Below are 54,389 nucleotides of genomic sequence, written 5' to 3' on the forward strand. Positions count from 1 at the left end.
CAGACCAGCCTGCAGATCGGCGCTGTCGTTTTCACGATACTCGGTCGTGACGACCCCCGGAATCTGCCCGAACTGATCGGACAACTTGACCGGGTAGAAGGTGGTCTGGATCTGCTCGAACCCGGGAACCTGCTGCAGCAGCCGAGCCGTCGAGTTGGCGCAGTAGGCGCCCGGAACCGGTCCGGACTGTTTGGCCAGCTGATAGGCGATCTCGGCCTGCTGGGGGGTCACCTGGACGGTCTGGATGCGCGCATAATGCGTTTCGCGTGCGTGCGAGCTGCGATAGGCACGCTCGACCGCGGGGGTGATGCCATACAGCACGTCATCCTTGATCGGCACCACGTCGGCGCGGAACGACCCGGCGGGGTCGAAAATTACCCGCTCGCTGGCGCTGATCATCAGCGAGGTATGCGCGCCAGACCCCGTACGCGTGTTGATCATCGTGTACAGGGTCAGCGTTGAGGGCCCCGGGTCACGGTAGGATCGCGCAACGATCTCGGACTGGTCGGCCTGAGGGCGCTGCGACGTGGCACAGCCTGCGACGGTCACTGCCAGCAGGCAGGCAATCAAGATGCGAAACATGACCCGTCAGTCCGGCTTATGCCCCAAAGATCGCAAGAAACAGGGCAATGAAGCAGATCACCACGACGCTGTAGGTGGTAAATTTGATGAACCCATTGAAGGTTTTGGTCTGGACGGTGATGTCCATCTCGCCGTGCTTGTGTTCAGCCATTTCGAAAGATTCCCAATTCGCGTGTTTGCCGGTTTGGATAAATCATATTTCCCGGCCTGTCACGACGTCAATCGCGCGCAGGTGCCCGAGTTCAGTCGCCCGCAGCCTCATCGGTGGCAAAAACCGAGCAGCCGGGATACCCAAAGCCCCACCGCCACGGCAGGCCGGTGCAGGGGCCACCTCCGAATCGGACGGCCATGAACATCGCCTCGGAGGTGATCGACATGGCCGACGTCACCTGCTCGGGCGTCATGTCGTACTGCGTGGCATAGTCCTGCGCATGCACGGCTCCGAATTCCTTGACGCAGGCGCGCAGGGCGCGGTCAGCCTCCAGCCGGGCGTCGAAACTGGCGTCGGCGAACGTGGCGCCCCCGGCGGTGTGATACGCGCGATCATGAGTTACGCAGCAGGATTCCCACGGCGGGTGGCTTTCGTAAACCGCGCGAAATCTGGGAAAGGTCTCTGCCACCAGCCGCCAGCTGGACGACATGCCGCCCGAGCAGCCATCGGTTTCAAACGCGCTCAATGGTTGCCCAACCGATTGCGCGATCAAAGCCCGATGCGCGGGCATCTCGACGCCGCGCATCAGATCCTGCGCCGAAGCCGACCCGGCAAGGCAGGCAAGCAAAAGACCGAAGCTAGGGGCTTGCATCGCGCATCGCCTCGGTATCGACCGACAGGCCGAAGGTCGTGGCCAACCACAGCAGCAGCCGCTCGCCCGGCTCCATCTCGGTGCGGACACGTAGCACTTCACGCGCCATTGCGGGGCGGTCGGTGATCAGACCGTCGACACCCATCGAGGCCATCGACGACATCTGCAGCGGGTCATTCACCGTCCAGACATAGATATCCTTGCCTGCATCATGGACCGAGCGGATCAGCCCGGGCGTGACCATCCCGGCATTCACCGCGACGAAATCGCCCTCCAGCCCGGTCAGATCGCCCACCGCCGTGGCAGCCAGAACGCCGGCGCGCCAGTCCGGGCGCAACGCTTTCATCTTCTGCACCGCCGGGTATTTGAGCGACATCGTGGCGATGTCCTGCTCCATCCCGAATTCTTCGACGATGGCGGCCACGCGGTTTTCCAGATCCACGTCATGGCCATAGTATTTCAGTTCGATGATGACCTTGGATTTGCCCTTCGCAGCCTCCAGAACCTCGCGCAGGGTCGGGGTGCGCTGATCGGCATATTCGGGGTCGAACCAGCTGCCGATGTCGATCTGCGCCACATCCTCCATCGTGGCATCCCAGACCTTCATATTGACCCCGCCCAGCTTCATGAAGTCGCTGTCATGGGCCACGATCACCTCGCCGTCGGCGCTTTCCTGAACGTCGATCTCGACCCAGTCGGCACCGTCCTCAATGGCTTTCAACACCGCAGCCATCGTGTTTTCCGGCCGCAGCGCCGCAGCGCCCCGGTGGCCGATTACGTCAGCATGATCGGGTGCCGAAATCTGGTCCAGCACGTCCTGGCTGAACCAGATCCCGGCCAACAGGGCCACAACGGCCGCGGCGACGGTCACCAGAACCGGGGCGCGCAGGTTTCCGGCCTCGGGGTGAGGAAGCTCTGCCGCCCGGGGCTCAAAAAATGCATCCAGCAGAACCGCCAGCGCGCCCAACGCCACCGCCGCCAGCACCAATCCGGCCAGAGACCACAGCCCGGCCACCAGCAGGCTGAGCGTCAGGGCAAACCGCAGGTTCGTGCCCTGTTCGAGAGGTACAAGGTGGAACAACAGGCTGGCCACGGCGGCAATCAGCGCAGCAATCGCCAGACGTACGGCCAGCCACAGTGCCAGTTCGATCTTCAACCGGCCGCGTTTGCCCTCCATTCGGCGGGCGCTTTCGGCGAAGGCGCCCGAGGGCGCAATTCCCTCGAACAGCACCAGATGCAGGGCGAGCGCCCAGGCCGACAGGCGGCGGATCAGCCCCCAGGCCAAAGCCAGCACCACCAACCCGATCAGCGCGACGGCCACCTGGAAGGCGGGCGGGTGGAAGGTCAGATAATAATTGATGTCGTATTCGGTCAGCGTCCACCACGCGATCAGGCCCGCGACCGCCACGAAGGGCACCGCCAGAACGAGAACCCGCAGAATGAAGCGCACCGCGAAGGAAAACAGCGTCGGCAGGCGCGACAGGATCAACCGCAACGCCGACCCGCCGGCCCTCCACGGGTCGCTCTCGCCCATCCTGAGCGATCCGGCCATGACCGAAAAGACGAACACCTCGGCCAACAGGAACAGGCCCAGAATGACCACCGCCGCCACGAAACCAACCGGCGACAGGATGAACATGGCGATGTCCTGATCGGTCAGCGCAGTTTGATCGGACAGCATCACCGCCAGGTTCACGGTGAAGGCCACGCCGGGTGCGATCAGCGCGATGAGCAGCAGACGCACCGCCAGATAGATGGGAACAAAGGTCCGGCGTCGGGCCCAGGCCCCGCGATAGGCATCTGTTACGGTTGAGAAATGTGACACGCCGGCCCCCTTTGAATGCTGAATTCATTCAAGGCCGCGCAGATGTGAATTGCAAGCGTGACGCTCAGCTTTCCTCAAGCTTGGCGGCCAGGCGAAAGCCGATCCGGTTGGCGGGCTTGTCCTCGACCGTTTTGGGCAGGGCGCGCAGCATGACGTTCAGCTGGCTGACATGCTGCACCAGCTGGGTGCGTGCGCCCGAACCGTCCGAGCCGTAGAAGGTGATCACGTCGGGGTCAAAATATCCCATCCCCTCGATCCGCATCACCCCGGCGTCACCGCCGGTAAAGCCCATGGCGACCTCGTGATCGGCATCGAGGGTCTGCTCGAAGTTCTGGATGTACAGGATCAGCCGCTCATACGCCCATTGGGCGGGGCTTTTGCTGTCGACCGGCTGGCGCAGGGGTTCGGGCAGATCCTTGGTGCCCGACGTGCTGTCCGGGTCAGCATGAACCTCATAGCACCGGGGCAGAGCCGCCGCTTCGGCGGCCTCGGCCGAGGTTTCGATCTTGTCCTGCATCGTCACAACCTTTGCGCTGATACACCCATGCGCCGTCCTCACGGCGCGCCCGGGTCACGGCTCCAGTGTGATAAAGTTGGTTCAGATGCGCAACCGCTTCGACCAGCGCAAGACCGTATTCGCCGTCGCGGATCGGACGTTTGAACAGGGTCACGAAACAATCCGAGGCCGCCTTGGGCGCGTCCAGATCGTCCAGCAGGCGTGCAAGAGCGCCGTGGTGGTTCTCGATCAGTTGCTTCATGCGGATCGGCAGGCCGATGAAGGGCAGCTTGTGGCCCGGCAACACCACCTGATCGGGCCGTGCCAGCTGTTGCAGGCGCTCACAGGCCTCCAGCCAGTCGGACACCGGGTCAGCCATCGGCTCGGTGGCATAGACGCCCAGGTTCGGGCTGATCGAACTGAGGATCTGGTCGCCCGAGATCACCAGGTTGTCGTCGCGGCTCCAGAACGTGGCGTGTTCGGGGGCATGGCCATTGCCCATATGCACGTCCCAGTCCCGCCCGCCCATACGGATCACGTCGCCCTGCTTGATGCGGACAAAGCCCAGAGGCATCGGATAGACCGTGTCGGCAAAATTGAAGGGCCGCTCGGACATGCGCTTGGCCAGGATCTCGGGGGCCATGCCGGCGCTGCGGTAGAATTCCAGCGTCTCTTCCGGCCAGCTCTCCTGCACGTCCAGCGTCAGCATTCGAGCAAACAGCCATGCGGTACGGCTCGAAACCAGATCGGCGCCGTGCTCCGACTGGAACCACCCGGCATTTCCGACGTGGTCGGGGTGGTGATGCGTAACCACCACCCGGGTCACCGGCTTGCCCGCAAGCGGCCCGGCCATCAGGTCGGACCACAGGCCGCGCGTCTTTTTCGATGAAATCCCGGTGTCGATCACCGTCCAGCCATCGCCGTCATCCAGCGCGTAGACATTGACGTGGTCCAGCGCCATCGGCAGCGGCAGGCGCATCCAAAGCACGCCCTCGGCGATCTCGGTGGCTTGTCCGGGCGCGGGCGGCTCGGGCCAGGGATGGCGAAACGCCGGAGGCCGCGCGCCGTCCATCACGCGGCCAGTTCGTCGGCGCTGAGCGCGAACAGGTCTTTGGCCCCGATCTGCGCCTGATCCAGCAGGCCCGCGTATTCCGGCAGGCGCGCGGTGATGTAGTACCGCGCCAGCTTGGCGCGCGGACCATCCGGATCGGCCAAAGCGGCGATCAGGTGGTAATGCGCACCCAGCACGCGGGCAAAGGCGTTCAGATAGGCCACGGCCCCGGCAAAGCGATTGTTCATGTCCTCTTGCGCCACCAGCCACTCGGTCGCCTCGCGCAGGGATTCAGTCGCCTCCCATACCGGGCCGGCCAGCTCGGGCACGGTGGCGCGGGCGCGCTCGGCATGATCTTCGATCTCGTCCAGCAGGCGGGCGGCGGCTTCGCCCCCGTCCATCATCTTGCGGCCGACAAGGTCCATGGCCTGAATGCCGTTGGTCCCCTCGTAGATCGCGGTGACGCGAACATCGCGGTAATACTGCGCGGCGCCGGTTTCCTCGACATACCCCATGCCGCCATGCACCTGCAGGCCGGTCTCGGCCACGCGCATGCCGGTCTGGGTGCCGAAAGCCTTGCAGATCGGGGTCAGCAGGGCCGCCCGCGCGGCCCAGTCGGCGTTGTCGGTGGCCTTGGCCATGTCGATGGCCGCGGCATTGGCCAGCATGATCGCACGGGCGGCGAACAGGTCGGCCCGCATGTCCATCAGCATCCGGCGCACATCGGCATGATCGATGATCGTGCCCGAAGGCGTCTTGCCCTGCTTGCGTTCCAGAGCATAGGCCAGCGCGTGCTGATAGGCGCCCTCGGCCGCGCCCACGCCCTGCCCGCCGACGCCGAGGCGCGCGTTGTTCATCATGGTGAACATGGCGGCCATGCCCTTGTGTTCCTGGCCAACCAGCCAGCCCTTGGCGCCGTCATACTGCATCACGCAGGTGGGCGAGCCATGCAGTCCCATCTTGTGTTCCAACGACACCACCTTCAGGTCATTCGCCGCGCCCGGATTTCCGTTTTCATCGGGGATGTACTTGGGCACCAGGAACAGGGAAATCCCCTTGGTCCCCGGCGCGCCATCGGGCAGACGGGCCAGAACCAGGTGGCAGACATTCTCGCAAAAGTCATTGTCGCCCCACGAGATGTAGATCTTCTGCCCGGTCATCGAATAGGTGCCATCGCCGTTGGGTTCGGCCTTGGACGTCAGCGCGCCAACGTCAGACCCGGCCTGCGGTTCGGTCAGGTTCATCGTGCCCGACCATTCGCCCGACATCAGCTTGGGCAGGTACAGCGCCTTGAGCTCTTCGCTGGCGTGGTGTTCCAGCGCCTCGATCTGACCCTGGCTCATCAACGGGGCCAGCTGCAGCGACAGGCAGGCGGCGCTCATCATCTCGTTCACGGCGGTGGTCACGGTCATGGGCAGGCCCATGCCGCCGTATTCGGGGTCGCCGCTCATGCCGATCCAGCCACCCTCGGCGATGGCCTTCCAGCCATCGGCATAGCCGGGCGAGGTCCGCAGAACCCCGTTTTCCAGCCGCGCGGGATGCAGATCGCCGGGGCGCTGCAGAGGGGCCATCACCTCTTCGCACATCTTGCCGGCCTCGGACAGAATGGCGCTGACCACGTCCGGGGTGGCCTCGGCGAATTTCTCCGTCGCGGCGACGTCCTTGAACCCCACCACCTTGTCCATCAGGAACTCGTAATCAGTGACAGGAGCGCGATATGGCATGGTTTCCCCCGGAAATCGTGTGTCGGTCGCAATGGCGGGCTTGGAATCCATGGCCCGCGCCGGTATTCATCTAAGCTTGTTCGATTACCTATCCGTCCCCCTGTTGCAAGCAACCAAAACGCCGCGTCACCACCCATGATCCCCAACAACACGCAATATCTGGATGCTGATCCCGCCGGGATTGCAGCCGCGGCCGACCTGCTGCGTCAGGGACTGCTGGTCGCCTTCCCGACCGAGACCGTCTACGGGCTGGGCGGCGACGCCCGCAACGGCGAGGCGGTCGCAGCGATCTACGCCGCCAAAGGGCGACCCAGTTTCAACCCGCTTATCGCGCATGTCGCCTCGGTCGAGGCCGCCAAACGCTATGTCGAGTGGTCGGACAATGCCGAACAACTGGCAGCTGCGTTCTGGCCCGGTCCGCTGACGCTGGTGCTGCCGCTGCGCGCAGGGCATGGCGTGTCCTCGCTGGTGACGGCGGGGTTGGAGACGCTGGCCGTTCGGGTGCCGGCCCACCCCACCGCGCGCGCATTGCTGAGCGCAGTTGACGGACCCGTCGCTGCCCCTTCGGCAAACCCCTCCGGTCGGATCAGCCCAACCACTGCGGCGCATGTGCGCGCCGGTCTGGACGGTCGGATCGCCGCCGTACTGGATGACGGAACCTGTTCGGTCGGGTTGGAGTCCACCATCGTGGGCTTGGCCGGCACCCCCGCTTTGTTGCGGCCCGGCGGTGTCGCTCTGGAGCAGATCGAAACAGTTCTGGGCACGCGCCTGACCCGCCACAAGCCCGGAGATCTGCTGACCGCTCCCGGGCAGTTGCTGTCACATTATGCTCCGGACGCACCGGTGCGGCTGAACGCCACCGAGCGTCGCGGGGACGAGTTGCTGCTGGGATTTGGCAATGTCGATTGCGACCGCAACCTGTCTGCCAGGGGTGACCTGATCGAAGCGGCGGCAAACCTGTTTGCGTATCTGCACGAACTGGACGGTACGGGGCGGCCGATTGCCGTCAGCCCGATCCCTTCCGAGGGCGTGGGGGCGGCCATCAACGACCGCCTGCGCCGGGCCGCGGCGCCGCGCAACTCCTGATCAGGCCCGACCGGCGCTGGCCGACAGCGTCAGCGGATCGACACCCAGCGTGGCCAAGGCGGCCTCCCACTTTTCGTCGTCGGCAACGTCAAAGACCAGTTTCGATGTGGCATCGGTCGTCAACCAGCCATTGGCCGCGATCTCATCTTCCAGCTGTCCAGGCCCCCATCCCGAATAGCCCAGCATCAGCATCGAGTTCAGCGGCCCCTTGCCAGAGGCGATATCTTCGAGCACGTCCAGCGTCGCCGTCATGCTGAAATCGCCGGCCACGTGCAGCGAATGCAGATTTGCGTCGTAGTCCGCGCTGTGCAGCACAAACCCCCGGGACAATTCGACTGGGCCACCGAAATGCACAAGGCGTTCTCCGACAACCGGGATGCGGCATGCGATGTTCAACTGTTCAAGAAGCGTCTTGATCCGCAAATCCGACGGTTTGTTCACGATCAGACCCATAGCGCCGTCATCGCCGTGGCTGCACAGATACACCACTGAATGATCAAAGCGCGGATCGCCCATGCCAGGCATCGCAATCAACAGTTTTCCAGTCAGATCCATCAAAAAAACTCGTGCGGCTTATTCCCTTACAATGACCCTGAGGAACCCGGATTGGCAAGGGATCACGCCTGAATTCCCGCGTTTTCTGCCGGTGACCAGAACGTGACTTGGCAAACCTGACCGCAAGTCGCATGTATGGATCATGAGATCGCTGTTCAAACCCGTCGTGACCGTTGTTTCGGCTTGTCTGGCCCTGGCCGCACCTGCGCAGGGGCAATCGATCGACTCGATCGTCCGGCTGGACGTGATCGATGGCGGCCAATCCGAGGATGGAACCTATCTCACCGCGATCCGGTTGGATCTGGAACCCGGATGGAAGACCTATTGGCGGGCCCCCGGTGACGCCGGCATTCCGCCTGAATTCGACTGGCGCCGCTCCGGCAATGTCGGCGCGGTTGCGATCACCTGGCCCACGCCGCATGTCTTTGACCAGAACGGCCTGATGTCCATCGGCTATGAAACCCAGCTGGTGTTGCCGGTTCGGATTACCCCCAAGGACGCATCCAAACCGGTACGGTTGCGCGGCGAGGTCGATCTGGGAGTGTGCAAGGATGTCTGCATTCCCGCATCGCTGAAATTTGACCACGAACTGGACGCCGGCGCAGCAAGGAATCCGGCGATCGCGGCTGCGCTTGCGCAACGGCCCTTCTCTGCACGCGAGGCTGGCGTTACCGGCGCGGCCTGTCGCCTGAGCCCGACCGCGGACGGTTTGCAGGTTCAGGTACAGATCGACATGCCCTCGGCCGGTGGTGCCGAACTTGCGGTGATCGAGCCGGGGAATCCGGCCCTGTGGGCCTCGCAGACTGAAACCAAGCGGCAAGGCAACCGGCTTACCGCCACGTCCGAGGTGATCAGCCCCGACGGTCAGCCCTTTGCGCTGGACCGGTCCGCCGTGCGGATCACGGTTCTGGGGACCAAACACGCGGTCGACATTCTGGGCTGCAGCGCGGGCTGAGCGGATGCAGCAGGTTCCCCGGATCGGCGCACTGGCGGTTGTCGTAGATCAGGGCCATGTCCTGCTGGTGCAACGCAGCAAGGCCCCCGATGCCGGTCTCTGGGGATTTCCGGGAGGCCATGTGGAGTGGGGCGAAACCGTCCTGCAGGCCGCCGCGCGCGAGTTGATGGAAGAAACCGGTATCGAAGCAACCCCGCAGGCGTATCTGGGCAACCTTGATCTGCTGGTCCGGGATGCGGCCGGACAGATCACCGCCCATTATTTGCTGGTCGGCGTGTCCTGCCGCTTCGCATCCGGCACTCCGGTCGCAGCGGATGATGCGCAGGATGCGCGTTGGTTCCCAATCCGGCAGGTGCTGGACCGCGACCTTGCAATGAGCGCCCGGGTGCCCGACCTTCTGTCTCAGGCACTGGCCCGGGATGAAAGCCTGACATAAAGCGCCCCGGACACGATCAGGCTGACGGCCAGAATGGCAACCGCACCGGCCGCGAACGCTCCCAGCCCCATTCTCAGCAACGCCAGACCGTCCTCGTCGCCGTACAGGCCGGACAGCACACCCAGCGGCGCGCCGGCCAGAACCGGCCAGACCATCGTGACCAGCAGCCAGAGGAACATCGCCCCGCCCGTCCCCGCGGCCGCGACCCGGACCACCTTGTCTGGCGCCCGCAAGGCGCGGCGCATCGCCGTCATCGGGCGAGAAATATCACTCAGGATCGCAAGCAACGCGGGGACCAGGAGCAGCACCAGCACCATGCCGAACCCGAGCCCGTAGACCAGCGTGATCACCGTGGGTTTGAGGAATTGCGCCTGCTGCGACCCTTCGTACAGCAACGGGGCCAGCCCCATCACCGTCGTCAGCGTGGTCAGCATCACCGGCCGCAACCGGTCAGCGGTGCCTTCTATGATCGAGGGCACCAGCCCGCGATCCTGCTGATACCCATCAATGGTCGTTATCAAAACGATCGAGTCATTGATGATGATCCCGGTCATGCCCAACAGGCCGACGACCGTGAACATGCTTAGCGGAACACCCCAGATGTAATGCCCCCAGATGGTGCCGACCAGACCAAAGGGAATGATCGCCATCACCACCAGCGGCCTTGTCCAACTGGCGAAGATCCACGCCAGAACAAGGTAGATTCCGGTCAGGCACAGGATCAGACCGGTACGCGCCTCGGTCAGGAACTCGTCCTCCTGTTCGCTCAGACCGGCCATGCGCCACTCGACCTGATACTCGGCGGCGATATCAGGCAGGATTTCCTCGCGCATGGCGCGGGTGATTTCCGCGGCCTGGGCCGGGTCATCCTCGGATATGTCCCCGTTCACTGCGATCACCCGCAGGCCATTTTCCCGGCGCACCGTCGAGAACCCCGACTCGCGCTTGACCGAGACGATGTCAGCCAGCGGGACATAGACCCCGTCCGGTGACCGCATCAACGTGCGTTCCAGGAAATCTGCGGTCAGCTCGCTTTCGGGCAGATCGACCCGGATCTCGGCGCTGCGAGGACCGTCGGGGAATGTCGCCGCCTCGATCCCGTTCAGGCGGTGACGCAGAACCCGGCCCAATGTCTCGATGCGGAAGCCCAGCGCTTCACCCTGTGCCGTCAGATCCAGAATGTACTCTTCCTTGTCATAGGCCAGATTGTCTTCCAGCGCTGAAACCTCGGGGTATTTCGACAGTTCCGCCTGCAGGGCCTCGGACGCGGATTTCAGTGTGTTCACGTCCGCGCCGAAAAGCTGCACGTCGATGGCATCACCACCCGGACCCGAGCGCCAGCCGCGGAACGTCAGCAATTCGACCTTGGGATGGCGCGGCACGAATTCCTGCAGCTCGCCCACGAATTCAAAGCTGGAATAAGGTCGCAGGTCGGCATCGATCAGCTCGATCGAGATACCGCCCAGCAAATCGCCATCCTTGCCATCGGCGGCGGACAGACCATAGCCGGCGCTGCCCCCGATCTCGGCCAGTACATAATCGATCGGGTTGCGACCGTGGCGTTCTTCGTAGATCTGGCCCAGCTCTTCGGTGGCGCGCTGCAGAATGTGCATCATTTCGATCGTATCGGCGCGGGTAGCGCCTTCGGCCATGATGAAATTGCCGGTGACCGAGCCCCGCTCGGGCGCGTTGAAGAACCGCCAATTGACGTCGCCCTTGATGAACAGCGCTATCTGGCTGGCCAGAATGGCGATCATCAGGGCCACGACCACGTATCGCGCCCAGATTGCCCACGCCACCAAAGGTCGGAAAAGAGTGTCGCGCACCCAGCGAAAACCCCTGTTCACAACCCGGTTGGGCCAGTCATACCAGTGTTCCTTGGCCGAATGTGCGATGGCGTGCGCCATGTGGTTCGGCAGGATCAGAAAACACTCGATCAACGAGGCGATCAGTACTGCGATCACCGTAAAGGGAATGTCCCGGATCAGCTCTCCGAACCGTCCGCCAATGGCGGTCAGACCGAAAAAGGCGATCACGGTCGTGACCGTGGCCGCAAAAACCGGCATCGCCATGCGCCGGGCGGCGCGCTCGGCGGCAACGACCGGTGGCTCGCCCAGCCGGCGGGCCCGGAAATCGGCGTGTTCCCCCACCACGATCGCATCATCCACCACGATACCCAGCGTGATGATCAGTCCGAACAACGAGACCATGTTGATCGACAGCCCGCCGATATACATGAAGGCGATGGCCGCCGACATGGCCACCGGGATACCGGCCGCGACCCAGAATGCGATGCGCGCATTCAAGAACAGGAACAGCAGGCACACCACCAAGCCCAGCCCGACCAGCCCGTTGTCGATCAGAATGTCCAACCGGTCGGTGATGGCCTGCGCCCGGGTACGGATCAGCTCGACCGAGATACCATCCGGCAGGCTCGCCTGCATCTCGGCGACCACATCCTCGACCGTGTGCTGAATGTCGATCGCGTCACCCAGGTTCGATCGGTCCACCCGGACGGACATGGCCGGATTTTCGCCCACGAAATAGCTGCGATTGCGGGTGACGCCCTCGACCCGGATCTGCGCGACATCGCCGACCACCAGCTTGGACCCGTCCGGATAGGTGCGCAAAGCGATGCGCTCGATCTCCTCCGGGGTGCGCTTTTCGACACCGGTGCGGATCCGGGCGTTTGCTCCGGTCACGTCCCCGGCCGGATTGGCCGTGACCTCGGCCGCGACCGCCGAGGCGATCTCGGACAGGGTGATGTCGTTGGCGATCAACTGCGCGGTGGGAACCTCGACCACGATGCGTGGGGCGGCAAGGCCGCGGATCGTGGTTCGCGTCACACCGGCAGCGAACAGCCGATTGATCAACTCATCCGTGAATTTGGCCAGCTGCCCGGTCTCGATCGGGCCGGTGAGGACAACATCCGTCACCCGGTCTCGCCACGCGGCCCGCCGGATGGACGGTTCTTCGGCGTCCTCAGGCAGGTTGGTCACGCTGTCGACCGCGGTGCGCACTTCTTCGACGGCGCGGCTCATGTCCCAGTTGGGTTCAAATTCCAGCGCGATGCGGGCCGATCCTTCGCGAGAGGTCGACTCGGTGCTGGCAACGCCTTCGACCGCCAGCAATGCAGGTTCAAGGATCTGGACAATCCCGTTGTCCACATCCTCGGGCCCCGCACCATCCCATTCGACGTTGACATTGACCCGTTCCAGGATCACGTCCGGAAAGAACTGCGCCCGCATGTTCGGCGCCGAAGCCGCGCCAAGGACCAGCATGACCACCAGCAGAAGGTTGGCAATGGTCCGGTGACGCGTGAAATAGCTGAGGATGCCGCTGGCCGCGCCCGGAATCTCGCGCATCATAGCGCCTATCCCCCGGCCCGGTTTTCAAGCCGCCGCAACAGAGACGACGGCACCTTCGCCTCGCTCAACTGAGCAAGAACACGGGTCTTGGCGTCCTGGGACATGCGGTCGCTGGCCTCGACCTGCGCCACCAACCGCGCGCGGTGCTCGTCCGTCAGCTCGACCATGTCCGGCTCGACCGCGGCGCTGTCTTCGATGCGAACCGGGCGCACGCGGACCCCCGACCCCAGCAGCGGGGTCCGACCCACAACGACTTCGCGCCCTTCCAGCCCGGCGCCGCGCAGCAGCACTTCGTCCCCTTGCCGGCGCACCAGCTCGACCGGGAGCGTTTCCAGCCGGTCGTCGTCGCCCAGCACCAGCACTGTGCCTTGCGCATCCAGAACCGAAGACGGGAGACGCACGACATTATCCAGCGGCTGTTCCTCGACCGAAACGGTCACGAAATCGCCGGGCTTGAACCCCGGCGCGTCATCAAGTCGGGCATAGAGCAATCGGCCGGTCTGGCCCTCGCCGGCCGACCCGCTGTCGCGGCTTATCCTACCGGTGGCGCTCAGGTCCGTGCCCGTCACCTCAAGCGAGATGGTCACTGGTGCCGGGATCAGCTTGCCCTGATCGTCCAGCAACCGCACGTATTGCGCGGTCGAAACACGGAACGCGACCTCCAGCGCGAACGGGTCGACCAGTTCGGCCAGCTTTTCATTTGCCGTGACCAGGCGCCCTTCAACCAGCGTGACACCAGTCAGCGTCCCGTCGAACCGGGCGCGGATGGTCATGTCTTCCAGATCGCGTTCCGCCGATTCCAAAGCGATACGGGCCCGCGCCAGCAACGTCGTTGCCTGATCGACGCGGGACTCGGCCTGCGCCAAAGCGATACGGCGCGACAACACGGTCTGCCGGGCCGAGGCCGCGGCCAATTCGGCCTCTTCAACGCTGGCGGTCGCGCCCACGCCACGGTCCAGCAAATCCTTCTGACGCTGCAGGGCCCGTTCCCGCAGATCCGATTGGGACTCGGCGGCCTTCAATTCATCCTGTGCCAAAAGCAGGGCGCGTTCGGCATCGCGTTCTTCAAACTGGGCATCCAGCAGGTCCGACCGCGCCCGGTCCAGCGCCGCCTGCGCATCGGCCGGGTCCAGCTCGACCAGAACTTCGCCTGCGCGCACAACCCCTCCATCCTCGAAGTTTTCCGCCAGCCCGATGACGCGGCCGCCCAGCGCCGCCCGCAACTCCAGACGCCTGCGGCTTTGAACTTCGCCAAATGCTTCCAGATAGGGGGTGGCGGTTTGTGGCTCGGCCTTCTGAACCGTGACGGCGAACACGCGTTCGCGCGCCTGCGGGGGTTTGTTGTCGCGGGTCATGACCTCTTGCACCGCGCCGGTGATCATCTGCGCAGCGACAATCAACAGCGCAAGCATCAGGGATGCCAGAAAGACACCGATGAGGCTCTGCCGCAGAAATCGCATAGATCTTTCACTCCGGTTGCAACGGGACGCCGTCTATAAATAGGTAGCCGGGCCGGAAAAAATACCAACCCACAAGGCGGTTATGAGCCGTTAAACGTACGACCAGTCTACTTCCGTCGCAGATGTTCGTCCAATCTGGGCATGATTTCCACGAAATTGCAGGGCCGGTGGCGATAATCCAGCTGTTTTTCCAAAATGCCGTCCCAGGCATCCTTGCAGGCCCCCGGGCTGCCCGGCAGCGCAAACAGATAGGTTCCGCCGGCAACGCCACCTGTGGCCCGCGACTGTACAGCCGAGGTTCCGATCTTCTCCATCGAAATCAGGGTGAAGACGGTGCCAAAAGCCTCGATTTCCTTTTCGTAGACATCGCGATGCGCCTCGACCGTGACATCGCGCCCGGTCAAGCCGGTGCCGCCGGTCGAGATCACCACGTCAATCTCGGGGTCGGCGACCCACGCCCGCAACTGCTCGGCGATCTGGGCGCGCTCGTCCTGAATGATCTTGCGGTCGGCCACGGTGTGCCCCGCACGCTCGATCCGGTCGACCAATGTTTGGCCCGAATGATCTTCGGCCAGTGACCGCGTGTCCGATACGGTCAGAACAGCGATGCGGATGGGGATGAATTCCATGGTTTCATCAATTCTGGACATGTCGTGTCAGGCTCTTTCCATAATGGCCAGCCGGGCCGCCAGAGCGACGAACACGCCGCCACTGACCCAGCCGAGAATTCGCGAAGCATGCGGGCTTGAAATCAGCGCTCGCCCGGCGCCGCCGGCAAATGACCCCACCAGGGCATTCACGACGAACCCGCCCACAGCGATGATCGCGCCCAGCAGCAGAAACTGAGCCAGAACCGATCCGTTGGCCGGCGATACGAATTGCGGGATGAAAGCCAGAACAAACAGAATGATCTTGGGATTCGTCATGTTGACCAGCATCCCCTCGCGAAAGGCATGGCCCGAAGACTGGCTTGGAGCGTCAGTCCGGACCGCACCGTTTCTGATGGTGCCCCAGGCCAGATACAGCAGGTAGGCCACGCCCAGCCAGCGAATGACGTCGAACAGCCAGGGCATAGCCGCGACCGCCGCGCCAAGTCCCAGCCCAGCCAGCAGAACATGAACCATCAGACCGGTCGAAACACCGGCGCTGGCCACGATGGCCGATCGGGCACCCGACCGCAGCCCAAGCCCGAAGCAGAACATCATGTCAGCCCCCGGCGTCATGTTCAGCGCTATGGCGGCTGGGATGAAGGTCAACAGCGTTGCGTATTCGATCATGGATCGACCTCGAACCAATTCACCTTGGGCCCCAGATTCGCGATCCGGGTGCGACCAATCTCGCCGCGATAACCCCAGCTGTCGTGGATATGACCGCACAGAGCAAAGTCAGGTTGAATCCGTTCCACCGCGTCGCGCACCGCGCTCGATCCGATCGATTGCCCCTGCGAGGTCCGGTCGCCTTTGCCCTTGGGCGGGGCATGCGTGATCAGGATGTCGGCCGACGGGCAGCGATTGAGCAGCTCTGCGGCCTCGGCCTCGGTCAGGTCGCAGGACCAGTCACCAAATGGCGTGACCGGTACGCCATAGCCAAGTCCGAACAGGCGCAGCCCGTCCACGGTCATGCCTGTTCCGTGCAGAACATGCACGCCGTCCGGCACGGCCGCCGCCAGTTCCTCGGCGCTTTCGGCGTTGCCGGGAACCAGAACCATCGGCGCGGATATGCCGGAAAGCATATCCATCGCCTCGTCCAGCCCCTGACGCATGTTGCAATAGTCACCCGCACCGATCACCAGGTCAGCGTCGACGCTGGCTGCCACCAGTTCCGCAGCCCGATTGCGGGCCATGTGCAGGTCGGAAAAGGCCAGAACCTTCATCCCTTGTTCTCCAGATATGCGCGCAGATCCAACAGATCGGCCCAGGCCTGACGCTTGGCATGGGGCTGGCGCAGCAGATAGGCGGGGTGCAGCATGGGCAGAACCGGCAGATTCAGCGCCTGATCCCACTGCCCGCGCAGACGCGTAATGCCGCGCTTGTTCAGAACCGCCTGGCAGCTGATATTGCCCATCACCACCAAGACCTTTGGCTTGGAGAGGGCCACGTGCCGTTCCAAAAACGGCTGCATCATCGCGATCTCGTCCGGCCGCGGGTCCCGGTTCTGCGGCGGACGCCACGGCAGGACATTGGTGATGTAGACGTTTTGGGCGCGGTCCATATCGATCGCGGCCAGCATCCGATCCAGCAACTGCCCGGCGCGGCCAACGAACGGCTTTCCAGCGCGGTCTTCTTCACGGCCCGGGGCCTCGCCGACGATCATGACCGGCGCACCGGGTGCACCATCAGCAAAGACCAACTGTCGCGCGCCACGCTTCAGATCGCAGTGTTCGAACACCTCCATAGCGGCGCGCAGCTGATCCAGAGACGATGCCGCAGACGCAGCCTTTTTTGCCTCGACCACCGGTTCCGCCTTGGCGGGCTTCTGCACTGCGGGCTGCGCTGCGGCGGATTTTTTGACCTTTGGCGCGGTATCCGGCAATGCATAGCGGTCAACCGGTGCGTCGACGATCGCGTCGGTTACGCCCAGCTCAACCTGCCATTCCAGCAGGGCACGCGCGGTGTAGGGGTCAAGGGCCGATTCCATGACCATCAATCTACTCAGCTTTGCGGGAAGGGAAAGCAAATTGGCCTTGCCTTGGCGCATTGCCGGGCCGACGATGGTCCCCGTCATGACGCGAACCCTGGGCCTTCTGCTGATCACTCTGTTCGCCCTGCTGCCCGGCGGGGCGGAGGCACAGTCGTTTCTCAACAATCAAGGCCAATGCCGTGGGGGCCAGTTTCAATGCGGTCTGAAATGCTGCTCGGTCGGCCAACGCTGCAGCTATGACGGGTTCTGCATTCAGGCCGGGGGCACCTATTGCGGCGGCGGGCGGTCCTGCGGACCGTTCGAGAAATGCGTGGCCGGAGGCACCCGATGCGCGCCGGCAGGGGCAAACAAATGCGCCTCGCGGCTGGATTGCCCCAGCGGGTCCTTCTGCAACGCGCGCGGCGAATGCGAGCGCAGTTCTCCCGACTTCGACCCCTCTCCGCAACCGGCAACGCCCTGCGACGACGGGCGGACCTGCGCCCCCGGTTCGACCTGCCTGCCGGGCGGCGGCTGTACGCGCCCGGGCTGGTACCTGTGCGAAGAGACCGGATCGCAATGCCGCACAGGGTTCAAGTGCTCGGCCAATCAGGGCTGCGTGCCCAGAAAGGCCGTCGATTGCGGATACGGCAAGTGGTGCCGGCCCGGCGAGCAGTGTCTGCCCGAAGGCGGATGCGAGAAACTGCCCGATGGGGACTGACTCCAGTTGCCCCGACGCGCTGCGCTTTCTATAAGCGGCGCGACTGTCAGACAGGAGCCCGGCCCATGCGTTTCGCCCATCGTCACCTTCTTGGCATCGAGCATCTGTCCCAATCCGATATCACCGCCATTCTGGACCTGGCCGAAAAATACGTCGATCTGAACCGGCAATCGGCCAAACACTCGGACGTTCTGGCGGGGCTGACCCAGATCAACATGTTCTTCGAGAACTCGACCCGCACGCAGGCCAGTTTCGAACTGGCGGGCAAGCGGCTGGGTGCGGATGTGATGAACATGGCGATGCAGGCCAGCTCGATCAAAAAGGGCGAGACCCTGATCGACACGGCGATGACGCTGAACGCGATGCACCCCGACCTGCTGGTGGTGCGGCACCCGCATTCGGGCGCGGTGGACCTGCTGGCGCAGAAGGTCAACTGCGCGGTGCTGAACGCCGGCGACGGGCGGCACGAACACCCAACGCAGGCGCTGCTGGATGCGCTGACCATCCGCCGGGCCAAGGGGCGGCTGCACCGGTTGAACGTGGCGATCTGCGGGGATGTCGCCCATTCCCGCGTGGCGCGGTCGAACCTGATCCTGCTGGGCAAGATGGAAAACCGGATCCGCCTGATCGGCCCGCCGACGCTGGTGCCCGCGCAATTCGCCGAATTCGGGGCCGAGATCTATGACGACATGACCGAGGGCCTGCGCGACGTGGACGTGGTGATGATGCTGCGCCTTCAGAAAGAGCGGATGGATGGCGGGTTCATCCCGTCGGAACGGGAATACTATCACCGCTATGGCCTAGACGCCGCCAAGCTGGCGCTGGCCAAGCCGGATGCCATCGTGATGCATCCCGGCCCGATGAACCGCGGGGTCGAGATCGACGGGACGCTGGCCGATGACATCAACCGCTCGGTCATCCAGGAACAGGTCGAGATGGGCGTCGCCGTGCGCATGGCCGCGATGGAACTGCTGGCTCGCAACCTGGAGGAGGTGGCATGAGCGATCTGGACATCTCGGCTGGTGAGCGCGGCGTGATCCGCCTGTTCGCGCTGGACATGCGCCCCGAAGAGGCGAAGTTCCTGCGCGAGCCCGGCGCGGCAGACCAGATCCTTGGCGTCACTGGGCTGGACCCCGAGCAGATCGACGTGTTTCCGGTGTCCGACCTCGAGGACCTGGGCCTCTACGGCTATCTCAGCGAGGGCTGCGGCGTGTCCGAGGACCAGCTGGACCGGGCCAAACTGGAGTCGGTCGACGGCTGGGTTTTGGTACTGCGCAGCGCGGCCCTGAGCGCGCGCGCGGCCACGCTGAGCCCCGACCCGCGTCTGCGCCTGATCGGGCTCTACACCGAAGAGGCCACGAACTGGAGCGGTGGCGCCATCGAGACCGAAAGCGCCCGACCCTACTCGGCCGCGCAAAATCCAGTTTCGAGCGAGCAACCCCGCCGGACGGGATCGGCCTTGCTTGCCTTGATCATCCTGTTGGTCATCGGAGGTGCTCTGTGGCTGATCCTGTGACCTTTGCGCCGGACAAGGGCGCCTATGTCCGTACCAACGCCTGGTTGGCCGTGGGCGCGATGGCGGGGGCGATGCTCGTGCTGTGGCTGATCGGAAATCCCTATGTCTGGACCGGCGCCCCGGCCGGTCTGGCGGCGGTGGGCGTCCGGGCGTGGTACCTGGCCTCGGAGGAACTGGTGGCCAACTGGCAGATGACCGACACCACCCTGACCGGACCCGGCGGGCGCAGCGTGCCGCTGAACCAGATCGCGGCCGTGAATATCATGGGCAGCTTCGTGCAGATCGTCACCAAAGGCGGCGACAAGCACCTGATCAAGTACCAGGCCGACCCGGCCGCCACCAAAGCCGCGATTGAAAGGGCAATGGCATGACCAACCTGATCTTCACCAACGCCCGCCTGATCGACCCCGAAGCCGGAACCGACGCCCTGGGCTGGCTGCATGTGGCCGACGGGCGCATCTTGGCCAGCGGCGGCGGTCCGGCGCCCGAGACGGACGCGCAGGTGATTGATTGCGGCGGTCAGTGTCTGGCCCCCGGCATCGTCGATATCGGCGTCAAGGTCTGCGAGCCGGGCGAGCGACACAAGGAAAGCTACAAATCCGCGGGCCTTGCCGCCGCGGCCGGAGGCGTGACCACAATGGTCACCCGCCCCGACACCCTGCCTGCGATCGACACGCCGGAAACGCTCGAGTTCGTCACCCGACGCGCGCAGGCCGACACGCCCGTCAACGTGCTGACCATGGCCGCTCTGACCAAGGGCCGCGACGGGCGCGAGATGACCGAGATCGGGTTTCTGATGGATGCGGGCGCGGTGGCTTTCACCGACTGCGACCATGTGGTGACGGACACCAAGGTATTTTCCCGCGCGCTGACCTATGCCCGGGCCTGCGGCGCGCTTGTCATCGCCCACCCACAGGACCCGGGGCTGAGCCACGGTGCCGCCGCCACCAGCGGCAAATTCGCCGCCCTGCGCGGTCTGCCCGCCGTTTCGCCCATGGCCGAGCGCATGGGTTTGGACCGCGACATCGCCCTGCTGGAAATGACCGGCGCGGCCTATCACGCCGACCAGATCACCACAGCCCGCGCCCTGCCCGCTTTGGAACGGGCCAAGCGAAACGGGCTGGACATCACCGCCGGCACCTCGATCCACCACCTGACGCTGAACGAGCTGGACGTGGCCGACTATCGCACCTTCTTCAAGGTCAAGCCTCCGCTGCGCTCCGAGGATGACCGGCAGGCGGTGATCGAGGCCGTGCGCTCCGGCCTGATCGACACCATCAGTTCGATGCACACGCCGCAGGACGAGGAAAGCAAACGCCTCCCGTTCGAAGAGGCGGCCTCGGGCGCGGTGGCGTTGGAAACCCTGCTGCCGGCTGCGCTGCGCCTGTATCATGCCGATCAACTGGACCTGCCGACCCTGTTCCGGGCCATGACACTGAATCCGGCGAAACGACTGGGGCTGGACTGCGGCCGCCTGAGCGCGGGCGCCCCGGCCGATCTGGTTCTGTTCGACCCGGATGTACCCTTCGTGCTGGACCGGTTCACGCTGAAATCGAAATCGCAGAACACCCCGTTTGACGGGCAGCGGATGCAGGGTAAGGTCACCGCAACCTACGTTGCAGGCAAAGAAATTTTCCGGAGATCCTGATGCCCGTTTTCGACAGCACGACGACCCAACTGATTATCTGGGCCGCGATCGGATACCTGATGGGGTCGGTGCCCTATGGCATGATCGTTGCGCGGGTGATGGGGCTGGGCAACCTGCGCCAGATCGGTTCCGGCAATATTGGTGCCACCAACGTGTTGCGCACCGGCAGCAAGGCGGCGGCGGCACTGACTCTTCTGTTCGACGCCGGCAAAGGCGCGGTCGCGGTCCTGCTGGCCCGGGCACTGGCCGGCGACGATGCCGCCCAGGTCGCGGCGCTGGCGGCCTTTGTCGGCCATTGCTATCCAGTCTGGCTGAGCTTCAAGGGCGGCAAGGGCGTGGCAACGTTCCTGGGCCTGTGGCTGGCACTGGACTGGCGGGTGGGCGTTGCGTGTTGTCTGACATGGCTGGTCGCTGCTGCGATCTGGCGGATCTCGTCCCTCGGCGCGCTGGCCGCGGCAGCGCTGTCGACAACATGGGTTATGATCCTGACGGACGGGTCGACCTTTTTGCTGGGCGTCGTTCTGACGCTGCTGATTTACTGGCGCCACCGCGAAAACCTGGCCCGCATCAAGGCAGGAACAGAGCCCAAGATCGGGAAATCGTGACCGCGCCGGCCGACTTTTTGGACGCATTCTTTGCCTTGCCGGCGGGTTCGTTCACCGGAACCGCAAACGGTCGAAGCTATTCGGTCACGCGGCTGGCGATGGCCGGCGGCAAATCGCACAAGCTGGTCGCCCATGAACGGGGTGGTGCGGACTACATCAGTATGAACCTGTACCTGACGGATCAAAGCGGCGCTTTGCTGCGCCCCTGCGAGATGCCTGCCGCCAAGGTCGTACGCTTTGTTCTGGCCCTGGTACCCGACAGCTGAACCGCGGACCGATCTGCGCTTGCGAACAGACCGCCTGGTATTTCTGCACATTCACGTTTGATTGCTTTGAACGTGATCGCCGCCTTTCCCACCTGAGTTTTCGTGACGCTCAATTACCGGGTGCACGAAACGCAATTTCGGTGCTGAAACGCCCGCGCTTGGACATGCCGGGCAGCCCGATCACGAAAGGTGGAACCATGAACAAGATCAAATCCCTGTTGGGCGGCGTTGCGCTGTCTGTGGCAATCGCAAGCTCGGCCCTGGCGGCCGGTGTGGAAATCAACGCCTCGTCGACCGGTTTGGCGATGCAGGGTTACGACCCGGTAGCGTATTTCACCGAAGGCGAGCCGACCAAAGGCAGCTATAAGATCACAGCGTTGCACAACGATGCGCTGTACCGTTTTGCCACCGAAGAGAACAAGGCCGCGTTCGAAGCCAATCCCGAGGCCTACCTGCCGGCCTATGGCGGCTACTGCGCTTTCGGGGCGGCCATGGGGTTCAAGTTTGACGGCGATCCGACCTACTGGAAGATCGTGGACAACAAGCTGTACCTGAACCTGTCGGAAGACATCCAGGAACGTTGGGAAGGCGACATCCCCGGCTTCATCGAAAAAGCCAGCGTCAACTGGGAAACGATCGCCGACAAGGATCCGGCCGAACTGCAGCAATAATCTGCTGAATTGGCGGCAAGGATCGGCGGCAGAATGCTTCTGCCGCCGATCGTGATTTGAAGCCCCACCACCCCGAACCTATCTGATCAGAACAACACTCCAAAAGGGCGGCGATGCGCCGACCTTGCGGAAATCCGGGTCGGAATAACAGCGAAAAACCAATGATCCGGTCCACCGACCGGAACGTAATGATCAATACAAACCTTCAGGCCAACCAAAGGCCGAGGCAGATAACTTCCAACGAAAGGATAGCAAGATGACGAGCAAACTGGCACTTTTGACCACCGTTGCAACTTTTGCAGCCGGCACCGCCATGGCGCAGTCCTCGGGCGACTGGACCGGGTTCTATGCAGGTGCGCAGGTCGGCTACGCGGATATCGGCACCAGCCTGTCCGGTGTTGACGGAGACGGCGCCATCGGCGGTCTGATCCTTGGTTACGACTATGATCTGGGCGACTGGGTCGTGGGCGGCGGCTTTGACTATGACTGGTCTGATGTCGACCTTTCGGGTGCCGCAACGGTCGAAGACGTCTGGCGGCTGAAAGCCCGCGCCGGCTACAAGGTCAACCCGCAGGGGCTGCTGTATGGTGTCGCCGGTTACGCGGATGCGGGAACCGACACGCTGGGCAGCGACGATGGATGGTTCATCGGCGCCGGCTATGAACAGATCGTCGCGCCGAATGTCAGCATCGCGGGCGAGCTGCTGTACCACGAGTTCGACAATTTCAACTCGACCGGTGTTGACGTGGATGCAACCACGTTCCAGATCCGGGCGGCATACCGCTTCTGATCCCTTGCGCAGAACCGAACGGGCCCGGCACAGCGTGCCGGGCCTTTTTCATGGCACAAGGATCGTGCTTCCGGTTGTCTGCCGCGCCTCCAATGCGCGGTGCGCCTCGGCAACCTGATCCAGTTCGAAGCGTTGATCGATGTGAATCTTGACCTCGGCGCCCGCCACCTTGCCGAACAGCCGCCGGGCCATGGCCTGACACACGGAATGGTCCGCGATATGGGTGAACAGCGTCGGCCGGGTGATCTTCAACGACCCTTTCTGCCCAAGAATGCCGATGTTGAATGGTGGCACGGGTCCAGACGCATTGCCGAAGGAAATCATCATCCCCAATGGCTTGAGGCAGTCCAGCGAGCCTTCGAACGTATCGGCACCGACAGAGTCCATGACCGCATCGACCCCTTTTCCGCCGGTAATCTCGGCCACGCGGGACGCAAAATCCTCGGTCCGGTAGTTGATGCAGTGTGTGGCGCCGTTGAACTGGGCCAGACGGCACTTGTCATCGGTCCCGGCCGTGCCGATCAGCTTGATGCCTTCGGATTTGGCCCACTGGCACGCGATCAGGCCGACACCCCCTGCGGCGGCATGGAACAGAACCGTGTCACCACGTTTCAGCGGCGTGGTGCGGTGAAACAAGTATTCAACCGTCAAGCCCTTGAGCATCATGGCCGCCGCGGTCTCGAATGAGATTCCGCCGGGCAAGGGGCACACCTGCGACGCGGGCATCACCCGCGCTTCGCAATAGGCACCGGCCGGCACCGCGGCATAGGCCGCCCGCTGGCCCGGTTTCAGATGCGTCACGCCTTCGCCGACCGCCTCGATCACCCCGGCGGCTTCCATTCCCAGCGCGTGCGGCAGTTCCATCGGATACAGACCGGTCCGCTGGTAGACATCAATAAAATTCAGACCGCAGGCGTGATGGCGGATCCGAACTTCACCCGGTCCCGGGTCACCCAACGGTCTATCCTCGATCTTCAGCACCTCGGGGCCGCCGGTTTCGTGAATGACTACGGTACGCGCCGTTTTCTGCATGCTGACCTCCTTTTGCCTGGATCCAAGCTATCACTTCGGCGCCGCAGGGCAATCCGGCGATCTCGCAAGGGTGAACCAGGATTGGAAAAAACTGTGGTACACTAGGGTCAGGCGTTGCCGGGTCATCCGGCCACGGGCAACTTTTCGCCGGATGCATCCTGCGGCGCACCTGTGCCAAGGAAAGGGATGACAATGGCAAAGACAATCGGAAACCCGATCAGTTGGACCGCGCAACAACTCGGCGCGACCAGCGATCACATCGCTGAAAACGTAACGGGCATCGGCAGCGCTGACACCCAGCATCTGCCGACGGTACAAACGCTGACGCTGCAAGACTTGCGAGAGTGCCTGCGCGCCGGATACGAGGACTTTCTGGCGATAAGGGCCGATGCCATTTTCATTGTTCTGATCTACCCGATCGCGGGGCTTTTGATGTTCGGATTCGCCATGCAAGCCAACATGGTGCCGCTTCTGGCTCCTCTGGTGGCCGGGTTTGCGCTGATCGGTCCGGTCGCTGCACTGGGCTTGTACGAGATCAGCCGCAGGCGGGAACAGGGGCACGAGGTTCACTGGCTGGACGCGCTGGGTGTTTTCCGATCCCCCTCGTTCGGCGCCATACTGGCACTGGCATTTTACCTTGTCATGCTGTTGCTGGTCTGGCTGATGGTGGCACACGGCATCTATGTCGAAACACTGGGTCCGCAGCCGCCAGAGACGCTGGGCCAATTTCTGACACAGGCTCTGACCACCGGCCCCGGCTGGACCATGATCATCGTCGGATCGGCGGTTGGATTCCTGTTTGCTCTGGTGGCCTTGGCCGTCAGCGTTGTCAGCTTCCCGTTGCTGCTTGACCGCAAGGTCGGCCTGCCTGTGGCCGTTGTCACCTCGGTCCGGGTCCTGCGGCACAATCCGACCGTGATCCTGACCTGGGGCTTCATCGTCGCCGCGCTGCTGGTTCTTGGTGCGATCCCGCTGCTTTTGGGCCTGATCGTCGCAATGCCTGTCTTGGGGCACGCGACATGGCACCTCTATAGACGCGCCATCGCCTGAGCAAAGCGCGGGGCACCCCCCCGCGCTGATAGGCCTAGCCTGATACTTTCAAGACGATCTTGCCAATGTGGCCGGAGCTTTCCATGCGGGCATGCGCAGCAGCGGCATCGGCCAGATCAAATTCGCTGTCCATGACCGGGGCAACTTTGCCAGCCTCAAGCAGCGGCCAGACCGCCTCATGCAGATCCTGCGCAATGCGTGCTTTGGCCAGATCGCTCTGTGGCCGCAGTGTGCTGCCGGTCAGGGTCAGGCGTTTGACCATCAACATAGCAAAGTTCAACTCGACGACGGGTCCTTGCAGAAACGCGATCTGAACCAGCCTGCCATCTTCGGCCAACGCCTTGACGTTGCGAGGGATGTAATCGCCGCCAACCATGTCGAGAATCAGATCCGCCCCACCTTCGGCCCGCATGGCAGCAACAAAATCCTCGGACTTGTAGTTGATCGCCCTCTCGGCCCCCAGGTCCAGACAGGCCTGGCATTTCTCGTCCGAACCAGCCGTCACGAAGACCCGGGCTCCGAAAGCGTTGGCCAGTTGAATGGCCGTGGTACCAATCCCGCTCGATCCCCCATGTACAAGGAACCGTTCGCCAGCCTTCAGCCCGCCACGAGTGAACACGTTTGACCAGACCGTAAAGAAGGTTTCGGGCAGGCATGCGGCCTGTTTCAGGCTCAGGCCCGAGGGCACAGGCAGGCAATGTGCCGCCGGTGTTACCACGTATTCTGCATACCCGCCGCCAGGCAACAACGCACAGACTTGATCCCCCAATGCCAACCCCGAGACGCCGGACCCGATGGCCACCACCTCGCCCGAAGCCTCGAGCCCGGGAAGGTCGCTGGCCCCCGGCGGCGGATCATAGGCCCCGGCCCGCTGCAGAGCGTCTGGGCGATTGACGCCGGCATAGGCCACTTTCAAAACCACCTGACCATGACCCGGCTCGGGCATGGGGCGTTCCGTCAGCTTGAGAACGTCCGGACCTCCGGGCGTGGTGATCTCAATGGCGCGCATCATCTGGGGCATTGGCAAAACTCCTTTGCGCAATGGGTATCAGGCGAATCGGGAAAGGCCCAGCAGCAAGAGGCGGTTACTTGCGCGGGTTCAGAAGACCCGGCAGATCGGCCCGCATCCTGACTGGCGCCCGAACCTGACTTGCCAGCCAGTTGGGAACCGCAAGGAACGGTTTGAACAGCGGATTGTTGTTCACCTGCGCCTTGAGCTTCTCGAACTGCATCACATCCGCAATGCGGCGATCCAGGAATTCCCATGTCCGCTGGTGGTCCGGGCTGTCATCGCCCAACCAGAACAACAGGGTCGAAGAATACACACCCGACAGCGTCGCGCGTTTGGTGTACCAATTGACATCATCCGAAGTGTCGCCCAGCGCATCCCAGATCAGGTCACAGGTGCCCCAGACCGCTTTGGCGCCATCTGCTGCATATGACGGCAACGAAAACAAAGTCACGCCTCGGCGCACCGCCTCCCTGTCGGGGACAGCCTGCAGGCGGAAGCGCACTGCGGCGGCAATCCTGTCGCGGAACTTCAGATCGCTCAGGTCCTCGGAGTTCAGCCGTTCAAGCATCTCGGCGTCCCCGCGGGCGTGAAATGCGAGCGCCAGATCCACGGCGCCCCGCGGGCAGATGACACGGGCCAGACCTTCGTCCAGATCGCAGTCGGCAATGGCCGCGCGAAAGCTCTCTTCGGACCAACCATCAAAAGGAACATGGGTCAGAATTGCGTCCAGCAATTGCTGTTTTGCATCTTCATAGGTCACGGTCATGGCGGTCCTCCGACTGTTGTGCCCAGTACTAGACAAGTTAGGTCCGCTTTGCTATACGGCCAACTCCTGCAATTTCCTTGCAACTCTATCTAGAAAGGTGGTGACAACCACATGCAGGTTAGTGTTCGCGACAACAATGTCGATCAGGCGCTTCGTGCCCTGAAGAAAAAGCTGCAGCGCGAAGGCGTGTTCCGTGAAATGAAGCTGAAGCAACATTTCGAGAAACCGTCCGAGAAAAAAGCGCGCGAGAAAGCTGAAGCGATCCGCCGTGCCCGTAAACTGGCACGCAAGAAAGCCCAGCGCGAAGGTCTGCTCTAAGATCTTCCTCGTCCAGCTTTGGATGACACTATTTGACGACCCCCGAGGCATCGCCCGGGGGTTTGTCGTTTCAGTAGATCTTGGGCACGTACAATTCGTCCGGCAGAACCCGCCGTTCATACTCGGGATTGTATTTCCGATCCGGCAGAGTGACCTTTTCGTGGGGCACCTCTTCGTACGGAATCTTGGTCAGAATATGCTCCATGCAGTTCAACCTTTCCCGCTTTTTGTCGTTGCCTTCGACAATGTACCAAGGGGCCTCGGGAATGTTGGTTCGGAACAGCATGTCTTCCTTGGCCTTGGTATAGTCTTCCCAGCGGATCCGCGATTCCAGGTCCATCGGTGACAGTTTCCACTGCTTCATCGGATCGTGGATTCGCATCAGAAAGCGCAGTTGCTGTTCTTCGTCCGTGATCGAGAACCAGTATTTCAGCAAGATGATCCCCGACCGAACCAACATGCGCTCGAATTCGGGAACGTCCTGAAAGAACTGCTCGACCTGGGCCTCGGTGGCGAAGCCCATCACCCGTTCAACGCCCGCCCGGTTGTACCACGACCGGTCGAACAGAACGATCTCACCCGCCGCCGGCAAATGCGGCACATAGCGTTGAAAATACCACTGGCTCTGCTCGCGCCGGCTGGGGGCCGGCAAAGCAACGACACGTGCAACCCGCGGGTCCAGCCGTTGGGTGATCCGCTTGATTACCCCGCCCTTTCCAGCGCTGTCGCGCCCTTCGAACAGGATGCAAACCTTGGCTCCGGTATGCTGCACCCAGTCCTGAACCTTGATCAGTTCGGCCTGCAGGCGCAACAGGTTGCGGAAATAGACCTTGCGATCCAGCATTTCAGGATGCTGTTCGCGATAGATCTTGCGGACCTCCATCGACAGCATGGGTTCACTGAACTCGATCTCAAAATCCTCGTCCAGTGTGTCCTGCAACTCGGCTTCCAGCCAATCGTCGACTGTGTTCTCATAGTCTTCAGCCAAGGGCCTGCTCCTTATCTTTCAACAGTCTCGGACCATATCGGGTACGTGTAACCGGCCAATGTCATGCCGACCTTTTTCCCGCCCCGAAGGCCAATATTGAACCGGCTCAACGGCAGATACAACCGCATCGGCAAGACTGCCGCACCAGGATCAGACCGGCAGTGCGGTCGTCTTGAAAACGGTCCGCAGGGCGAACGAGCTTTGCATTTGCGCAACTCCGGGCAGGCGCGACAGATACTGGCGGTGGATGCGCGCAAAATCCTCGGTGTTTTCGGCAACCACCTTCAGGACATAATCGGCCGACCCGGCCATCAGGTGGCACTCCAGAACGTCCGGAATGCGCCGGACTGCCCGCTCGAAAGCCTCCAGCACCTCCTCGGCCTGACCCTGCAAGGTGATCTCGACAAATACGGTTGTCGGCACCCCCAGTTTGCGCGCATTCAGCAGCGCGACATAGTCCCGGATATAGCCTTCCGCCTCAAGCCGCTGGACCCGGCGATGGCAGGCCGACGGTGACAGGTTGACCTGCTCGGACAGTTCCGCGTTCGACATGCGCCCCTTGCGCTGAAGGGCCGCCAGAATCTTTCGGTCAGTCGCATCAAGTGACATTCACGCACATCCGTTGCAAGATTTTCTCATTTCATCGAAAAATTTCCCACATATTAGCGCAGTTGCGCACCGAGTTTCACAGAAATTGCACCGCTTTCTGCACATAATTTGTGCAGTTTATGAATGGAGAGCCCCATGAAAATCGGATGCCCAAAGGAAATCAAACCGCAGGAATTCCGCGTCGGCATGACCCCCAACGCCGCGCAGGAAGCGGTTGCCCGTGGTCACGAGGTCATCATCGAAACCGGCGCCGGGCTGGGTTCAGGATTTGACAACGACGCCTATGTCGCCGCAGGCGCGCGCATCGTGGACACCGCGGAAGAGGTGTTCGCGACCGCCGACATGATCGTCAAGGTCAAGGAACCGCAAGCGGTCGAGCGCAAGATGCTGCGCGAAGGCCAGCTGCTGTTCACCTACCTGCACCTTGCGCCCGACCCTGAGCAAACCCACGATCTGCTGGCCTCGGGCTGCACGGCGATCGCCTATGAAACGGTAACTGATTCCAACGGTGGTCTGCCGCTGCTTGCCCCGATGTCCGAAGTCGCAGGGCGTCTGGCCCCGCAAGTGGGTTCGTGGACCCTGCAAAAAGCCAATGGCGGGCGCGGCGTTCTGATGGGCGGCGTCCCCGGTGTGGGCCCGGCCAAGGTTGTCGTGATCGGTGGCGGCGTCGTCGGCACGCATGCGGCTCAGGTGGCGGCGGGCATGGGCGCTGATGTGACCGTTCTGGACCGTTCGCTGCCGCGCCTTCGTTATCTGGACGACGTCTTCGGTGGCCGGTTCAATAACCAGTACTCGACCGCCGGTGCTACGGCCGAGCTGATCCAGTCGGCGGATATGGTGATCGGGGCCGTTCTGATCCCGGGCGCGGCCGCCCCGAAACTGATCACCCGCGAGCAATTGTCGACCATGAAGCCGGGCGCCGTGCTTGTCGACGTTGCCATCGACCAGGGCGGCTGCTTCGAAACCTCCAAGGCAACGACCCACGCGGATCCGATCTATGAGGTGGATGGCATCATGCACTACTGCGTGGCCAATATGCCGGGTGCGGTGGCACGGACCTCGACCATCGCGCTGGGGAACGCAACAATGCCGTTCATGCTGGCGCTGGCCGACAAGGGCTGGAAGCAGGCGTGCCAGGACGATCCCCACCTTCTGGCGGGCCTCAACGTGCACGCCGGCCAGTTGACATACTATGCCGTAGGCAAGGCACTGGGGATCGACGTGGTTTCGCCCGCAATGGTCGTCAAAGCCTGATCGAAACGCAACAGCGCCGCGCATCTGCGCGGCGCTTGGCCCATCCGGAGAAGGGCATTTCCAATGCCCGACGGACGGGCGGGAGCATTCAGCTCTCTTTGTGGATTTCCACCGAGTGCGGGTAGGGAATCGAAATGCCCTTGCTGTCAAACGCTTCCTTGACGGCCTTGGTCAGATCAAATTTGACGTCCCAATAGTCGGTAGCCGCGCACCACAACCGCGCGGTCAGATCTACCGAGCTGTCTCCCAAGTTGGTCACACGCACCCAGGGCTCGGGGTCCGAGTGTATGCGCTTGTCCGCCTTGGCCACATCCAAAATGATCTTCATGGCCGCATCCGCACTGTCGCCATAGTCGATCCCGAACACCAGATCGACACGCCGCGTGTCGTGGGCCGAGTAGTTGGTGATGATCGACCCCCAGGCCTGACCGTTGGGAACGATGATCTGCACGTTATCGGGCGTGACCAGTTCGGTCGTGAACAGGTTCAGGTCCTTCACCGTGCCGGCTGTCCCACCGATATCCACGAACTGACCCAGCTTGTATGGCCGGAAAACCACCAGCATCACACCTGCGGCCAGATCGCTGAGCGTGCCCTGCAGCGCAAGGCCGATGGCCAGCGAAGCGGCACCCAGAATGGCAACGATACTCGTCGCTTCGATTCCGAAGATGCCAAGCACAGCAACCAGGACAATGGCCAGGATCACCCATTTGACGGTGCTGGCAACGAAATTCCCCAAAGTCGGATCGATTTGCGGGGTCGAATTAATTCGGCGGCGAACGATCCCTGCGATCATGCCAGCGGCTATCCAGCCAACAACAAGAACGATCAGGGCTTTGACCGCGCTCATGATCAATGGGGCAAATGCCCCTACCTGCGTCACGACCTCATCCACGGGCGTCTCCTTTCCAACAGCAACAAACCCGCGACTTTTGCGCGGGGTTTCCGCAACATTGGCGATAAAACCGCACAGGTCTAGGTTTGAAATGTCCCGGATTTCCCCGCTGTGCTTCAGCAAACAGTCGCTGCCCGGGGTTGCACAGACCGCCATCTAACAATCCGCCCCCGAATGCCTAGCTTGCAATAGTACCCGAACAAGGAGCTTGCCATGCTGGACACCGCCACCTTCCCGATCATGACCAAATGGCCCCCGCATTCGCCGGAGCGGATCCAACTCTATTCCTTCCCGACGCCGAACGGCGTGAAGGTGTCCATCATGCTCGAAGAAACAGGCCTGCCCTACGAGGCGCACAAGGTCACCCTGTCAGACGCCGACGTCAAAAGCCCCGAGTTTCTGTCGCTGAACCCAAACAACAAGATTCCGGCGATCATCGATCCTGACGGCCCGGACGGACAGCCCTTGGCGCTGTTCGAAAGTGGTGCGATCCTGCTGTACTTGGCCGAGAAAACCGGCAAGTTCCTCGGCCAGAACACGGCCGACAAGTATCGGATCACGCAATGGCTGATGTTTCAGATGGGCGGCGTGGGCCCGATGTTCGGGCAACTGGGTTACTTCCACAAGTTCGCCGGCAGAGCGATCGAAGACCCGCGCCCGCGCGAGCGGTATATCAACGAGGCCAAACGGCTGCTGAATGTCGTCGAGACCCAGTTGCACGGGCAGGACTGGATCGCCGGTGAGTACTCAATTGCCGATATCGCTTTGGCCCCGTGGCTGCGCGGCCTTGATTTCTACGGCGCCAAAGAGGTGGTCGGCTGGGACGATCATCGCAACACCATCGCCTATCTGAACCGGTTCCTGGACCGGCCTGCGGTTCAAAAGGGTCTGGTCACGCCTCCGCGCGGGTAAGGGATCACGCCGTCGCCGCCTTGCAAGCGGCGTCGGCATTCCGTGCCATCAACCGGGCAGTTTCCCGGTCAGCACATAGCGCAGAATCTCGACCACCTGGCGGGGCTCCTCGGCCACCGCCAACGCGGCGGTATCGACCTCTTTCAGCGCATGCTGATGCTCGGGACCGTGCAGCACGATGATCGACTTGCCCAGGGCCGCGGCATAGCCCGCGTCGAAGGCCGCATTCCACTGCTTGTACTTGTCCCCGAATCGCACCACGACGACGTCGGCATCGGCGATCCCCTTGCGGGTACGGATCGCGTTGACCATCGCACCTTTGTGGTCGTGCCAGTACTTGTTCGGCTCGGCCCCCAGAATGGCGACCCCGCAATCGTCGCTGGCCGCATGATCGGTCACCGGGCTGTTGAACGTGACGTCCAGCCCTTGCGCGCCTTCGATGATCTGTTCGCGCCAATCCGTGTGGATCTCGCCCGACAGGTAGACATTCAAACCCATTGCAGCCTCCGCCTTTTGCTTCTGGCCCTGTTTACTGTCCAAACCCGCAAAGCCCAATGCGGAAGTTGCCTGCCGATGCGGCGCTGGCGTCACAGCTTGCGGGCCACCAGATAGCGCGAGGGCGGTTTTGCCGGGAAGTTCCCGCTTTCGATAATCTCGAACCCGGCGTTTTCAATGGCGGTTTCCAGCGTCTTGATGTCGAATTGACTGACGAATGGCGCCTTGCCCAAAAGCTGCATGATCGGCAGCAGCAGCTTGAGCAAGCCGAACTTGAACCCCAATCCACCCTGGGCAAGACAGGGCGTTTTTGAAATGAACAGACCGCCGGGTTTCAACACCTCATGAACCCCGGCCAGCGTCGCCTCCAGATCCCGGATCAGGTGCAGCAGATTGAACGCCATCACCACATCATAGGCCCAATTCGGGGGGCGGTTCGCGTCGGCCTCGACAAAGACGACGTTTTCGATCTGCTCCTCTTGTGCCAACCTGCGGCCCACGGCCAACATGCCCGGAGAGACATCGCTCGCCGTGATCGTATCCGCATGGCCGGACAGCCGCAGCGCGGTGCGCCCGGTTCCGCAGCCCAGTTCCAGCACCTGGTCGGTTGGCTTCAAATAGGACACCGTGCGTTGCAACGTGTGCTCGTAGGACTCGATGTCCCGGATCGGGGATTTCGCGTATTTCTCGGCGATTCCGTCCCAGAATTTGGCTGTGGCGGTCATGTCGGCTCTCCTTTGAGCGCAAGCTAGTGATACGCGTTTCAAAGGTGAATTGCCGAAATTCGCAGAATCCTTATACATTCTTGCATGGATGATCCGCGCAAATTCGACTGGAACCATATCCGCGCCTTTCTGGCCACGGCCGAGACCGGCTCGCTTTCGGCGGCGGCACGACGGTTGGACCAGACACAACCGACCCTCAGCCGCCAGATCGCCGCGCTTGAATCCGATCTGGGCGTGATGCTGTTCGAACGGATCGGACGGTCACTTCAGATCACCACCGCCGGGATCGAGCTGTTGGAGCACACCCGGACCATGGGCGCCGCCGCAGATCGCATTGCGCTGGCCGCGTCCGGTCAGGCGCAGTCGATCGAGGGGCAGGTGCGGATCACCGCAAGCGACGTGATGTCGGCCTATATCCTGCCGGATCTGCTGCGCGAGATCCGCGCGCAGGCTCCGAAACTGCGGATCGACGTGATCGCCGCGAACGACATTCGCGATCTGATGCGGCGCGAGGCGGATATCGCCATCCGCCATGTCCGCCCCGACCAGCCCGACCTGATCGCAAAACTGGTGCAGGAGGCTGACGGGCATTTCTATGCCGCCACCGCCTACCTGAACCGCGCTGGACGCCCCAAGTCCCTGTCGGACCTGTCCCGGCACGAGTTCATCAGTTTCGGCGACACCGCGCAGATGATCGCCTATTTCGAACCGATCGGCCTGCGCCTGACCGAAGAAAACTTCCGCCTGGGGTCGCAGAACGGCATCGTCTCGTGGGAGTTTGCCCGGCAGGGCTTTGGCATCGCGCCCATGTCCGAGCTGGTGGGCGATGCCACACCGGGAATGGAGCGCGTCCTTCCCGACATGGAGCCGTTGCGGTTCCCGATCTGGCTGACCACCCATCGCGAACTGCATACCAGCCGCCGCATCCGGCTGGTCTTTGACTTGCTGGCGGATTTCTTCGCAAACTGAAACACGCGCACCATCGGCGCGCGTGTCTCTTCGGGTTAGAGCCGCTTCAACCGCGCAGAACGCCGCCGGTGGCCTTGGTGACCTTGGCGATGATCTTTTCCGCCACCGCCTCGATGTCTTTTTCCTTCAGCGTGCTGTCGGTCGGCTGAAGCCGGACGGTAATGGCCAGAGATTTCTTGCCCTCGCCCGGGCTGTCGCCGATGAACTCATCGAACACGCGCACCTCTTCGATCAGCGCCTTGTCGGCGCCGGCGGCGGCATTCACCAGCGTCAGCGCCTCGACATCGGCATCGACGACAAAGGCAAAGTCACGCTCGACCGCCTGCAGGTCACGCAGTTCCAGCGCCGAGCGGGTGGTGCCGGATTTGCGCGGCAGCGGCACCTCGTCCGGCCAGATGGTGAAGGCCACGGCCGGGCCCTTGATGTCCAACTGCTGCAGCACGCGCGGATGCAGTTCGCCGAACACGCCCAGCATTTTTTTGGGGCCCAGGCAGATCTTGCCATGACGGCCCGGATGCCACCAGGCGTCGCCATCGCGCAGGATCTGCACTTTGGCGGGGGCACCGATGGCGGCCAGCACGGCCTCCGCATCGGCCTTGGCGTCAAACACGTCGACCGCGCGGGCGGCGCCGTGCACATCCTTTTGTCCGGTCCGCCCGACCAGAAGGCCTGCGATCTGGGTGCGTTGCTCGCCGGGTTCCCCGTCATGAAAGACCGGGCCGACCTCGAACAGAGCTAGATCGGCAAAGCCGCGCGCCTGGTTGCGCGCCGCGGCCTGCAACAGGCCGGGCAGCAGGTCGGGGCGCATGTGGCTCATCTCGGACGAGATCGGGTTTTCCAGCATCGTCGCGTCATCGCCGCCACCGAACAGCGCGGCCGAGGCTTGATCGATGAAAGTGTAGCTGACGCATTCATTGTACCCCAGCGCCGCGCAGTTGCGCCGCGCCATCGACTGACGCCGCTGGGCCGGGGTCATGACCGGCTTGGGAATACCATCCGTGACACGCGGCAGCGGCTTGCCCTGCAGCTTGGTCAGCGAGGCGATGCGGGCGACCTCCTCGACCAGATCGGCCTCGCCCTGGATGTCGGGGCGCCAACTGGGCACATGGGCCATGTCGCCTTCCAGACGGAAACCCAGCCGGGTCAGGGTCTGGCGCTGCTCGCTTTCGGGGATGTCCATGCCCACCAGCGACTGCACCCGCGCAGCATCCAGCCGATAGGCGCGCGAATGGTCCGGCGCCTTGCCGGCCTCGACGACCTTCGAAACCTCGCCGCCGCAGATGTCCAGGATCATCTGGGTCGCGTGCTCCAACCCTTCCAGCGTGTATGCCGGATCGACCCCGCGTTCGAACCGGTACCGCGCGTCCGAGTTGATCTTGAGCGCGCGCCCCGCCAGCGCGATCTGGACATGATCCCAGAAGGCGCTTTCCAAAAACACGTTCACCGTGTCTTCGGTACAGCCGGTCTCTTGCCCGCCCATGATGCCGGCGATGGATTCCGGGCCGTTGTCGTCGGAAATCACCATCATGCCGGGCTGCAGCGTGTATTCCTTTTCATCCAGCGCCACCAGTTTCTCGCCGCCCTTGGCGCGGTACACCCGCAGGTTGCCTTTGACCTTGTCGGCGTCAAAGACGTGCAGCGGGCGGTTGCTGTCGAAGGTCATGTAGTTGGTGATATCCACCAAGGCCGAAATCGGACGCAGGCCGATCGCCTTCAGCTGATCCTGCAGCCATTGCGGGCTGGGGCCGTTCTTGACGCCGCGGATCAGGCGGCCGGTGAAATGCGGGCAGCCATCCAGCGTGTCGTCGTCGATCGTCACCTTGATCGGGCTTTCGAAATCCCCCGGCACCGGGGCATAGTCGCGCTGCTTCAGCGTGCCCAGACCCCGCGCCGCCAGATCGCGCGCGATGCCCGCAACACCCAGCGCATCGGGACGGTTGGGGGTGATGGCGATCTCGATCACCGGGTCGATCTTGGCGGGATCATTCTCGGCCAGCCAGTCGACGAACCGCTGGCCCACCTCGCCCGAGGGCAGCTCGATGATGCCGTCATGTTCGTCCGACAGTTCCAGCTCGCGCTCGGACGCCATCATGCCAAAGCTTTCGACGCCGCGGATCTTGCCGACGCTGATGGTGGTATCGAGGCCGGGGATGTAGGTGCCCGGCTTGCAGACCACGACGGTGATACCCTCGCGCGCGTTGGGGGCGCCGCAGATGATCTGCAACTCGCCCTCGTCGGTGTCCACCTTGCAAACGCGCAGCTTGTCGGCATCGGGGTGTTTCTCGGCATGTTTCACATAGCCCAAGGTAAAATCCTTGAGCTTGTCGGCCGGGTTGATGACCTCTTCGACCTCGAGCCCGAGATCGGTCAGCGCCTCGGCGATCTCATCAACCGAGGCGTCGGTGTCCAGGTGGTCTTTCAGCCAGGAGAGGGTGAATTTCATTGCACGCGGCCTTTTTTGGCAAACATCCAGTCGGCACAGGCAATGGCAAAGAATGGACCAAGGTGCAAGCCTTGGGCGGTTTGCATGGGCCAACCTGTGCGCTTTGCGCCAAGCCGCGCCATCGCCAGACCGCGGGGTGGCGATCCTTGGGCTGTGGTGGGCAGTTTATGTTGGCCAAATCCGCGTGACGTTCAAACGGTGTGCCCGCGGAGACAAATCGCCAGCCCGTGCGGGCGGTCTGGCGATGGCGCGGCGGCCTATCGGCCTTTGCTCCGCGCCTTCATACCCACATGTTTCTGTTTAGCTATTTTCATTCAGGCGCAAAGTGGCCTTCAAGTCTTGAATGAAGGGGTGTTGGCTTTCCAATCGGCGTTAAGTAGCTGAGCTTGTCTTCAGAAATGCCCGTGATTTCGAAGCAATCTGCACGCATTGCCGAGATGACCGGCAATATGCGCTCATGGACATCCCATTTTCCAAGAGCCACGTCATCCATAACGCTTGATTCTTGTAGCATCACCAATTCTTCTAAGACTTCGTCCGAAGCTACCAGAATTAAACCTGTTTTCGACTTGTCGTATTCGTAGCGGCTCTCTTCAGATCGCTTTTCTGCGTGTTCAAACACAGCATCAAGGAAATGTTTGTAGACACGACGTCGCGATTCTATGAGCGCCTCTTTTCGGTCAATTGTCTTCTGCCTGCCATAAAGTAGCAAACCGAACGCCGCCGCAACAAATGGAGCGGCCAATTGCAGCCAGTCCATCGTCGTGGGAGCAGAGGAAATCACCGCGACAAACCACCATGCAGCGTCGGCATGTCCAGCGCCGCAAACCCATAATGGCGCAGCCAACGCAGGTCGGAATCAAAGAACGCCCGCAGATCCGGGATGCCGTATTTCAGCATCGCCAGACGATCGATGCCGATGCCGAAGGCAAAGCCCTGATAGACCTCGGGGTCGATCCCGCCGGCGGCGATCACCTTGGGGTGGACCATGCCGCTGCCCAGAATCTCCATCCAGTCGTCGCCCTCGCCGATCTTCAGCTGGCCGCCTTCCCAGGAACAGCGGATATCGACCTCGGCCGAGGGTTCGGTGAACGGGAAATGCGAGGCGCGGAAGCGCAGTTCGACGTCGTCGACCTCGAAGAACGCCTTGACGAATTCTTCCAGAACCCATTTCAGGTTCGCCATCGAGATGTCCTTGTCGATGGCAAGACCCTCGACCTGGTGGAACATCGGCGTGTGGGTCTGGTCATAGTCGGCGCGATAGACACCGCCCGGGCAGATCACGCGGATCGGCGCGCCCTGCTTCTCCATCGAGCGGATCTGAACCGGCGAAGTATGGGTGCGCAGCACATGCGGCGGGCGATTGTCGCCCGGCGCGCGGTGCATGTAGAACGTGTCCATCTCGGCCCGCGCGGGGTGGTGGCCAGGGATGTTCAGCGCGTCGAAATTGTACCAGTCGGTCTCGATCCGGGGGCCTTCGGCGACGGAAAAGCCCAGCTCGGCAAAGATCGCGGTCAATTCCTCGGTCGCCTGGCTGACCGGGTGGATCGAGCCCTGGCGGCGCGGCCGCGCGGGCAGGGTCACGTCCAGCCACTCGGTCCGCAGACGTTCATCGAGCGCGGCATCGGCCAATGCGGCCTTTTTGGCGGCCAGCGCCGAATTGATCTCGTCCTTCAGCGCGTTCAGCGCGGGGCCGGCGACCTGACGTTCCTCGGGCGTCATCTTGCCCAGTTCGCGCATCTTCAGCGCCACTTCGCCCTTTTTGCCCACCGCGGCCACGCGGATCGCTTCCAGCGTGCTTTCGTCGCCTGCGTCAGCGATCTGACCCAGGTATTTTGCCTTAAGATCGTCCATGACGGTCCCCTGAATTCTGTTGCTGTCCTGCTATCACAGCAGCGCGCGAAAGCAAGAGGGCCGGGCCGCGCGATCAGGTCGCGCGCAGAACCGCTGCCTGTCGATCACACCGGACCGGGCGGATCGTGGGGCCATAGCCCTGCGGATGAGTCTGCAGTTCGGGGAACAGCGCAAACAGTTCGCACGCGGCCTCCTGCTCCAGCCCCGAGAGCGCCTCCTGCCCCGGAAAGAAGCTCTCGGACACAAGACCCGAAGTGGTGACCAGCTGGTGCCGGTCGAAGAACAGATGGACATAGCGGACGATGTCGCAGGGCTGCACGGTGACGGTGTCGCCGTTGACCAGAGATTTGGCAGGAACCAGAACCTCATCCTCGCCGAACAGAAGCTGGGCTTGCCAGCCGCCGACCAGAATGCGGTGCTGGGGCGAGACCAGAATGTCTGTCTTGGCGCCCAGAACACCCGCGCGGATGCGCACCGGCGCGAAACGACCCACGCCGCGCACCGTGCGGCGGCCGATCCAGCGCACTCGGCAGGGGCCGTCATCGACGGTCAGGACAGTGTCGCCGGGCTGCAGCGTCTCGATCCGGCGCGGCCCCTCGGGGGTATCCACCAAGGTACCTGCTGTAAAACAGGCGGCCCCGGTATCCCCGGGCGACAAGGGGCCATAGGTCAGCGTGTCGGGATCGGGCTGGTTGAACTGCAAGGTCGTCGTGGTCTGGTTCGGCCCGACCAGCACCGGCAGGTTGACCGAGGTTTCCCCGGCCGCCAGCCCATCGACCGCGACGATGTTCTGCGTGCCGCCACCGATGTCGTAGAAATCTATCACCTCACCCGTGGCGGTGTTGGTCAGCGCATAGGATTCGTAATTGGTTGGGCCGCCGCCATCCGGATCGGTCAGGAAGATCGGGAAATCATCGGCCGAGATGACATAGACGATCTCGTTGTTGTCGGGGTCGACGGTGACCTGAACGGAGGGATCGTTGAGTGGGATCTCGATCCCGACCTGCCCGTTCGCCTGATAGAAGGACACGGTGAAATCCGCCGGGTCTTCGCCGGGGCGAAGGGACACCTCCAGGAATTCGGACACGCCCGAATTCGCGGCATAGGCATTGGAATAATGCAACTCACTGATACGCGCCATGAAAGCACCACGACCGGAAAACCTGACCCGAATGTATCGCGCAAACGCCGCCGCCGAACAAGGCGCGATCCGGGAATGTGGCTAACAGGCCCCTAATTGCAACAGGTCGCGGTCAGTAGCTGTATTCGGGGTAGATCCGCGCCAGATCGCCCTGCCAGTCGCCGTGATAATGCTCGAGCAGTTCATCGGCCGGCACCTTGCCGGACTGGATGCTTTCCTTAAGCGCGTTCAGGAAATGCGTCTCGTCCGGGACGAGACCACCCGCACCCGGCCGCGCCCGCGCCTTCAGGCCGGAATCGGCGATGGCCACCACCTCGCGCGCCAGATCGTGCATGTTGATGCCGCCGACCTGCGCCTGCAGCCCGTCCCGGGCCGCGGCGACGCGCAGCCCCTCGCGGGTTTCGGCGTCCCAGCCTTTGACCAGATCCCATGCGGCATCCAGCGCGGACTGGTCATAGGTCAGCCCCACCCAGAAGGCGGGCAGCGCGCACAGACGGCGCCACGGGCCGCCGTCGGCCCCGCGCATTTCCATGAATTTCTTGATCCGCGCCTCGGGGAAAGCGGTGGTCAGGTGATCGGCCCAATCCGAAAGCGTCGGCGTCTCGCCCGGCAGCGCGGGCAGCTTGCCCTGCAGAAAATCGCGGAACGACATGCCCAGCGCATCGATATATTTGCCGTCGCGATAGACGAAGTACATCGGCACATCCAAGGCATATTCCACGTAGCGCTCGAACCCGAAGCCGTCCTCGAACACGAAGGGCAGCATGCCGGTGCGCGCGTCATCCAGATGCCGCCAGATGTAGCTGCGCCAGCTTTTGTGGCCATTGGGCTTGCCCTCGAAGAAGGGCGAGTTGGCAAACAGCGCGGTCGCCACCGGTTGCAGGGCCAGCGCTACGCGCAGCTTCTGCACCATGTCCGCCTCGGACCCGAAATCAATGTTGACCTGCACCGTGCAGGTCCGGCGCATCATGGCGCGGCCCATGTCGCCGACCTTTTCCATGTAGTCGTTCATCAGGACATACCGGCCCTTGGGCATCAGCGGCATGTCCTCGTGCTTCCAGATCGGCGCGGCGCCCAGCCCGATGAAGCCTACGCCGATCTTGTCGGCAATGTCCTTCACGTCGCGCAGATGCGCGTTCACCTCGTCGCAGGTCTCGTGGATGGTCTCCAGTGGCGCGCCTGACAGCTCCAGCTGCCCGCCCGGTTCCAGTGAGACGTTGGCCCCGTCCTTTTCCAGCCCGATCAGCTTGCCCGCCTCTTCCACGGGGGTCCAGCCATGCCCGTCGCGCAGCCCCTGCAGTACCGCCAGGATCGAGCGTTCGCCTTCATAGGGCAGCGGCTTCAGCGTGTCCTTGCAATAGCCGAATTTCTCGTGCTCGGTCCCGATGCGCCATTCGCTTTTGGGTTTGCAGCCATCGGCCAGGTATTCGGCCAGTTGTTCGTGGCGTTCGATCGGCCCGCCGCCGGACTGAGGAATGGACATGAACCGTGCTCCGATCCTGAAGTGTCGAGTCGTGGGGGTCAGTGGTGGTCGCAATCTCCCCCGGTGTCAATGCACCGTCAGTTCAACCGGATGTGTGCCGGGCGCGAGGGATGGCGTTCCCAGATGACCACCGGATGCGACGCCCCGCCCTTGAGTTCCGACAGCATCCGCTCGGTCCGCAGCCCCGGCAGGGCCGAGAACACGTCGAACAGCGCCTCGGCACCCTCGGCATTCACGGGAATGTGAAGCGGCGGCTGGCCGGGCTGCTGCAGCACCCAATGCGCGGGGCTGGCGGTAGGGTCCAGAGTCAGGCTCTCGATTTCGCGGGTGGCGACGATGCCGCCGTCCAGCGGCCCCAGGTAGGCGATCTGCCCCTCATCCACCGACACCACGCCCGGCCCGCCCGCGCCCAGCCGGAACCGCGCGCGCTGTACGCCGATCACGGCCAGCGCGACCGAGACCAGCACAAGCACCCAGCCCAGCCAGCCCAGCAACCCGCCCGGACCGCCGATCCAGCTGAGGCCAAGGATCAGAACGAACCCGGCGGCCAGCACCTCGCGCCAGCGCCACAGGGCCAGTTTGGCTTCGGGTCGGATGAAACTCATGACGCGGCCTCCATCTGATCGCTGAACAGGACCAGTGAAAAGGTCCCGGCAGGGGCAAACCCAATCGCAACATAAGCACGCACGGCGGCGTTTGAAGCCGCAAACAGAACGGCCTTGCGCACTCCCGCGGCCCGCGCTTCGGCCAGATGCAGGGCGACGGCGGTGCGGGCATAGCCTCGCCCGCGCAGCGCGGGCGGCGTAAATACGCCGCCGATCTGGACGATCTCGGGCAACGTGGCATTGAAGCCCGTCATGCTGACGGGGTGGCCGTCGACCATCAACAGCCGGTGCGAGTCGCGCTGAATATATCCGTCGATGTCTTTCTGCGCAGCCTTGCGGGCCATGCCCGGGTCGGTGCCCAAAGATTCCAAGTGATAGGCCTCGCGCCAGCGGATCAGCAGGCTGCGGTCGCCGTCAGACAGAGGCACCAGCCTTGCGTTTTCCGTTGGTGGAACGATCAGGTCGCGCAAGTCCAGCGCAAAAGAGGGCTCATCCCGGTCCAGACGGGCGGCGCGGTCCTGCCATCCGGCCTGTCGCAGAAACCGGCGGGCTTGCGTGGCCTCGCCCGCCAACCCAATGCCCGTGCGGCCCCGGATCAGGTCCGCTGCCTCGGCCAGGCCGGCCTCGGGCAGATCCGGGCATTGCGGCAGGATCATGCCTTCGTTGGTGATGCCGAACACGCCGCGCAGCGGGTCGCCCAGCATCCACATGCTCATCGCGCGCGGTGCAGGTGCGTTCAGGCCGAACACTCGCAGGTTGGCCAGCGCGAACATCGAGCTTTGCACATGGTCCAGAAGAAACCGTTCGATCGCCGGAACGTCCTGTTGCTGCGCCAACCGCCACATCAGGACCAATCCCCCAGCGCCTGTTGCCACAGGGTCATCGCGGCGACCGCCGCCGTGTCAGCCCGCAAGATGCGCGGCCCCAGGCTGACCACATGCGTGAACAGAAGATCTTTCAGCCGCTGGCGCTCGGTATCGGAGAACCCGCCCTCGGGGCCGATAAGGATGGCCCACGGCAGGCCCTTGTCCTGCGCGGCCAGGCGCAGGGCCGATCCGGCCTCGGCCTCGTCGCAGAACATCAGCTGGCGGTCGTCGGGCCAGTTGTCCAACAGCTTGTCCAGCCGCTGCAGGTCGCAGACCTCGGGCACGAAGGTGCCGCCGCATTGCTCGGCCGCCTCGACCGCATGGGCCTGCAGCCGGTCCTGCCGGATGCGTTCGGAATTGGTGAAGGCAGTCTGCACCGGCATGATCTTCGCGGCCCCCATCTCGGCCGCCTTTTCGACGATGAAATCGGTTCGGGCCTTCTTGATCGGGGCAAACAGCAGCCAAAGGTCCGGCGGCAGTTGCAGTGGCCGGGTTTGTTCAAGACAACTCAGAGTACCGCCCCGCTTGCCCGCCTCGGCCACCTGCGCCAGCCACTCGCCATCGCGGCCGTTGAACAGGCCCACCTGCCCGCCCACGGCCAGACGCATCACGCCGAACAGGTAATGGGCCTGCTCGCGCGTCAAAGGAACCGATTGCCCCGCACCCAAAGGGTGATCTACATACAGCCTGATCTTCGCACTCATGAGACCCTACATATGCAAGGCAATGCCCCAACACCAGACGGTCAGGTCGCCGACGCCGTTACCGGCAACTGGGTCGATACCCGCGCCCCGGCCTTTGCCCGCCCCTATCTGCGGCTGTCGCGCGCGGACCGGCCGATCGGGACGTGGCTGCTGCTGATTCCGTGCTGGTGGGGCCTGGCGCTGGCGATCCTGCATGACGGTCAGCCGCGCTGGGGCGATCTGTGGATTGCCGTTGGGTGCGCGGCCGGGGCCTTTCTGATGCGTGGCGCTGGTTGCACCTGGAATGACATCACCGACCGCAAGTTCGACGCGAAGGTTGAACGCACACGCTCGCGGCCCATCCCCTCGGGTCAGGTCAGCGTGCGGCAGGCGGTGATCTGGATGGGCCTCCAGTGCCTTCTGGCGCTGGCGATCCTGCTGACCTTCAACCAGGCGGCCATCGCGATGGGCGTCCTGTCGCTGCTGCCGGTGACGATCTACCCCTATGCCAAGCGCTTCACCTGGTGGCCGCAGGTGTTTCTGGGGCTGGCCTTCAACTGGGGCGCCCTGCTGGCCTGGGCGGCGCATCGCGGCACGGTCGAATGGCCCGCGATCCTGCTGTACCTGTCGGGCATCGCCTGGACGCTGTTCTACGACACGATCTATGCCCACCAGGACGCAGAGGATGACGAGCTGATCGGCATCAAGTCCACCGCGCGCCTGTTCGGGACCGACACCGCGAAATGGCTGAAGTATTTCCTTGTGGCGACCGTGGCGCTGATGGGGCTTGCCATCGTCGAGGCCGCGCTGCCCAATTCCAGCGTGCTGGCGCTGGTCGTGGCCATCGGTGGACCTTGGGCAATGGGGTGGCACATGGCGTGGCAACTGCGCGGGCTGGACATCGAAGACAACGCGAAGCTGCTGCAACTGTTTCGCGCCAACCGGGACACCGGCCTTATTCCGCTCATCTTCCTTTGCGTCGCATTGCTCCTCTGATTGCACCTCGGTACCGGTGCCTGTAAGAGTCCCGCCCAATGGCCCGAGGAGATAAGAAACCGCTCATGCGCTTGCCGTATTTCCTGACATCAGCCCTGATCTTTGTCGTGTCGGCGGGGGTCTGCCTGTTGGCCGCCGGATTCGCGGTGACCAAGATCGAAGAAACCTCGGAAACTGCCGTTCGAAATGCACTGAGCATGCAGGGCCATGAGTGGGCCGAAGTGCAGGCGGATGGGCTGCGCGTTGTGCTGACCGGTACTGCCCCGGACGAGGCCACCCGATTCAACGCGCTGACCGCGGCCGGTACACAGGTCGACACCTCTCGGGTGATCGACGAGATGGACATTGCCCCGACGGCTGACCTGACTCCGCCCAAATTCTCAGCCGAAATTCTCCGGAACGACAGCGGCATTTCCGTGATCGGGTTGGTTCCGGCCAGCGTGGATCGCAACGCACTGATGGCCCGGCTGCAGAAGCTGGACCCCCAGGCGCGGGTGTCGGACCTGCTGGAAACCGCAGACTACAAGAAACCCAAAGGCTGGGACGACGCGATATCCTATGCCATCCTTGCCCTGTCCAAGCTGCCGCGAGCCAAGGTTTCCGCCAGCCCCGACCTGGTCAAGATCACTGCCATCGCTGACAGCCAGCAGGAAAAAGAACGGCTGGAACAGGAACTGACACGCGCCGCGCCGCCCAGCTTGCGCATCGGTCTGGCGATTTCGGCACCGCGCCCGGTGATCACTCCGTTCACCCTGCGCTACCTGATTTCGGAGGAAGGCGGCCAGTTCGACGCCTGTTCGGCACAGGATGAAAAGGCGCGCGACACCATTGTAGCGGCCGCGCAGGATGCCGGCCTGTCAGGGCCCTATACCTGCACGATCGGCCTGGGTGTGCCATCGCCCCGATGGGCGCAGGCCGCTGAACTGAGTATCCGGGCTTTGTCCGAGATCGGTCAAGGATCGGTCACGATGTCGGATGCCGACATCACGCTGATTGCTGAACCGAACACCAGCCCGGCCACCTTCGACAAGGTCGTGGGCGAGTTGGAAAACGCCCTGCCCGAAGTGTTTGCCCTGCACGCGGTTCTGCCTGAACCCGAAAACAACGAACAGGCCGGACCTGTGGAATTCACCGCCACCCGCAGCCCGGAAGGTCTGGTACAACTGCGCGGCCGTCTGGGCGATGATTTACAGCGCGACATGATCGACAGCTATGCCCGGGCTGCCTTCGGATCCGATCAGGTTCACAGTGCCGCCCGCGTGGTCGACCAGATGCCGCAGGACTGGCCCGTGCGCGTTCTGGCGGGGCTGGAATCCCTGTCCTGGCTGAACAACGGCGTGCTGACCGTAACGCCTGACAAGGTCGAGTTGACTGGCGTCAGCCACGATGAGGACGCCAAGGCACAGATCGCTGGCCTGCTGTCAGACAAGTTGGGCGATGCGCAGGATTTTGACCTGTCGATCACCTATCAGCCCCCGCCCGAACCCGAAGACGCGCTGCCAGACCCGGAGCAGTGCGAAAGTCGCATCGCCGAGGTTCAGGAAACCCGCAAGATCACGTTCGAGCCCGGGTCGGCTACGGTCTCGTCTGAATCCCGCGACAGTCTGAATCAGATTGCCGAAATCCTGCGCGAATGCGGACCGATCCGGATTGAAATCCAGGGTCATACCGACAGCCAGGGCCGCGAAGAGATGAACCAGCAGCTGAGCCAGTCACGCGCCCAGTCCATCCTGAACGAATTGCGCGCCCGTCGGGTGCCGACCAAAAGCTACTCGGCCGCAGGATATGGTGAGACGCAGCCGATTGCAGACAATGACACCGAAGACGGGCGCGAGAAAAACCGGCGCATCGAATTCCGCCTGATCCGGCCCGAGCCGGTCGCCAATCAGGAAACCGGTCTGGAAGCGTTGGAGACCCAGACAAGCGCAACCGAACCTGCGCCAACAGAAGAAGAAGCATCCGAAACGGATGCAGGGGACCAGTAAGTTGAACAGAACCGAATTCATCATCGCCACCGCCGTCATCCTGTTCGCCGCCTTCTGCATGGGCTGGTTCGCCAACTGGCTGGTGCACCGCCTGTCGCGCGTGCGCCAATCCGACGTGGCCGATCTGGACCGCATGAGCCAGGAGTTGCACGAGGCCGAGGAAACCCGCGATCAGGCGATCACCTATTTGCAGCAGCGTGAGGCCGAGCTGACCAACCAGCTGACCCAGACCGAGGCCGAGCTGGCCGCGGCTATGGACGGGCTGCGCGCTGCCCGCCAGGAAGCCGAGGAATTGCGCGGCCGGATCAACAACGCCGATTGAGGCTTACCAGCGCGACAGCGCGTCCTCGTCCTCGTCCTTGGCGGCAACCCACTCCGCGCCCGAACCTGTGATTTCCTTTTTCCAGAACGGGGCGCGGGATTTTAAGTAGTCCATCAGGTATTCGGCAGCCTCGAACGCATTCTTGCGGTGCGGGGCCGCCGTTGCGACCATCATGATCCGGTCACCCGGGGCCAGCCTCCCGTGGCGATGGATCACCAGAACATCGCCCAGAGACCAACGGTTTTTGGCTTCCTCGGCGATCTTGGCGATGGCACGTTCGGTCATGCCGGGATAATGCTCGATCTCCATGCAGGCCAGATCGGTCTGCGCCAGATCTCGCACGACACCGGTAAAGGTGACGATGGCGCCATTGGCCGTGTCACCTGCGGCAAAGGCATTGGCCTCGGCCCCCAGATCGAACGGCTCTTGCTGGACGGAGATCCGCATTGCCTTATCCACCGGTCATGGGCGGGAAAAAGGCCACTTCGCGGACGCCGGCCAGCGGCGCGTCGAAATCCGACAGCTCCTGATCCAGCGCGACCCGCAGGGCGGAGATGTCGGCAAAGGCTGCGGCATAGCGGTCTTCGCGGGCGCTGAGTTCCGCCACCAGATCGGAGACCGTGGCCGCAGTAGTTTCGACCTTTTCCTTCGGCACGCCGATCCGCTCGCGGACCCAGGCGAAATACAGGACATCCATGCGTCAGCCCTCCTTCAGATGGGGCATAGCTTTACGTAGGTAGTCGTAGCCGGTGATCAATGTCAGCGTCGCCGCGATCCACAGCAGCCACAACCCGATGCGGCCCGACCAGAACATGCCATCCAGCTTCCATTGCAGGCCCGAGATGTCCTCGACCTGGCCCGACAGGATCTGGTCGATCAGGTCGGTATCCATGCCGAAGGTGGACATGACGAAATAGTGCTCGAATATGCCCTGCGAAAACAGCACGGCGATCGCCACCATCTGCGCGGTCGTCTTCCATTTGGCCAGCTTGGTGACCTTGAGCGTTCCGGCCACGTCGCCCAGATACTCGCGCAGGCCCGAGACGAAGACCTCGCGGAACAGGATCACGGTGGCGGGTAGCACCAGCCAGGGCGTCCAGTGCTCGGTCGAATAGCCGACCAGGATCATCAGTGCGATCACCACCATCGCCTTGTCGGCGATCGGGTCCAGCATCGCGCCCATCTTGGTTTCCTGCTTCCAAGCGCGCGCCAGATAGCCGTCGAACCAATCGGTTATGGCCGCGGACAGGAACAGGATCAGCGCGAACCAATCGGCATAGGGCCGCGTGAAATACAGAAACATCACCGCCAGGCCGGGTGCGGCCAGAAGGCGCAGCAAAGTCAGAATATTCGGCAGGTTCCACTTCATGCGCTGGACCCTACAACCATGGCCGGGAACAGAAAAGACGGCACGACAAAAAACTGTTAAGAACACAGGTGTTTGGGCCACGACAGGTCAGACCGTCGCAGGCGGAGGATCGATGACCGTTTCCCCCTTGGCGCAGCGTGAAGAACGGGTCAGGTTGCGCGGGTATCGGCACACCAGGAAAGATCCGCCCCGTGACCTCACATATCAGAATCGACGCGCGCGCCAACCTGATCGGCAGCGCCTGGATGATCGCGGCCATGGCCGGCTTCGCCCTGGAGGACGCGCTGTTGAAAAGTGCCGCCAATGTGCTGCCCATCTGGCAGGTTCTGGTGCTGTTCGGGCTGGGCGGCGCGTTGGTTTTCGCCGGGGCCGCGTTGATTCAGGGGCGGCGGTTGCTGCACCCCGATGTCCTGTCCAAGCCGATGAAGATCCGGGTGCTGTTCGAAGTCTTCGGCCGCCTGTTCTATGTGCTGGCCATCGCCCTGACGCCGCTGTCCTCGGCCACGGTGATCCTGCAGGCCACGCCGCTGGTCGTGGTGGCGGGTGCCGCGCTGTTCTTCGGGGAAACCGTCGGCTGGCGCCGCTGGAGCGCCATTCTGGTCGGACTGATCGGAGTGGTGATCATCATCCAGCCAACCGGAGACAGTTTCTCGGCCCTGTCCATTCTTGCGGTGCTGGGAATGCTGGGCTTTGCCGGCCGCGATCTGGCCAGCCGCGCGGCCCCGGCCACGCTGGGCACCACCGTTCTTGGGTTTTACGGCTTTCTGTCAATTGTCGTCGCAGGTGGTCTGTATCGGGCTTTCGAAGGCACCGCCGCGGTGCCCGTGGACGCCCAAACCGCCCTGCACCTGACCGGAGCCGTGGTGATGGGCGCGGTGGCCTATGCTTCGTTGATGCTGGCCATGCGGACGGGCGAAGTGTCGGCCGTGACCCCGTTTCGCTATACCCGCCTACTGTTCGGCATCGGGTTGGGCGTGCTGATCTTCGACGAACGTCTGGACCAGACCATGTGCCTGGGCAGCGCGCTGATCGTGGCCTCGGGCCTGTACATTCTGTGGCGCGGGCGCCAGCGGCCTCAGCCCTTGTCGTGAAAGAAATCGTAGACCTTCTGCGCTAGACCGGCCGAGACCCCGTCCACCGCCTTCAGATCTGCCAGATTGGCGCGGCTGACCGCCTTTGCGCTGCCGAAATGTGCCAGCAGGGCGCGTTTGCGGGCCGCGCCTACGCCCGGGATTTCATCCAGAGGCGTCGCCCCCATCGCCTTGGCCCGTTTGGCGCGGTGGGTGCCGATGGCAAAGCGGTGCGCCTCGTCCCGTAGCCGCTGAATGAAATACAGAACCGGGTCGTTGCGTTTCAGGGCAAAGGGGCGCTGGCCGATGCGGTGGAACTCTTCCTTGCCGTGGTCGCGATCGACGCCCTTGGCGACGCCGACCATGGGGATGTCCTCGACCCCGTGCGCCTGCATGATCTCATGCACGGCGCTCACTTGCCCCGCACCCCCGTCGATCAGCAGCAGATCGGGCCACAGGCCCTTGTCGCGGTCGGGGTCCTCTTTCAGCAGGCGGGTGAAGCGGCGGGTCAGAACCTCTTTCATCATGCCGAAATCGTCGCCCGGCGTCAGGTCGTCTCCGCGAATGTTGAACTTGCGATAGGCGTTCTTCATGAACCCCTCGGGCCCGGCCACGATCATCGCGCCCACCGCGTTGGTGCCCTGGATATGCGAGTTGTCATAGACCTCGATCCGGTTCGGCGGCGCGTCCAGATCAAAGGCCTCGGCCAGGCCGCGCAGCAGCTTGGCCTGCGTCGCGCTTTCCGACATGCGCCGCGCCAGCGCCTCGCGCGCGTTGCGCAGCGCGCCCGAGACCAGTTCGAGTTTTTCTCCCCGTTGTGGCACCAATATCTCGACCTTGCGACCGGCCTTTTCCGACAGGGCCTGCTGCATCAGATCCGCGTTTTCGATCCCGTCCGACAGGATCAGTTGGCGCGGCGGTTCCTTGTTGTCGTAGAACTGGCCCAGAAAGGCCTCCATCACCTCGGCCGGCGAGACGTCGGGGCCGACGCGCGGATAGAAATCGCGGTTGCCCCAGTTCTGGTTGGCACGGATGAAAAACACCTGAACGCAGGCCTGACCGCTGTCCATATAAAGGCCGATCACATCCGCCGCGGCCACGCCGCGCGGGTTGATGCCCTGCGCCGTCTGCACCTGCGTCAGCGCGCGGATCCGGTCGCGCAGGGCGGCGGCGCGCTCGAACTCCATCGCGTCCGAGGCCTCTTGCATCTGCGCGGCCAGTTCCTCTTGGATTCGGGTCGAGCGTCCGGACAGGAACCGCTCGGCGTCGCGTACGCTTTCGGCATAGTCGGCCTGCGAGATCATGCCCACGCACGGCCCCGAGCACCGCTTGATCTGATAGAGCAGGCAGGGCCGTGTGCGGCTGTCGAACATCGAATCCGAGCAATTGCGCAACAGAAACGCCTTCTGCAGCTGGTTCAGCGTGCGGTTCACCGCGCCCGCACTGGCGAAGGGGCCGAAATAGGCACCTTTGTCTTTCTTGGCCCCACGATGCTTCTTGATCTGCGGAAATGGATGGTCCTTGGCCACCAGAATGTTGGGAAAGCTTTTGTCGTCGCGCAGCAGCACGTTGTACTTGGGCTTGAGCTGCTTGATCAGGTTCTGCTCCAGCAGCAGCGCCTCGGTCTCGGTCCGAGTGGTCAGGAACATCATCGACGCGGTCGAGGCGATCATCCGCTCGATCCGGCCGGAATGGCCCGGGCGGGTGTAGTTCGACACCCGCGCCCGCAGGTTGCGCGCCTTTCCGACATACAGAACCCGGCTGTCCGCATCCAGCATCCGATAGACACCCGGTGAACTGTCCAGCGTCTTCACGTATTTCTGGATGCAGGCATAGCCGGTCGGCTGAGGCTGGGATTGAGAGGCGCTGTCGGCAGTCATGAGAGAGAGATACGATTCTCTGACCGTGGCTGCAATCTTGCGCGCCTCAGATCAAGAGAAAACAAATCCACGATTCTTGTGGATAACTGTGCGGACAACTTTCCCTGCACCGTGATTTTTCCTTGAATCCTTGTGTTTTCACTGCGTTGCACAATAAATAGGCACAATTTTAACATATTGATTCTAAACGATATTTTTATTATCGCTTTACAAGTGTATGAAAAAAAGACATTTTTGTAACGAACCTGTAACAGGATCGAGAGCGGTGCAAAACTTGCAGGGCCAATACCTATTCAAGGCCCACTACATCAGGCGTTTGCCAGCCCAGATGCTGGCCGCCATCAACGCACAAAAGCTGGCCCGTGACCGCATGTGCGTCCAGAAAATACCCAAGGGCCGCGTTGATATCCGACGGGTTTGCACCGCGTTCCAGGACCGTGTTTTCGCGTTGCGTCTTGAAGTGCTGGGGGCTTTGCCGATGTCCCTGCAGGGTTGGACCCGGCCCAATGGCATTGACGCGAATGGCTGGCGTCAGTGCCTGGGCCGCCGTCCGGGTCAATGCCCATAGCCCCATCTTGGCGATGGTGTAGGACATGAACTCAGGCGTCAGTTTGCGCACCCGCATGTCGACCATATTCACGATCAAGCCGGTCGCGACGGGTTCGTCATTCTCATCCATCTCGGGTTCCAGACCCTGGCTTGCCATGGCCTGCGTCAGCACGAAGGGCGCGCGCAGGTTGCTGTCCATGTGGCGATCCCAGCTTTGCCGGGTGGCAGTGCGGATGTTGTCGTATTCGAAGATCGACGCATTGTTGACCAGACAGGTGATCGGACCGCCCAGCGCCTCGGCCGCGCGCGGCAAAAGGGTCTGCACCTGATCCTCGTCCAGCAGATCGGCCTGCAGCGCCACGGCATTGCGGCCCATCGACTGGATCTCGGACACGGTCTCGGCAGCGGCAGCGCCCGAGGTTGCGTGATGCACGGCAACGTCCATGCCACGTTTCGCCAGATACAACGCCATGGCCCGCCCCAGTCGAATGCCGGCGCCGGTCACCAGTGCTCGGGTCATGAAGGGACTCCTTTCAGTCAGATCAGGCCAACAGGATCACGACGTATGTGACGTAAAGCAGTGTCAATATGAACCCCCAGACCCGGGTGATGTCTTGCTTGAAGAAAACGAACGGGATCAGCAGCAAGGACGAGCCCAGCATGACCCAAAGATCGAATTGCAGGAATTCGGGGTCCACGGGGATGCGCCCGAACAGCGTGGCGATACCGACAATGCCCAGAAGGTTGAACATGTTCGAACCGATGACGTTGCCCAGAGCAACATCGGCCTGCCGGCGCAACGCGGCCATGACGGTGGTCGCCAGTTCGGGAAGCGAGGTTCCGACCGCGACCAGCGTCAACCCGATCACCGTTTCACTGACCCCGTAGGTCCGCGCAATGATGGTCGCGTTGTCGACCAGAAGGTGCGCGCCCATCGGCAGGCCAATCAGCCCCAGCACCAGATACAGCGACACCTTCCAGTACGGCATGTCCGGGTCGGCCTCTTCCAGCGTTTCCAGGTCCTGCTCTTCCGAGCAGGAGTTGCGATGCGCGTGCGCTTCTCGGAAGGCGTTGAGCAGGATCAGAGCCAATCCCGCCAGCAGGATTGCCCCGCTGAACAGGTTGAATTCCCCGCAAAAGGCCAAACCGATGAACAGAACCGAGGCCAGCAACATGAAGATGTAGTTTCTGCGCGTGTTGCATTCGCTGCTGTGGATCGTGGCCAGCAAGGCCGGCAAACCCAAGACCAGCAGGATGTTGGCCGTGTTCGAACCGACGACATTGCCCAGCGCGATACCGGGCGCATTTTCCTCGATGGCCTTGATGGCGATCAGAAGCTCAGGTGCCGAGGTGCCGAAGGCCACGATCGTCAGGCTGACGATCAGGGCGGGAACACCCAGGCGCAGGCTGAGATTTACCGCACCCCGCACCAGCGCGTCACCGGCCAACAGCAGGATCAACAAGCCAAGACCGGAAAGCAGCCAGGCCGTCATCGACGCCCTCCTTGCTCACATGTGCAGGGGCCCTTGCCGATCCGGAACCGACCGCAGCGCGGACATTTCGCGGAATTCAATCGCTGTTGACCGGGAAAGCGCAGCTTTCCGAACATCGCCAGGACCCCCATGGCAACCAGAAACAGAATGACGACCTTGACGATCACGTCACATACCAAAGCGCGCGTAGGCCGCGCGCTCCTCGAGCAGGGAAATGGCGTCCTGCGCCATGTCCGTTCCGAAACGCGACCAGATCGGTCGGCGCAACCCGTAGCGCCGGAATTTGACCTTGTCGCCAAACACTTCCTGCATCCTTGGCTTCAGATGCGCGATGCCGTCGATCAGCCCAAGTTCATGCGCACGCCGCGCCAGCCAGATTTCACCGGTAAACAGATCGGCGGCCTCGTCCAAGCGACTGCCGCGCCGAGCTTTCACATAGGCAATGAAATTCTGGTGGATGTCCTCCAAAAGCCCCTTGAGACGCGCGACATCCTCTTCTTTCTCCGGAGAGAACGGGTCCAGCATCGATTTGGATTTCCCGGCGGTGTGCACGCGCCGCTCGATCCCCTGACGGGCCAGAAAAACATGGGCTCCGAACCCCGAGGAGATGACCCCGATCGACCCCAGAACCGAGCTGTCATCCGCCCAGATCTCGTCCGCCGAAGCCGCAAGCCAATAACCACCCGAGGCCGCCACGTCCTCGACAAAGGCATGGACTGGCACCTTGAACTCGTCGGCCAACCGTCGGATCCGCGCACCGATCAGCGAGCTTTGCACCGGCGATCCGCCCGGCGAATTGATCTCGAGCGCGACGGCGGCAGGTTTTCCCTTGCGGAAGGCTTTTTCCAGAACCGGTGCCAAAGAGGCATCGTTCAGCGAGGCTCGGCCAGCCATTCCAATGGCTCCGGACAGGCGAACGACAGCCACGGTTGGCTGCTTGTTGAGAAACGGCAGGCTGAGTTTCATGGGTGCCGATGTAGAGTGCGCCCGCCCCTTAAACAAGGGACCCCACCTGCCATGAACGTGACGTGAACCAAAATCCTGTTCAGCCACGGCAAAAATGCAACGCCCTAGTTGCGGATGCGCCACCCGGTTTTGAAGATCCAACCGATGACCGCCAGGCAGAAGCCGGTAAAGGCCAGGATCGCCAGAAGGCTAAGCAGAATGGGCACGTCCGAAAGCCCGTAAAACGACCAGCGAAAGCCCGAGATCAAATAGACCACCGGGTTGAACAACGAGATCGTCTGCCACACCGGCGGCAGCATCGAAATCGAGTAGAACGTGCCGCCCAGAAAGATCAGAGGCGTCACAACCAGCTGCGGTACCAACGACATCTGTTCGAAATTGCTGGCCCAGATCCCGATGATGAAGCCCAGCAGGGAAAAGCTGAGGCAGGACAGGATCAGAAAGGCGGCCATCGCGAAGGGGTGCTCGATGCGGATGTCCACGAA

The 54,389-nt window shown here is 62.9% G+C and carries 59 protein-coding genes (2 of these 59 running past the window's edge); 21 read left to right on the forward strand and 38 right to left on the reverse strand.

The window, feature by feature from the left end:
* The 7 genes from ACR0BA_RS13555 to ACR0BA_RS13585 form a co-directional block, all read right to left on the reverse strand.
* Positions 1 to 582: the 5' portion of a hypothetical protein gene (locus tag ACR0BA_RS13555; RefSeq protein WP_480728405.1), read on the reverse strand. Its footprint begins 51 nt before the window's first position; the window shows 582 of its 633 coding nt (coding positions 1–582); it begins with the start codon at positions 580 to 582; its stop codon lies off the left edge, out of view.
* Between the two features lie 16 nt (positions 583 to 598).
* Positions 599 to 733, reverse strand: a complete 135-nt coding sequence (locus ACR0BA_RS13560) for an aa3-type cytochrome c oxidase subunit IV (RefSeq protein ID WP_093963530.1) — start codon at positions 731 to 733, stop codon at positions 599 to 601.
* Between the two features lie 91 nt (positions 734 to 824).
* The gene (locus ACR0BA_RS13565; protein WP_480728407.1) at positions 825 to 1,385 is read right to left on the reverse strand and encodes a hypothetical protein; all 561 of its coding nucleotides are present in this window, start codon (positions 1,383 to 1,385) and stop codon (positions 825 to 827) included.
* Positions 1,372 to 3,210 (reverse strand): glycerophosphodiester phosphodiesterase family protein, encoded by a 1,839-nt coding sequence (locus ACR0BA_RS13570; RefSeq protein WP_480728409.1) that lies wholly within the window; start codon positions 3,208 to 3,210, stop codon positions 1,372 to 1,374. The genes ACR0BA_RS13565 and ACR0BA_RS13570 overlap by 14 nt, the downstream gene beginning before the upstream one ends.
* Before the next feature lie 64 nt (positions 3,211 to 3,274).
* Complete coding sequence (locus ACR0BA_RS13575; protein WP_170342276.1) at positions 3,275 to 3,727, reverse strand: DUF6173 family protein; 453 nt, start codon at positions 3,725 to 3,727, stop codon at positions 3,275 to 3,277.
* The gene (locus ACR0BA_RS13580; RefSeq protein WP_480728410.1) at positions 3,663 to 4,778 is read right to left on the reverse strand and encodes an MBL fold metallo-hydrolase; all 1,116 of its coding nucleotides are present in this window, start codon (positions 4,776 to 4,778) and stop codon (positions 3,663 to 3,665) included. Before ACR0BA_RS13580 ends, ACR0BA_RS13575 begins: the two co-directional genes overlap by 65 nt.
* Entirely contained in the window at positions 4,778 to 6,481 is a 1,704-nt protein-coding gene (locus ACR0BA_RS13585; protein WP_480728412.1) for an acyl-CoA dehydrogenase, read from the reverse strand. Before ACR0BA_RS13585 ends, ACR0BA_RS13580 begins: the two co-directional genes overlap by 1 nt.
* A 135-nt stretch (positions 6,482 to 6,616) precedes the next feature.
* On the opposite strand from ACR0BA_RS13585, the gene ACR0BA_RS13590 reads away from it, so the two are divergent.
* Positions 6,617 to 7,567, forward strand: a complete 951-nt coding sequence (locus tag ACR0BA_RS13590) for an L-threonylcarbamoyladenylate synthase (RefSeq protein ID WP_480728414.1) — start codon at positions 6,617 to 6,619, stop codon at positions 7,565 to 7,567.
* Here the strand turns inward: ACR0BA_RS13590 and ACR0BA_RS13595 are convergent, their stop codons facing one another.
* Positions 7,568 to 8,122: a YqgE/AlgH family protein gene (locus tag ACR0BA_RS13595; protein WP_093963536.1), complete on the reverse strand. Its 555-nt coding sequence runs from the start codon at positions 8,120 to 8,122 to the stop codon at positions 7,568 to 7,570.
* Positions 8,123 to 8,264: 142 nt separating this feature from the next.
* Here ACR0BA_RS13595 and ACR0BA_RS13600 point away from each other — a divergent pair, with 142 nt between their 5' ends.
* Together ACR0BA_RS13600 and ACR0BA_RS13605 are read left to right on the forward strand one after the other, a co-directional pair.
* Positions 8,265 to 9,077 carry a protein-disulfide reductase DsbD domain-containing protein gene (locus tag ACR0BA_RS13600; protein WP_480728415.1) on the forward strand — a complete coding sequence of 271 codons (813 nt, stop codon included), beginning with the start codon at positions 8,265 to 8,267 and terminating at the stop codon, positions 9,075 to 9,077.
* A gap of 4 nt (positions 9,078 to 9,081) precedes the next feature.
* A complete protein-coding gene (locus ACR0BA_RS13605; protein WP_170360039.1) occupies positions 9,082 to 9,513 on the forward strand; it encodes an NUDIX hydrolase in 432 nt (143 codons plus the stop codon).
* Here the strand turns inward: ACR0BA_RS13605 and ACR0BA_RS13610 are convergent.
* The 6 genes from ACR0BA_RS13610 to ACR0BA_RS13635 all read right to left on the reverse strand — a co-directional run bounded on the left by ACR0BA_RS13610 (position 9,480) and on the right by ACR0BA_RS13635 (position 16,978).
* Positions 9,480 to 12,881 carry an efflux RND transporter permease subunit gene (locus ACR0BA_RS13610; protein WP_480728416.1) on the reverse strand — a complete coding sequence of 1,134 codons (3,402 nt, stop codon included), beginning with the start codon at positions 12,879 to 12,881 and terminating at the stop codon, positions 9,480 to 9,482. The two genes, ACR0BA_RS13605 and ACR0BA_RS13610, sit on opposite strands and share 34 nt — an antisense overlap.
* 5 nt (positions 12,882 to 12,886) lie before the next feature.
* Positions 12,887 to 14,341 carry an efflux RND transporter periplasmic adaptor subunit gene (locus ACR0BA_RS13615; RefSeq protein WP_170360035.1) on the reverse strand — a complete coding sequence of 485 codons (1,455 nt, stop codon included), beginning with the start codon at positions 14,339 to 14,341 and terminating at the stop codon, positions 12,887 to 12,889.
* Between the two features lie 107 nt (positions 14,342 to 14,448).
* Positions 14,449 to 14,991, reverse strand: a complete 543-nt coding sequence (gene moaB, locus ACR0BA_RS13620) for a molybdenum cofactor biosynthesis protein B (protein WP_170406854.1) — start codon at positions 14,989 to 14,991, stop codon at positions 14,449 to 14,451.
* A gap of 6 nt (positions 14,992 to 14,997) precedes the next feature.
* The gene (locus ACR0BA_RS13625; RefSeq protein ID WP_480728418.1) at positions 14,998 to 15,618 is read right to left on the reverse strand and encodes a LysE family translocator; all 621 of its coding nucleotides are present in this window, start codon (positions 15,616 to 15,618) and stop codon (positions 14,998 to 15,000) included.
* Positions 15,615 to 16,214 carry a metallophosphoesterase family protein gene (locus tag ACR0BA_RS13630; RefSeq protein ID WP_480728419.1) on the reverse strand — a complete coding sequence of 200 codons (600 nt, stop codon included), beginning with the start codon at positions 16,212 to 16,214 and terminating at the stop codon, positions 15,615 to 15,617. The genes ACR0BA_RS13625 and ACR0BA_RS13630 overlap by 4 nt, the downstream gene beginning before the upstream one ends.
* Positions 16,211 to 16,978 carry a uracil-DNA glycosylase gene (locus tag ACR0BA_RS13635; protein WP_480728633.1) on the reverse strand — a complete coding sequence of 256 codons (768 nt, stop codon included), beginning with the start codon at positions 16,976 to 16,978 and terminating at the stop codon, positions 16,211 to 16,213. The genes ACR0BA_RS13630 and ACR0BA_RS13635 overlap by 4 nt, the downstream gene beginning before the upstream one ends.
* Before the next feature lie 85 nt (positions 16,979 to 17,063).
* Between ACR0BA_RS13635 and ACR0BA_RS13640 the strand changes: the two genes are divergently transcribed.
* The 9 genes from ACR0BA_RS13640 to ACR0BA_RS13680 all read left to right on the forward strand — a co-directional run bounded on the left by ACR0BA_RS13640 (position 17,064) and on the right by ACR0BA_RS13680 (position 23,174).
* On the forward strand, positions 17,064 to 17,678 hold the full coding sequence (locus ACR0BA_RS13640; RefSeq protein WP_480728421.1) for a scavenger receptor class F, member 2: 615 nt from the start codon (positions 17,064 to 17,066) through the stop codon (positions 17,676 to 17,678).
* Between the two features lie 65 nt (positions 17,679 to 17,743).
* On the forward strand, positions 17,744 to 18,679 hold the full coding sequence (locus ACR0BA_RS13645) for an aspartate carbamoyltransferase catalytic subunit (RefSeq protein WP_480728423.1): 936 nt from the start codon (positions 17,744 to 17,746) through the stop codon (positions 18,677 to 18,679).
* A complete protein-coding gene (locus ACR0BA_RS13650; RefSeq protein ID WP_170360023.1) occupies positions 18,676 to 19,194 on the forward strand; it encodes a hypothetical protein in 519 nt (172 codons plus the stop codon). Before ACR0BA_RS13645 ends, ACR0BA_RS13650 begins: the two co-directional genes overlap by 4 nt.
* Entirely contained in the window at positions 19,179 to 19,565 is a 387-nt protein-coding gene (locus ACR0BA_RS13655; protein WP_367647430.1) for a hypothetical protein, read from the forward strand. Before ACR0BA_RS13650 ends, ACR0BA_RS13655 begins: the two co-directional genes overlap by 16 nt.
* On the forward strand, positions 19,562 to 20,842 hold the full coding sequence (gene pyrC / locus ACR0BA_RS13660) for a dihydroorotase (RefSeq protein ID WP_480728424.1): 1,281 nt from the start codon (positions 19,562 to 19,564) through the stop codon (positions 20,840 to 20,842). Before ACR0BA_RS13655 ends, pyrC begins: the two co-directional genes overlap by 4 nt.
* The gene (gene plsY / locus ACR0BA_RS13665) at positions 20,842 to 21,447 is read left to right on the forward strand and encodes a glycerol-3-phosphate 1-O-acyltransferase PlsY (protein WP_093963548.1); all 606 of its coding nucleotides are present in this window, start codon (positions 20,842 to 20,844) and stop codon (positions 21,445 to 21,447) included. The genes pyrC and plsY overlap by 1 nt, the downstream gene beginning before the upstream one ends.
* The gene (locus tag ACR0BA_RS13670; protein ID WP_170365483.1) at positions 21,444 to 21,713 is read left to right on the forward strand and encodes a hypothetical protein; all 270 of its coding nucleotides are present in this window, start codon (positions 21,444 to 21,446) and stop codon (positions 21,711 to 21,713) included. Before plsY ends, ACR0BA_RS13670 begins: the two co-directional genes overlap by 4 nt.
* A 197-nt stretch (positions 21,714 to 21,910) precedes the next feature.
* Positions 21,911 to 22,384, forward strand: a complete 474-nt coding sequence (locus ACR0BA_RS13675) for a YHS domain-containing (seleno)protein (RefSeq protein WP_170452187.1) — start codon at positions 21,911 to 21,913, stop codon at positions 22,382 to 22,384.
* Positions 22,385 to 22,640: 256 nt separating this feature from the next.
* The gene (locus ACR0BA_RS13680) at positions 22,641 to 23,174 is read left to right on the forward strand and encodes an outer membrane protein (RefSeq protein ID WP_093963551.1); all 534 of its coding nucleotides are present in this window, start codon (positions 22,641 to 22,643) and stop codon (positions 23,172 to 23,174) included.
* Between the two features lie 48 nt (positions 23,175 to 23,222).
* Here the strand turns inward: ACR0BA_RS13680 and ACR0BA_RS13685 are convergent, their stop codons facing one another.
* Positions 23,223 to 24,206 (reverse strand): quinone oxidoreductase family protein, encoded by a 984-nt coding sequence (locus ACR0BA_RS13685; RefSeq protein ID WP_093963552.1) that lies wholly within the window; start codon positions 24,204 to 24,206, stop codon positions 23,223 to 23,225.
* Positions 24,207 to 24,398: 192 nt separating this feature from the next.
* Here ACR0BA_RS13685 and ACR0BA_RS13690 point away from each other — a divergent pair, with 192 nt between their 5' ends.
* Positions 24,399 to 25,256, forward strand: coding sequence for a DUF2189 domain-containing protein (locus tag ACR0BA_RS13690; protein ID WP_170452185.1), 858 nt, complete (start codon positions 24,399 to 24,401; stop codon positions 25,254 to 25,256).
* Between the two features lie 34 nt (positions 25,257 to 25,290).
* Here ACR0BA_RS13690 and ACR0BA_RS13695 read toward each other — a convergent pair whose 3' ends face one another.
* Both ACR0BA_RS13695 and ACR0BA_RS13700 read right to left on the reverse strand, forming a co-directional pair.
* On the reverse strand, positions 25,291 to 26,277 hold the full coding sequence (locus ACR0BA_RS13695) for an NAD(P)H-quinone oxidoreductase (RefSeq protein ID WP_480728427.1): 987 nt from the start codon (positions 26,275 to 26,277) through the stop codon (positions 25,291 to 25,293).
* Between the two features lie 64 nt (positions 26,278 to 26,341).
* Entirely contained in the window at positions 26,342 to 27,034 is a 693-nt protein-coding gene (locus tag ACR0BA_RS13700) for a COQ9 family protein (RefSeq protein WP_170391776.1), read from the reverse strand.
* A 111-nt stretch (positions 27,035 to 27,145) separates the two neighbouring features.
* Here ACR0BA_RS13700 and rpsU point away from each other — a divergent pair, with 111 nt between their 5' ends.
* Positions 27,146 to 27,352 carry a 30S ribosomal protein S21 gene (rpsU, locus tag ACR0BA_RS13705; RefSeq protein WP_005614280.1) on the forward strand — a complete coding sequence of 69 codons (207 nt, stop codon included), beginning with the start codon at positions 27,146 to 27,148 and terminating at the stop codon, positions 27,350 to 27,352.
* A 70-nt stretch (positions 27,353 to 27,422) separates the two neighbouring features.
* On the opposite strand, the gene ppk2 is transcribed toward rpsU, so the two are convergent.
* Positions 27,423 to 28,340 (reverse strand): polyphosphate kinase 2, encoded by a 918-nt coding sequence (gene ppk2 / locus ACR0BA_RS13710; protein ID WP_170360005.1) that lies wholly within the window; start codon positions 28,338 to 28,340, stop codon positions 27,423 to 27,425.
* 150 nt (positions 28,341 to 28,490) lie between these two features.
* On the reverse strand, positions 28,491 to 28,949 hold the full coding sequence (locus ACR0BA_RS13715) for an Lrp/AsnC family transcriptional regulator (RefSeq protein WP_093963556.1): 459 nt from the start codon (positions 28,947 to 28,949) through the stop codon (positions 28,491 to 28,493).
* A gap of 135 nt (positions 28,950 to 29,084) precedes the next feature.
* Here ACR0BA_RS13715 and ald point away from each other — a divergent pair, with 135 nt between their 5' ends.
* Complete coding sequence (gene ald, locus ACR0BA_RS13720; RefSeq protein ID WP_480728430.1) at positions 29,085 to 30,203, forward strand: alanine dehydrogenase; 1,119 nt, start codon at positions 29,085 to 29,087, stop codon at positions 30,201 to 30,203.
* A gap of 88 nt (positions 30,204 to 30,291) precedes the next feature.
* Here the strand turns inward: ald and ACR0BA_RS13725 are convergent, their stop codons facing one another.
* The gene (locus tag ACR0BA_RS13725; protein WP_480728431.1) at positions 30,292 to 31,098 is read right to left on the reverse strand and encodes a mechanosensitive ion channel family protein; all 807 of its coding nucleotides are present in this window, start codon (positions 31,096 to 31,098) and stop codon (positions 30,292 to 30,294) included.
* 213 nt (positions 31,099 to 31,311) lie between these two features.
* Here ACR0BA_RS13725 and ACR0BA_RS13730 point away from each other — a divergent pair, with 213 nt between their 5' ends.
* Positions 31,312 to 32,010 carry a glutathione S-transferase family protein gene (locus ACR0BA_RS13730; RefSeq protein WP_480728433.1) on the forward strand — a complete coding sequence of 233 codons (699 nt, stop codon included), beginning with the start codon at positions 31,312 to 31,314 and terminating at the stop codon, positions 32,008 to 32,010.
* Between the two features lie 48 nt (positions 32,011 to 32,058).
* Here ACR0BA_RS13730 and ACR0BA_RS13735 read toward each other — a convergent pair whose 3' ends face one another.
* Positions 32,059 to 32,508, reverse strand: coding sequence for a YtoQ family protein (locus ACR0BA_RS13735; RefSeq protein ID WP_093963775.1), 450 nt, complete (start codon positions 32,506 to 32,508; stop codon positions 32,059 to 32,061).
* Positions 32,509 to 32,597: 89 nt separating this feature from the next.
* Positions 32,598 to 33,230, reverse strand: a complete 633-nt coding sequence (locus ACR0BA_RS13740) for a class I SAM-dependent methyltransferase (RefSeq protein ID WP_480728434.1) — start codon at positions 33,228 to 33,230, stop codon at positions 32,598 to 32,600.
* A gap of 84 nt (positions 33,231 to 33,314) precedes the next feature.
* Between ACR0BA_RS13740 and ACR0BA_RS13745 the strand changes: the two genes are divergently transcribed.
* Positions 33,315 to 34,199, forward strand: coding sequence for a LysR family transcriptional regulator (locus tag ACR0BA_RS13745; protein ID WP_480728436.1), 885 nt, complete (start codon positions 33,315 to 33,317; stop codon positions 34,197 to 34,199).
* A 46-nt stretch (positions 34,200 to 34,245) separates the two neighbouring features.
* On the opposite strand, the gene pheT is transcribed toward ACR0BA_RS13745, so the two are convergent.
* The 8 genes from pheT to ACR0BA_RS13785 form a co-directional block, all read right to left on the reverse strand.
* Entirely contained in the window at positions 34,246 to 36,642 is a 2,397-nt protein-coding gene (gene pheT / locus ACR0BA_RS13750; RefSeq protein ID WP_480728437.1) for a phenylalanine--tRNA ligase subunit beta, read from the reverse strand.
* Between the two features lie 310 nt (positions 36,643 to 36,952).
* Entirely contained in the window at positions 36,953 to 37,402 is a 450-nt protein-coding gene (locus tag ACR0BA_RS13755; protein ID WP_480728438.1) for a hypothetical protein, read from the reverse strand.
* A gap of 20 nt (positions 37,403 to 37,422) precedes the next feature.
* Positions 37,423 to 38,496: a phenylalanine--tRNA ligase subunit alpha gene (gene pheS, locus ACR0BA_RS13760; RefSeq protein WP_005979122.1), complete on the reverse strand. Its 1,074-nt coding sequence runs from the start codon at positions 38,494 to 38,496 to the stop codon at positions 37,423 to 37,425.
* 73 nt (positions 38,497 to 38,569) lie between these two features.
* Positions 38,570 to 39,637 (reverse strand): Hint domain-containing protein, encoded by a 1,068-nt coding sequence (locus ACR0BA_RS13765; protein ID WP_480728440.1) that lies wholly within the window; start codon positions 39,635 to 39,637, stop codon positions 38,570 to 38,572.
* A gap of 112 nt (positions 39,638 to 39,749) precedes the next feature.
* Entirely contained in the window at positions 39,750 to 41,120 is a 1,371-nt protein-coding gene (locus ACR0BA_RS13770; RefSeq protein ID WP_480728441.1) for a glutamate--cysteine ligase, read from the reverse strand.
* Between the two features lie 77 nt (positions 41,121 to 41,197).
* Positions 41,198 to 41,725, reverse strand: a complete 528-nt coding sequence (locus tag ACR0BA_RS13775; protein ID WP_170343048.1) for a hypothetical protein — start codon at positions 41,723 to 41,725, stop codon at positions 41,198 to 41,200.
* Positions 41,722 to 42,570, reverse strand: coding sequence for a GNAT family N-acetyltransferase (locus ACR0BA_RS13780; protein ID WP_480728443.1), 849 nt, complete (start codon positions 42,568 to 42,570; stop codon positions 41,722 to 41,724). The genes ACR0BA_RS13775 and ACR0BA_RS13780 overlap by 4 nt, the downstream gene beginning before the upstream one ends.
* Positions 42,570 to 43,295, reverse strand: a complete 726-nt coding sequence (locus ACR0BA_RS13785; protein WP_480728445.1) for a 16S rRNA (uracil(1498)-N(3))-methyltransferase — start codon at positions 43,293 to 43,295, stop codon at positions 42,570 to 42,572. Before ACR0BA_RS13785 ends, ACR0BA_RS13780 begins: the two co-directional genes overlap by 1 nt.
* 12 nt (positions 43,296 to 43,307) lie before the next feature.
* Here ACR0BA_RS13785 and ubiA point away from each other — a divergent pair, with 12 nt between their 5' ends.
* The 3 genes from ubiA (at position 43,308) to ACR0BA_RS13800 (ending at position 46,577) form a co-directional block, all read left to right on the forward strand.
* Positions 43,308 to 44,270, forward strand: a complete 963-nt coding sequence (gene ubiA, locus ACR0BA_RS13790; protein ID WP_480728447.1) for a 4-hydroxybenzoate octaprenyltransferase — start codon at positions 43,308 to 43,310, stop codon at positions 44,268 to 44,270.
* A 65-nt stretch (positions 44,271 to 44,335) separates the two neighbouring features.
* Entirely contained in the window at positions 44,336 to 46,255 is a 1,920-nt protein-coding gene (locus ACR0BA_RS13795) for an OmpA family protein (RefSeq protein WP_480728448.1), read from the forward strand.
* Position 46,256: 1 nt separating this feature from the next.
* Entirely contained in the window at positions 46,257 to 46,577 is a 321-nt protein-coding gene (locus ACR0BA_RS13800) for a hypothetical protein (protein ID WP_093963571.1), read from the forward strand.
* A 3-nt stretch (positions 46,578 to 46,580) separates the two neighbouring features.
* On the opposite strand, the gene ACR0BA_RS13805 is transcribed toward ACR0BA_RS13800, so the two are convergent.
* The 3 genes from ACR0BA_RS13805 to pgsA are packed head-to-tail and all read right to left on the reverse strand — an operon-like array spanning position 46,581 to position 47,946.
* On the reverse strand, positions 46,581 to 47,024 hold the full coding sequence (locus ACR0BA_RS13805) for a molybdenum cofactor biosynthesis protein MoaE (RefSeq protein WP_480728450.1): 444 nt from the start codon (positions 47,022 to 47,024) through the stop codon (positions 46,581 to 46,583).
* Between the two features lie 4 nt (positions 47,025 to 47,028).
* Positions 47,029 to 47,274 carry a molybdopterin converting factor subunit 1 gene (gene moaD, locus ACR0BA_RS13810; protein ID WP_170359984.1) on the reverse strand — a complete coding sequence of 82 codons (246 nt, stop codon included), beginning with the start codon at positions 47,272 to 47,274 and terminating at the stop codon, positions 47,029 to 47,031.
* 3 nt (positions 47,275 to 47,277) lie between these two features.
* Positions 47,278 to 47,946 (reverse strand): CDP-diacylglycerol--glycerol-3-phosphate 3-phosphatidyltransferase, encoded by a 669-nt coding sequence (gene pgsA, locus ACR0BA_RS13815; RefSeq protein WP_480728452.1) that lies wholly within the window; start codon positions 47,944 to 47,946, stop codon positions 47,278 to 47,280.
* A 245-nt stretch (positions 47,947 to 48,191) separates the two neighbouring features.
* Here pgsA and ACR0BA_RS13820 point away from each other — a divergent pair, with 245 nt between their 5' ends.
* Positions 48,192 to 49,037, forward strand: a complete 846-nt coding sequence (locus ACR0BA_RS13820) for a DMT family transporter (RefSeq protein ID WP_480728635.1) — start codon at positions 48,192 to 48,194, stop codon at positions 49,035 to 49,037.
* On the opposite strand, the gene uvrC is transcribed toward ACR0BA_RS13820, so the two are convergent.
* The 5 genes from uvrC to ACR0BA_RS13845 form a co-directional block, all read right to left on the reverse strand.
* On the reverse strand, positions 49,022 to 50,896 hold the full coding sequence (gene uvrC / locus ACR0BA_RS13825) for an excinuclease ABC subunit UvrC (RefSeq protein ID WP_480728453.1): 1,875 nt from the start codon (positions 50,894 to 50,896) through the stop codon (positions 49,022 to 49,024). The genes ACR0BA_RS13820 and uvrC overlap by 16 nt on opposite strands.
* A gap of 289 nt (positions 50,897 to 51,185) precedes the next feature.
* Positions 51,186 to 51,965 (reverse strand): SDR family oxidoreductase, encoded by a 780-nt coding sequence (locus tag ACR0BA_RS13830; protein WP_170342348.1) that lies wholly within the window; start codon positions 51,963 to 51,965, stop codon positions 51,186 to 51,188.
* A gap of 22 nt (positions 51,966 to 51,987) precedes the next feature.
* On the reverse strand, positions 51,988 to 52,938 hold the full coding sequence (locus ACR0BA_RS13835) for a calcium/sodium antiporter (protein ID WP_170342350.1): 951 nt from the start codon (positions 52,936 to 52,938) through the stop codon (positions 51,988 to 51,990).
* 168 nt (positions 52,939 to 53,106) lie between these two features.
* Positions 53,107 to 53,904, reverse strand: coding sequence for a S49 family peptidase (locus tag ACR0BA_RS13840; protein ID WP_170342352.1), 798 nt, complete (start codon positions 53,902 to 53,904; stop codon positions 53,107 to 53,109).
* A 104-nt stretch (positions 53,905 to 54,008) separates the two neighbouring features.
* Positions 54,009 to 54,389: the final stretch of an ABC transporter permease gene (locus ACR0BA_RS13845; protein ID WP_480728455.1), read on the reverse strand. The gene runs 381 nt beyond the window's last position; only the last 381 of its 762 coding nucleotides appear in the window; its start codon lies off the right edge, out of view; it ends in the stop codon at positions 54,009 to 54,011.

Source organism: Ruegeria sp. CI5 (genome assembly GCF_056536885.1).

What these genes read in the sequence shown, in the direction of transcription:
- rpsU (WP_005614280.1), top strand. Translation starts at nt 27,146, where the DNA reads ATGCAGGTTAGTGTTCGCGACAACAATGTCGATCAGGCGCTTCGTGCC.
- ACR0BA_RS13640 (WP_480728421.1), top strand. Translation starts at nt 17,064, where the DNA reads ATGACGCGAACCCTGGGCCTTCTGCTGATCACTCTGTTCGCCCTGCTG.
- ACR0BA_RS13755 (WP_480728438.1), bottom strand. Translation starts at nt 37,402, where the DNA reads ATGGACTGGCTGCAATTGGCCGCTCCATTTGTTGCGGCGGCGTTCGGT.
- ald (WP_480728430.1), top strand. Translation starts at nt 29,085, where the DNA reads ATGAAAATCGGATGCCCAAAGGAAATCAAACCGCAGGAATTCCGCGTC.
- ACR0BA_RS13795 (WP_480728448.1), top strand. Translation starts at nt 44,336, where the DNA reads ATGCGCTTGCCGTATTTCCTGACATCAGCCCTGATCTTTGTCGTGTCG.
- ACR0BA_RS13675 (WP_170452187.1), top strand. Translation starts at nt 21,911, where the DNA reads ATGAACAAGATCAAATCCCTGTTGGGCGGCGTTGCGCTGTCTGTGGCA.
- ACR0BA_RS13580 (WP_480728410.1), bottom strand. Translation starts at nt 4,778, where the DNA reads ATGGACGGCGCGCGGCCTCCGGCGTTTCGCCATCCCTGGCCCGAGCCG.
- ACR0BA_RS13740 (WP_480728434.1), bottom strand. Translation starts at nt 33,230, where the DNA reads ATGACCGCCACAGCCAAATTCTGGGACGGAATCGCCGAGAAATACGCG.
- plsY (WP_093963548.1), top strand. Translation starts at nt 20,842, where the DNA reads ATGCCCGTTTTCGACAGCACGACGACCCAACTGATTATCTGGGCCGCG.
- pyrC (WP_480728424.1), top strand. Translation starts at nt 19,562, where the DNA reads ATGACCAACCTGATCTTCACCAACGCCCGCCTGATCGACCCCGAAGCC.
- ACR0BA_RS13595 (WP_093963536.1), bottom strand. Translation starts at nt 8,122, where the DNA reads ATGGATCTGACTGGAAAACTGTTGATTGCGATGCCTGGCATGGGCGAT.
- ACR0BA_RS13730 (WP_480728433.1), top strand. Translation starts at nt 31,312, where the DNA reads ATGCTGGACACCGCCACCTTCCCGATCATGACCAAATGGCCCCCGCAT.
- ACR0BA_RS13840 (WP_170342352.1), bottom strand. Translation starts at nt 53,904, where the DNA reads ATGAAACTCAGCCTGCCGTTTCTCAACAAGCAGCCAACCGTGGCTGTC.
- ACR0BA_RS13780 (WP_480728443.1), bottom strand. Translation starts at nt 42,570, where the DNA reads ATGTGGCGGTTGGCGCAGCAACAGGACGTTCCGGCGATCGAACGGTTT.
- ACR0BA_RS13650 (WP_170360023.1), top strand. Translation starts at nt 18,676, where the DNA reads ATGAGCGATCTGGACATCTCGGCTGGTGAGCGCGGCGTGATCCGCCTG.
- ACR0BA_RS13625 (WP_480728418.1), bottom strand. Translation starts at nt 15,618, where the DNA reads ATGATCGAATACGCAACGCTGTTGACCTTCATCCCAGCCGCCATAGCG.
- ACR0BA_RS13775 (WP_170343048.1), bottom strand. Translation starts at nt 41,725, where the DNA reads ATGAGTTTCATCCGACCCGAAGCCAAACTGGCCCTGTGGCGCTGGCGC.
- ACR0BA_RS13585 (WP_480728412.1), bottom strand. Translation starts at nt 6,481, where the DNA reads ATGCCATATCGCGCTCCTGTCACTGATTACGAGTTCCTGATGGACAAG.
- ACR0BA_RS13635 (WP_480728633.1), bottom strand. Translation starts at nt 16,978, where the DNA reads ATGGAATCGGCCCTTGACCCCTACACCGCGCGTGCCCTGCTGGAATGG.
- ACR0BA_RS13610 (WP_480728416.1), bottom strand. Translation starts at nt 12,881, where the DNA reads ATGATGCGCGAGATTCCGGGCGCGGCCAGCGGCATCCTCAGCTATTTC.
- ACR0BA_RS13735 (WP_093963775.1), bottom strand. Translation starts at nt 32,508, where the DNA reads ATGGGTTTGAATGTCTACCTGTCGGGCGAGATCCACACGGATTGGCGC.
- ACR0BA_RS13565 (WP_480728407.1), bottom strand. Translation starts at nt 1,385, where the DNA reads ATGCAAGCCCCTAGCTTCGGTCTTTTGCTTGCCTGCCTTGCCGGGTCG.
- ACR0BA_RS13645 (WP_480728423.1), top strand. Translation starts at nt 17,744, where the DNA reads ATGCGTTTCGCCCATCGTCACCTTCTTGGCATCGAGCATCTGTCCCAA.
- ACR0BA_RS13605 (WP_170360039.1), top strand. Translation starts at nt 9,082, where the DNA reads ATGCAGCAGGTTCCCCGGATCGGCGCACTGGCGGTTGTCGTAGATCAG.
- ACR0BA_RS13830 (WP_170342348.1), bottom strand. Translation starts at nt 51,965, where the DNA reads ATGACCCGAGCACTGGTGACCGGCGCCGGCATTCGACTGGGGCGGGCC.
- ACR0BA_RS13615 (WP_170360035.1), bottom strand. Translation starts at nt 14,341, where the DNA reads ATGCGATTTCTGCGGCAGAGCCTCATCGGTGTCTTTCTGGCATCCCTG.
- ACR0BA_RS13560 (WP_093963530.1), bottom strand. Translation starts at nt 733, where the DNA reads ATGGCTGAACACAAGCACGGCGAGATGGACATCACCGTCCAGACCAAA.
- ACR0BA_RS13695 (WP_480728427.1), bottom strand. Translation starts at nt 26,277, where the DNA reads ATGCCCCAGATGATGCGCGCCATTGAGATCACCACGCCCGGAGGTCCG.
- ACR0BA_RS13835 (WP_170342350.1), bottom strand. Translation starts at nt 52,938, where the DNA reads ATGACGGCCTGGCTGCTTTCCGGTCTTGGCTTGTTGATCCTGCTGTTG.
- ACR0BA_RS13685 (WP_093963552.1), bottom strand. Translation starts at nt 24,206, where the DNA reads ATGCAGAAAACGGCGCGTACCGTAGTCATTCACGAAACCGGCGGCCCC.
- ACR0BA_RS13715 (WP_093963556.1), bottom strand. Translation starts at nt 28,949, where the DNA reads ATGTCACTTGATGCGACTGACCGAAAGATTCTGGCGGCCCTTCAGCGC.
- pheS (WP_005979122.1), bottom strand. Translation starts at nt 38,496, where the DNA reads ATGGACGATCTTAAGGCAAAATACCTGGGTCAGATCGCTGACGCAGGC.
- ACR0BA_RS13765 (WP_480728440.1), bottom strand. Translation starts at nt 39,637, where the DNA reads ATGGCGCGTATCAGTGAGTTGCATTATTCCAATGCCTATGCCGCGAAT.
- ACR0BA_RS13600 (WP_480728415.1), top strand. Translation starts at nt 8,265, where the DNA reads ATGAGATCGCTGTTCAAACCCGTCGTGACCGTTGTTTCGGCTTGTCTG.
- ACR0BA_RS13690 (WP_170452185.1), top strand. Translation starts at nt 24,399, where the DNA reads ATGGCAAAGACAATCGGAAACCCGATCAGTTGGACCGCGCAACAACTC.
- moaB (WP_170406854.1), bottom strand. Translation starts at nt 14,991, where the DNA reads ATGTCCAGAATTGATGAAACCATGGAATTCATCCCCATCCGCATCGCT.
- ACR0BA_RS13770 (WP_480728441.1), bottom strand. Translation starts at nt 41,120, where the DNA reads ATGTCCATTCCTCAGTCCGGCGGCGGGCCGATCGAACGCCACGAACAA.
- ACR0BA_RS13590 (WP_480728414.1), top strand. Translation starts at nt 6,617, where the DNA reads ATGATCCCCAACAACACGCAATATCTGGATGCTGATCCCGCCGGGATT.
- ubiA (WP_480728447.1), top strand. Translation starts at nt 43,308, where the DNA reads ATGCAAGGCAATGCCCCAACACCAGACGGTCAGGTCGCCGACGCCGTT.
- ACR0BA_RS13805 (WP_480728450.1), bottom strand. Translation starts at nt 47,024, where the DNA reads ATGCGGATCTCCGTCCAGCAAGAGCCGTTCGATCTGGGGGCCGAGGCC.
- ACR0BA_RS13575 (WP_170342276.1), bottom strand. Translation starts at nt 3,727, where the DNA reads ATGCAGGACAAGATCGAAACCTCGGCCGAGGCCGCCGAAGCGGCGGCT.
- moaD (WP_170359984.1), bottom strand. Translation starts at nt 47,274, where the DNA reads ATGGATGTCCTGTATTTCGCCTGGGTCCGCGAGCGGATCGGCGTGCCG.
- ACR0BA_RS13680 (WP_093963551.1), top strand. Translation starts at nt 22,641, where the DNA reads ATGACGAGCAAACTGGCACTTTTGACCACCGTTGCAACTTTTGCAGCC.
- ACR0BA_RS13785 (WP_480728445.1), bottom strand. Translation starts at nt 43,295, where the DNA reads ATGAGTGCGAAGATCAGGCTGTATGTAGATCACCCTTTGGGTGCGGGG.
- ACR0BA_RS13820 (WP_480728635.1), top strand. Translation starts at nt 48,192, where the DNA reads ATGATCGCGGCCATGGCCGGCTTCGCCCTGGAGGACGCGCTGTTGAAA.
- uvrC (WP_480728453.1), bottom strand. Translation starts at nt 50,896, where the DNA reads ATGACTGCCGACAGCGCCTCTCAATCCCAGCCTCAGCCGACCGGCTAT.
- ACR0BA_RS13630 (WP_480728419.1), bottom strand. Translation starts at nt 16,214, where the DNA reads ATGAAGGTTCTGGCCTTTTCCGACCTGCACATGGCCCGCAATCGGGCT.
- pheT (WP_480728437.1), bottom strand. Translation starts at nt 36,642, where the DNA reads ATGAAATTCACCCTCTCCTGGCTGAAAGACCACCTGGACACCGACGCC.
- ACR0BA_RS13745 (WP_480728436.1), top strand. Translation starts at nt 33,315, where the DNA reads ATGGATGATCCGCGCAAATTCGACTGGAACCATATCCGCGCCTTTCTG.
- pgsA (WP_480728452.1), bottom strand. Translation starts at nt 47,946, where the DNA reads ATGAAGTGGAACCTGCCGAATATTCTGACTTTGCTGCGCCTTCTGGCC.
- ACR0BA_RS13700 (WP_170391776.1), bottom strand. Translation starts at nt 27,034, where the DNA reads ATGACCGTGACCTATGAAGATGCAAAACAGCAATTGCTGGACGCAATT.